The sequence below is a fragment of the Mycobacterium sp. ACS1612 genome (genome assembly GCF_001667505.1).
Lineage (GTDB): Bacteria > Actinomycetota > Actinomycetes > Mycobacteriales > Mycobacteriaceae > Mycobacterium.
In genome coordinates, this window is sequence record NZ_LZHZ01000060.1 from 1 (window position 1) to 55,996 (window position 55,996).

Genomic DNA, 55,996 nt, shown 5'->3' on the forward strand with positions numbered 1-55,996 from the left:
GACAACCCACGGATGCGCCTTCACATACACAACAACCTCCAACTAAATGGCTGTTGCAATCACCCCCGGAAACCGCCCGCCTATTCCTGGGAATTAAACGCAGGACTGCTGACAAAACAGCTATCTGACCGGTCCGTAAACCAGACAGCTCACAGAGGCATTCCAGTGATTGTTACGGTCCGGAGGCAACGATCCCACTATGAACACGAAACGAGAGACGACCAGTCGTCGCGGTGTGAAGTTGGTGGGAGCCGCTTGCGCCGCAGCAGCAGTGATCGGGGCGGGTGTCTTGACCGTCGTGATCGACAACGCCGAGTCCGGAAACGTCGCTACCCTGGCCGGATCCGGGGACGGTTCGTCCGCCGGGGTCTACAGCCAGCCCACCGTCGCCGGTATGAACATGGGTGCGACGGCCACCTTCACCACGCCCGCCACAGTCGAACCGACGACCGAAGCCGTTCCTCCGGTCAAGGCGGGCTCGTGATGAGCTGGATTCGTCCGGTTGCCGGCATGAGCATCGCCGCCACTGGCCTTGCGGGCCTTGCGGTTTCGCTCTGCGGCGTCGCCGCGGCCGACACCGATGTGACAGGTCAGAAATATTCGGATGCGCAGAGTTCACTCAGCGGTGCCGGCTTGAAGCCCGTCGTGGAAACCGTTGTCGGGGACCAGAAGTCGTGGCCCGACTGCGTGGTGACGCATGCGCAGAAACGCACCGTGCAGCCGCCGCCGAACAGCAGCGGTTCGGCGACCAACGAGATGCTCGTGTCGCTGAACTGTGAGGCGGGCGTCGCAACCGCGACCACGCCGGGCAATTCGGCCGCAAGCCCGCAGGGCCGGGCCGCCGAGGCGGCTGCGGCGTCGAGTTCTGGTTCGGGAAGCTAACCGCTTCGTCGAACCAGTTCCACGAAGGCGTCGACGGCTGCGTCGACGCCTTCGTGATCCTCGGTGCCCACCAGGTCGAGCAGCAGACCACGCATGACCGCCAGTCCGAGGCGGGCCAGCGCCGGGTCCGCGCCCGCGGTGTCCGCCAGCCAGGTGTCGACGGCTCCCGGCAGCATGCTGGAGAACGGCTGCTCGCCTTGGACGCCGCGCGCGTAGCACTCGAAGAACAGCCGCTCGAACGGGCGCAGTTCAGGTCGGCGCAAATCAGCCCACATCGCCGCGATTGCCGCCGCGGGTTCAGTTGGCAGCGTGGGTAACAGCGCACGCTGGCGCCGCTCGACCTCCTCCACGATCGCCAGCAGCAGTTCGTTTCGTGAGCCGAAGTGGTGCAGGAGCATGCGGTGGCTGGTGCCGACGGCCGCGGCGATGTCGCGCAGCGGGCGGTCGCCGATACCGCGCTCCGCACACTCTTTGACTACTGCGTCGAGTAATTCCTGACGCCGGATCAGGTCAGGCCGTCGGGCCATCGACACGCCGCTGCTCGCTTGCGGCCTTGAGACCGGCCGCCTCCAAATCCAGATAGCGCCTTGTCATTCCACGCATGAGCAGGCCGACCAGTGAGCCAACCGGCCCCCGCTGCTCCAGTTGTTGCCGCACCCGGGTGCGTCGCTCGGATTCGGCGATGACCTCGTGTCGGGCCACCGTCACACCGCCCGGCGAGCGCTGCACCCACGTCCACGCACTGCCCGGGGTCAACTCAGTGACCTCCCAGACCAGCTTGGGCATCCGCGGTTGCTTGATTTCGAAGCGCTTACCGACCGACAGGCCCGGTCCGTCGAGTGCGACGAGTCTGGTGACCGAAGGCGTCCACTCCGGCCAGCACTCGACGTCGCTGAACACCTCCCAGACAACTTCCGCAGGCGCGTCGATCGTAACGCCGCACTCAGTAATCATGTACCAGATGGTACATCCAAATTCGGACCGCGAACAGACGCAAAACTGTCCTAAATCGGACCAAAATGTGCAGTCTTGCGTCTGCTCGCGCTAAGAGAACCAGCCCTCCGGGGCGTGGCCAGACAGCGCCTGGGTCAACTGCCGTGCCGCACCGCGCACCGCGTCGACCAGCGTCGGCAGCGCGGTGTTCGGCCGGTCCTCGCGACGGGTCGCACTGAACGCGGCGACCGGACGACCGGCATGGTCGAACGCACACGCCGCGACCGACTGCAGGCCCTCGGTGATCATCCCCGCCTCCTCGGCCCACTTCTGCTCACGTTCGGCCTGCAGGAGTCGCCGCAACTCAGCCAAAGATTTGGGCCCGCGGTCGGTGCGCCGGATGAACGACGCCGACGACGGAAACAACGCCCGCACCTGAGCGGCCGACAGATGCGCGAGGATGGATCGCCCGTTCGCCGTCAGATGAGCAGGCAGTCGCACGCCGACGTCGGTGACCAGGGTGACGGGAACACCGGCGGTCTGCGGTTGCTCCTTGAGCAGGTACACACTTTCGGCGCCGTACAGGATTCCGAGATGGGCGGTTTCGCCGACCGTCGCCACCAATCGCTTGAGGATCGGCCGCGCGATGTGCTCGAGCGGTCCGTGCCGCAGATACGCCGAACCCACCTCGAACGCCGAGACCCCGAGAGCATAGGCACGCTGATCGGGCAGATGCACGATGAACCCGCGGTCGATCAACACCTCGAGCAAGTGGTATGCCGACGAGCGCGGCATGCCGATCTCCCTTATCAACGCCGACCCCTGCACCGGGCCCGGCCGCGACGCCAGGTGCAGCAGCACGTCGAGCGCCCGCCCGACCGCCGGTGAGGTGCTGGACACGGCATCCCTCCCCAGTGTCTCGGATACGAGACAGTATCCCGCGTTTGTCCCTACCGCAACCGGGTTGGGTGCGGTGTCCTGATAGCACCACAGAGTTAGGACCAGCGAAAAGAGAGCACCATGACGTCCACCGCGCGCCTCGTCCGCGCCCCGCGCGGCACCGAGTTGTCCTGCAAAGGTTGGCCACAGGAGGCCGTGTTGCGGATGCTGATGAACAACCTCGATCCCGAAGTCGCCGAACACCCGGAGGATCTCGTCGTCTACGGCGGCACCGGCAAGGCGGCGCGCAATTGGGAGGCCTTTGACGCGATCGTTCGGACACTGCGCAACCTGGAGGCCGACGAGACCATGCTGGTGCAGTCCGGCAAGCCGGTCGGCGTGTTCCGTACCCACGAATGGGCACCGCGCGTGCTGATCGCGAACTCGAATCTCGTTGGCGACTGGGCAAATTGGGAGCAGTTCCGCAAACTCGAGGCCGACGGCCTGATGATGTACGGGCAGATGACCGCGGGCTCGTGGATCTACATCGGCACCCAGGGCATCCTGCAGGGCACCTACGAGACCTTCGGCGCGGTCGCGAAGAAGCGGTTCGGTGGAACCTTGGCAGGCACGATCACGTTGACCGCGGGCCTCGGCGGCATGGGGGGCGCGCAGCCACTGGCCGTCACGATGACCGACGGCGTCGCGATCTGCGTGGACTGCGACGAAACCCGCATCGACCGCCGCATCGAGCACCGCTACCTCGACACCAAGGCCGTCGACATCGACGACGCGCTGCGGTTGGCCGTCGAGGCCCGCGACGCCAAACGGCCGCTGTCAATCGGACTGCTGGGCAACGCCGCCGAGGTGCTGCCGGAGTTGCTGAGCCGCAACGCGCCGATCGACATCGTCACCGACCAGACCTCGGCGCACGACCCGCTGTCATACCTGCCCATCGGCATCGACTTCGACGACATGAAGAAGATGGCCGAGAAGGATCCCGTCTACTTCACCGAGCAGGCCCAGCACTCGATGGCCAAGCACGTTGCGGCGATGGTCGGCTTTCAGGACCGCGGCGCCGAGGTGTTCGACTACGGCAACAGCATCCGCGACGAAGCCCGAAAGGCCGGCTACGACAGGGCCTTCGACTTCCCCGGCTTCGTGCCGGCCTACATCAGGCCCCAGTTCGAGGAAGGGCTCGGACCGTTCCGGTGGGCCGCGCTGTCGGGTGACCCGAAGGACATCGCCGCCACCGACCGGGCGATCCTCGAACTGTTCGGAGACAACAAGCACCTCACCCGGTGGATCGAGATGGCGGGCAAGATGGTCGCCTTCCAGGGACTGCCCGCCCGCATCTGCTGGCTCGGCTACGGTGAGCGGCACCTCGCCGGACTGAAGTTCAACGAAATGGTTGCCTCAGGTGAACTGTCCGCCCCGATCGTGATCGGCCGTGACCACCTCGACTCCGGATCGGTCGCGTCGCCGTACCGGGAGACCGAGGCGATGCTCGACGGCTCGGACGCCATCGCGGACTGGCCGCTGCTGAATGCGCTGGTGAACACCGCATCCGGCGCGACGTGGGTATCGATTCACCACGGCGGCGGGGTCGGCATGGGCCGCTCCATCCACGCCGGACAGGTGACGGTCGCCGACGGCACCGCGCTTGCCGCGGAGAAACTCACCCGGGTGCTGACCAACGACCCTGGCATGGGCGTGATCCGCCACGTTGACGCGGGCTACCAACATGCGGCAGAGGTCGCCGCCCAGCGCGGCGTTCGAATCCCCATGCAGGAGAACCTATGACGGACTTCGACGCCCTCTGGACGACCATCCAGGATATCGGCAGGCACGTCGCCACCGGCGGCTACCGCCGCTACGCGTGGTCCGACGCCGATCTGACCCTGCGCGAATGGTTCACCGGATGCGCCGCACAGCGCGGAATGGACGTCGAAGAGGACCGCAACGGCAACCTGTGGGCGTGGTGGCTGCCGCCGGGCTGGACCGGGGATCCGGCCGACGCGTTCGTGACCGGTTCGCACCTGGATTCCGTGCCCGACGGCGGCGCCTTCGACGGGCCACTCGGCGTGGTGTCCGCGTTCGCGGCCGTCGACATCGTGCGCGAGCGCGGCATCGTGCCGCGCGTCCCCGTCGCGGTCGCCGCGTTCTCCGATGAGGAGGGCGCGCGTTTCGGCGTGGCATGTGTCGGATCCCAATTGTCCACGGGCGCACTGACTGCCGACCGCGCCCGCGGTCTGCGGGACGTCCACGGTGTGACGCTCGACGAGGCGATGACCAAGGCCGGCCGCAACCCAGAGCATCTGGGCGCCGACCCCCGTCTGACCGGCCGCGTCGGTGTCTTCGTCGAACTGCACGTGGAGCAGGGCCGCGCGCTGGATCTCGTCGACCGTCCGGTCGCGGTCGCGTCGTCGATCTGGCCGCACGGCCGTTGGGAATTCACCTTTTGCGGCGAAGCGAACCATGCAGGCACCACCCGTCTGATCGACCGGCGCGACCCGATGCTGGCGTTCGCCTCTTCCGTGCACACCGCGCGATCGATGGCCGCCGCGCACGACGCGGTCGCGACGTTCGGCAAGGTGATCGTAGCGCCCAACGGCGCCAACGCGATTCCGTCCTCCGTGCACGCGTGGCTGGACGCCAGGGCCGCCGACGAGGCGACACTGCGGTCGCTGGTCGACAAGATCAGCACCGAGGCCCACCAGCATGCCTCCGCCGACGGCATCGACCTCCAGGTCGCCGCCGAATCCGTGACACCCATCGTCGAATTCCCCGAGGCGCCGCGCGCCAGGCTGCAACGTGCGCTCGCCCACCTCGGCGACATCCCGGTGCTTCCGACCCAGGCAGGCCACGACGCGGGCATCCTGTCCGCCGTCGTGCCGACCGCGATGTTGTTCGTCCGCAACCCGACCGGCGTTTCGCATTCGCCGGAGGAGTTCGCCGAACCCGACGACTGCAACACTGGAGCGGTGGCGCTGGCCGACGTGATGGCGGACTGGGTGTCGTCGTGACCGACACCTGGTGGTGCGAATACGCCTGGCTGGGCGGCGACTCGGTGGCCGCCGGTGTGCTGTTCACTGTCGCGGACGGGCGGATCACCGCGTTCGAAACCGACACCCTCGCGCAGCCGGGCTCACATCGGTTGCGCGGCTTGGTCATTCCCGGACTGGCCAACGCGCATTCGCACGCCTTTCACCGCGCACTGCGCGGACGCACCCAACGCGACCGCGGATCCTTCTGGACGTGGCGTGACCTGATGTACCGCGCCGCCGAGCGGTTGGACCCGGACCGCTACCGCCGTTTGACGCGCGCGGTGTACGCCGAGATGGTGCTCGCCGGAATCACCTGCGTCGGCGAGTTCCACTACGTACACCACGACACCGGTGGCACCCGCTACGCCGAACCCAACGCCATGGGGCACGCGGTGATCGACGGTGCCGCCGACGCGGGCATCCGGCTCACGCTGTTGGACACCTGCTATCTGAGTTCCGCACCGGACGGGGCGTCGCTGGACGGGCCGCAGCAGCGGTTCGGCGACGGCAGCGGAGACCAGTGGGCCGAGCGCACCGAGGCGTTGCGCCGCCAGACACACAGTCCCTCCGTCGTGATCGGCGCGGCCATGCATTCCGTGCGCGGCGTTCCCGCCGACCACATGCCCGCCGTCGTGGAATGGGCCGCCACGCACGATGTCCCGCTGCATGTGCACTCCTCGGAGCAGACACGCGAAGTCGAGCAATCCCTTGCCGTATACGGGCGCACACCGACGGCGGTGCTGCGGGACGCTGGCGCGTTGGGGCCCCGGACGACCGCCGTGCACGCCACCCATCTGTCCGCCGACGACATCGCCGACATCGACCGCACCTCGACGGGCGTGTGCTTCTGCCCCACCACCGAGCGTGATCTCGGCGACGGCATCGGCCCGGCCCCCGCACTGCTCGCAGGCAGCGGTTTGTTCAGCCTCGGCTCCGACAGCCACGCGGTGATCGACCTGTTCGAGGAGGCTCGCGCGGTGGAACTGAACGAACGCCTCGCCTCCCGCAAGCGCGGCGTCATCTCCGCCGATCGGCTGTTGCGGGCCGCCACCTACGACGGTCACCGCGCGCTCGGCTGGCCCAACGGGGGTGAACTCGCGGTCGGCGCACGCGCAGACTTCGTTGCCGTGCAGACAGATTCGGTCCGCACCGCAGGCGGGGGCACCACCGTGGAGAACGTCGTGTTCGCCGCGGCCGCGCCCGACGTCACCAACGTCGTGGTCGACGGTCGCGCCGTCGTCGTCGATCGCAAGCATGCCAACGTCCCCGATGTCGAAGCCGAACTACACTCTGCCATCGCTGATCTGATGGAGACGCGATGACCGTCCTCTACACCGACATCGGTGAACTCGTCACCAACGACCCCGCGAACGCCGACGGCGATCCGCTCGGCATCATCTCCGACGCCGCCATCGTGGTCGACGGCGAGCAGATCGCGTGGGTCGGCCCGCGCGTACAGGCCCCCGACGCCGACGCGCGGGTCAGTTGCGACGACTGCAGCGTGATTCCCGGCTTCGCGGACAGCCATTCCCATCTCGTGTTCGCAGGCGACCGCTCAGCCGAGTTCGCGGCACGGATGAGCGGCGAACCCTACGGCGCGGGCGGGATCGCCTCCACGGTGGCCGCCACCCGTGCGGCAACTGACGCCGCCCTGCTCAATCGTGTCGAGCGTCTCTCCGGTGAACTGCTGCGGTGCGGTGTCACGACGTTTGAGTGCAAGAGCGGCTACGGGCTGACCGTCGACGACGAGGCCCGCTCGCTGCGGATCGCCAAGGCCGTCACCGACGAGACGACCTTCCTTGGCGCACATGTTGTTCCGGCTGAATTCCGTGACGACCGGGCGGCGTACATCGACCTGATCACCGGGCCCATGTTGCGGGCGTGCGCTCCGCACGCCCGCTGGGTGGATGTGTTCTGCGATCGCGGCGCCTTCGACGTCGACGAGACCAGGCACATCCTCACCGCGGGTATGGCGGCCGGGCTGGGCGCCCGCCTGCACGCGGGCCAACTCGGGCCCAGCGCGGGCATCCGGCTGGCGGTCGAACTGGGCGCGGCGTCGGTGGACCACTGCACGTATGCCACCGACGACGACGTCGACGCCCTCGCGGCGGCAGCCGACACCACCGTCGCCACCCTTCTTCCCGGCGCCGAATTCTCCACGCGCGCACGCTATCCCGACGGCCGCCGACTGATCGACGCGGGCGCGACGGTGGCGCTGGCCACCGACTGCAATCCCGGCAGCTCATACACCACCAGCATGCCGTTCTGCGTCGCCATCGCCGTCAGGGACATGAACTTCACTCCGGCGCAAGCGTTGTGGGCCGCCACCGCGGGCGGCGCGGCCGCGCTTCGCCGCGACGACGTCGGGGTGCTCACCGTCGGGCGGCGCGCTGACTTCGTCCTGCTGGAGGCCCCGTCCTATATCCATCTGGCCTACCGCCCCGGTGTGCCGCTCGTCCGCGATGTGGTGCGGGCGGGCCTGCGCCTCTTCGAGAATGTGGAGTCACGATCGTGAGTACTCAAACCGTCGTCGTCGGTGTCGGCCCTGTCAGCTTCGACGAACTCGTGGCCGTGGCCCGCAACGGTGCCGCGGTGACGCTGTCCGACGAGGCGCTGGACGCGATCGCCAAGAGTCGCGCTCGCATCGAGGAGTTGGCCCACGACCCAAAGCCGGTGTACGGGGTGTCCACCGGTTTCGGGGCGCTGGCCAGCAGACACATCCCCCACGAACTGCGGACACAGTTGCAGCGCAGCCTGATTCGCTCACATGCCGCCGGCTCGGGTCCCGAGGTCGAGCGTGAGGTCGTCAGGGCGATGATGCTGCTGCGGCTGTCGACGCTGGCCACCGGCCGCACCGGCGTGCGGCCCGAGGTCGCGCAGACCTACGCCGCGATGCTGTCCGCCGGGCTCACCCCGGTGGTGTACGAGTACGGCAGCCTCGGCTGCTCCGGCGACCTGGCACCGCTGGCGCACGTGGCACTCGCCGCGATCGGCGAAGGTTCGGTGCGCACCGCCGACGGTGAACTCCTGCCCGCCGCCGACGCGCTGGCGCGGCACGGCATCGAACCCGTGGTGCTCGCCGAGAAGGAGGGGCTGGCCCTGATCAACGGCACCGACGGCATGCTCGGCATGTTGGTGCTCGCACTGCGCGATCTGGACGGGCTGCTGAAACTCGCCGACATCGCGGCGGCCATGAGCGTCGAGGGACTGCTCGGCACCGTCAGGGTCTTCGCGGAGGATCTGCACGCCATGCGCCCGCATCCCGGACAGGCGGCGGCCGCCGCGAACATGCGTCGCGTACTCGCCGACTCGCCGATCGTGGCCAGCCACAGCGGGCCGGACTGTTCGCTGGTCCAGGACGCCTACTCGCTGCGGTGTGCGCCCCAGGTGGCGGGCGCGGCACGCGACACCGTCGAGCACGCCCGCACCGTTGCGGGCCGCGAGCTGGCCAGCGCGGTCGACAATCCCGTCGTCACCCTGGACGGACGCGTCGAGTCCAACGGCAACTTCCACGGCGCCCCGGTCGCCTACGTCCTCGACTTCCTCGCGATCGCGGTGGCCGATGTGGCCAGCATCAGTGAGCGACGCACCGACCGGTTCCTCGACGTCGCCCGCAGCCACGGCCTCAACCCGTTCCTGGCCGACGACCCCGGCGTGGACAGCGGCCACATGATCGCGCAGTACACCCAGGCCGCCATCGTCTCGGAACTCAAGCGGTTGGCCAACCCGGCCAGTGTGGACTCGATTCCGTCGTCGGCGATGCAGGAAGACCACGTCTCGATGGGGTGGTCGGCCGCGCGCAAACTGCGCAGGGCCGTCGACGGGTTACGCCGGGTGCTTGCCATCGAGGTGCACACCGCGGCGCGCGGCATCCAATTGCGCGCTCCGCTGGAGGCGTCGCCTGCCACCGCGGCCGTCATCGCCGCGGTCAGGGCATGCGTACCCGGCCCCGGCACCGACCGATACCTGGCGCCGGAGATCGACGCAGTGGTCACCCTGGCGAGTTCCGGCGCGTTGGTGGCGGCCGCCGAGGCGGTCACCGGCCCGTTGGCCTGAGCACTACCGACAAATCAGAAGACACTCCACCCGTACTGCTCGGCTCGAAGCTCCTTGATGGTGCGGAGGAGGTTCTTGTCGCGCATGGACCGGGCCAGTTCCTCGGGTGTGGGCAGGCGCAGTTCACTCCCCTCAAAAACAGATAGTCCGCTGCAGTTCCCACATACCGAGATGTCACCGTCGTGGGGTGTGTTCTCGGGATCCCGGGGATCGCGATAGGTGTTCACGATGTGCTTGCAGAAGGGACAGCGCCGCGCCTCAACGACGTGGACATTCATCTGATCAACGTTAGGCCGGTTGGCGGGGCCTGCAAATACATTCCGAGAAACACGTTTGCATTCATTGCATGTGAAACAAGCTTGCTGTTGCGTCAAAATCGCTTGCCGCAAGGCCGATTTCGAATGCGTCAGTTTGCCGAGCTGGGCGGCGGGCGACGAAAAGTCCAGGTAGCGAAACAGATCCTACGACGATGCTGACGGCTCGGCGTCGAGAATCCGCCCCACCACCTCGCCCACCGACCGGGCGAAGACGCGATCGTCGAGGTTCTCGAGTCCGGTGGATGCACGCAGAAAGTCGTCAAAGAGGACCCAGCCGAGTTGCAGCGCGACGGTGTGCGCGGCGGCCAGCCTCGCGTCGAGGTCGCCGGGCTGTCGTGCGCGGACGCTGTCGAGCAGAACCTCCATCGTCGGAAACCGCTTCTGGAGTTCGCCGACCGCATAGCCGTCGAGCGACGTCCTGGCGATCACCCGCAACTGCCGGTCGACCGCGGCCCCGATCGACGCGCCGTCCGCTTCGGCGGCCAACAGCCCGGCGAGGTGCTCGCCGAGGTGATCGAGGACCGCCGCGACGAGTCGATCCTTGGTTCCGAAGTGCCGGTGGATCAGCCCGTGGTTCACTCGCGACCGCGCGGCGATGTCCCTCACCGACGTTGCCGCAGGCCCGCGTTCGGCGAACAGGTCCGCGGCAGACTCCAATACCGCCGCGACGACTTCTGCCCTGCCCAGGGGCGTGTTCGCGGGTGTCACGCCACCCCTTGCCCCGGCTGTAGTCATGTGACTACGGTACCAAGCAAGGCGTTTGCGGTCAGCGGACGCCCTGCGAAAGGACTCGCCCCGTGGCAACGAAGCCATTCACCTACGGTCGGTTCATCGGCAGGGTCGGCGGCCTTGCGGTCGCACTGGGCATCGGGGCGGCGATCGCCAACGACGCCGCGATCGCGTCCGCCGACGAAGGCCAATCGGGCACTTCGGAAGGCTCCGCCTCCGCCAGTGCGTCGGAGTCCAGTGACCACAGAGCCGAGCACAAGCCGGCGACCAAGACGGTGAAAAAAGACCTGAAGGACTCGACGGATCGAAACGACGGGAAGCCCGCAGCGCCGCCGAAGAAGAAAAAGAAGACGCCCAAGACACAGTTACAGGCGGTGTCGACGAACGCCACCGGCGACGAGCCCGCGCCGAAACCCGACACGCCCGCACAGACCGTGGCCGTGGCATCCACTGTCGGCACCGCAAGCGGCGAAGTCACCAAGCCGGTCACGAAGGCCGCCGTCCACGAGCCAGCGACGCAGACACTGGCAGTCAGCCCGCTCGGCACCCCCGAACAACGTGCCGCCGAGCGGCGCGCGGCCGAAACGGTGAACACGCTGCCCGTGCAATTGATGAAGCTCGTGCTGCAATTCGGCTGGCGCTCAACGGCTCAGCAGCAATTCAAGCTGGTTGGCGGGCCCGACCAGGCGAACCTCGATGCGCTCAACCAAGCGGTCGACGAGTACGCCATGGGTGCGGCATTCCAACAGCAACTGCTCAATCCGATGACCCCGACGGCCGTCGCGCAGGTCGCTCCGCCGCACACCTGGTACGGCCAGGACGTCGGCGGGTCGCGCATCCTCTACGACAATCCCGACACCATCTACCGCTTCATGGCGGTCAACAAGACCTCGACGTATGTGATCACCGGCCGCTTCACCGGCGAGGATCCGGCCGAAACCACGTTCAGCGTGCTGACCGGCCTGTCCGGCAGCACCGCGTCGGTGCTCAACGGCAAGGATCTTCAGCGCAACCCCGACGGCTCCTTCACCATCACCGTGAGCGGCTCCCCCACCGGGCCAGGGCCCAACCACATCCAGATCACCGACGACACCACGCTGATCGCGGTGCGAAACACGTTGTCGGACTGGAACACCCAGGATCCGATGACCCTGTCGATCGAACGGACCGGCGGTCCCCCGAACAGCTTGTTCGCTCAACTGGGCGGATTCGCCATCCCGTTCATCGGACCCACGGTGACGAAGAGTCCCCTGTTGACGACACTCGTCTCACTGGTGCCGCCGCTGCCGGTCATGCCTCCGCTACTGCGGGGCACGGTCACCGCGGTGATCATGGCGTTGGGCCTGCAGATGGAGGCCACCTACATCAAGGTCGCCACGGTCGACCCGACCACCGGTGAACGCAGGCAGCCCAACGTGTTCACCGATCCGACGCAGAACGCACAATTCCTTTCGACACAGATGCAGAGCGCCGGCTACTTCCAACTCGACGACAGCCAGGCGCTCGTGCTCACCATCGATCCTGGCGACGCCGGCTACTTCGTTGTTCCTGTCACCAACGACTGGACGATCACCGACAACTACTGGGACCAGCAGACCAGCCTGAACATCTCGCAGGCCAGGAAGAACGACGACGGGACATACACCATCGTGGTGTCCCCGCAGGATCCGCAGATCTGGAACTGGGTGTCGACGGGCGGCCTGCATCAGGGCACCATCTCGATCCGGTTCCAGGACTTGCCCGAGAAGCCGACGAATCTGCCGACCGTGAGCTCGCAGGTGGTGTCCCTCGACCAGTTGCCGGGTGTGCTGCCCGCGGGCACCGTCCCTGCCGACGCGGCGGTTCGGCAGGGCCAGCTGGCGGAGCGGAAGTCAGGTTTCGACAGGCGATTCGCGCCCTACCCGCAGCCGTAGATGTTCGCGGCGCCGGACCAGCACGCTGGGCAGCCACGGCCCGGCGTCGACCACGCCGATCCAGGATGTGCGGTCGAGCACTTCGCGTAACACTATCTGCGCCTCCAGCCGGGCAAGCGCAGCGCCGACGCAGAAGTGCACACCCTTCCCAAAGGTGATGTGTCCCTTGCCGCCTGGCCGGTCGAGCCGAAACTCGTCGGGCGCGTCGAACGTGGCCGGGTCCCGGTTGGCCGCGCCCCACAGCAACAACAACCGGGAACCGGCGGGCAGCTCAGTACCGGCCAGCGACGTTGCTCTGACGACATGACGATAGTGACCGCGAAACGGTGGCTCATACCGCAGCGCCTCTTCGATGAACGGCCCCAACAAACCCGGATCCTCGCGAACCTGACGTTGGATATGCGGTCGCGCGGCCAAGATCTCCATCGCGTTACCGAGCAGTGAGCCGGTTGATTCTCCGCCGGCACTGAACAAGATGATCATCATCAGCTGGGCCGTGAGTTGCTCGAATTCGCCCGCGTTGCAAGCACTTGCGAGGGCTCCCAGCAGGTTGTCCGGCGGATCGGCCGCCGCGTCGACGAAATGACCTCGGATGTAGTTGCCCAGTTCCATCGCCGCGATACCCGACGCTGTCAGCTTCTCCTGATCGACCAGCCCGTCGAGCAATTGTGTGCTCGCGCCTGCCCATCGGATCAGTTTGTCGACGTCCTCGGCAGGCACCCCGATCAAACGCGCGACGACCATCATCGGCAGCTTGTTCGCCAGCGCGCTCATCCATTCGATACGGCCATCACGTAGACCGTCGATCCACAATCGGTCGAAGGTCTGTTCGATGAACACCTCCATCGAACGGATCTTCTTGGCGGCCAGTTGCGGTACGAGCAACTTGCGATGGAGGGCATGTGCGGGGTCGTCGGCCGTAGCGAGGATCTGCGTCGGCCCGCCGAGTTGATCCAATTCAAACGGGACGACGGTGCCGTCGGCGCCGAAGGTCATTGTCGCCGTCAGGTTCGACGAGAACTCATCGGGTCGGTTGACGGCATCGTTGATCGCGCCCCAGTCGCATACCAGGTAGAAGCCGGATTCGCCCACCCGATGAACCGGCCCCTCGGCGCGAAGCCGGTCGTACAGCGGATACGGGTCCTGGATCGCATCACCACCGAAGAACGCGACCGGATCGTCGAGCAACCTCATTCGTACAGGTTGACCAGCATGGAGGCGCGCGGTCAACGGTCCGAGCAACGGACGATAACTGGCCCTCCCGCGCCGGCCGCCGAGTCGTCTCACGCTGCCGCACGGACCTGCGGCAACAGTGAGAACTTAGGGATATTTGTCTCAACGCCGAGATAAGTTGGATCCTGTGTCGCGAGACGACTGGCTCTTCGACGACGGCAGGTGGTCGGCCGCAGCCGAGCGCATCTACGCTGCAGCGACCGAGTTGATCTACCGGGACGGGATGGACGCCTTCAGCGTCGATGCGCTCGCCGCACGGACGCACTGCTCGCGCGCCACCATTTACCGCTACGTCGGCGGCAAGAAGGACATTCGGGAAGCGGTGCTGGCGAGGGCCGGCGCCCGGATCGTCGACACCATCCGTGTGAGTGTCGAGGGGCGCGCGGGCGCGGACCGGGTATTGACCGCGATCGAGGTGGCGGTGGCGGAGGTCCGTGCCCATCCGGCAAGCCAACTGTTCCTCGATTCGGCGCGCAGCGGTGGATGGAACCTGCTGACCACATCACAGGCCGTGGCCCACTTTGCGTCAGAACTGACCGGCGTTGCCGGCGATGATCCACCAGCCGCGCAATGGATTGTGCGCCTCGTGCTATCGCTGCTGCTACTGCCCGCCACCGATGCGCGCACAGAGCACGAGATGCTGCAGCGGTTCGTCGCGCCGGCATTCGCCAACAGCGCTGGGCCTCAGACCGAAAGCAGCCGCTCGAAGAATTCGCGGTAGCGCTTCAGCGCCTGCCGAAGGTCTTCTGTAGACGCATCTTCACCGCGAGCCCACTGCGCCTCCAGGCGTGCCCGCGCCTCACTGAATCCGGTGGTCAACTGTTGAACGACGTCTGCCACCAACGCATCGGCCTTCTGAACGCAGTCTTTGGGGTCGTCGACGAAACCCGCCTGCACGTCGTCCCAACGGGTTCGCAGACCCGAACGGTCGTTATCGGCGAAAAGGGATCCGCCCGTTGAGTTTTCGGGTCCAGCAGGTGACGGCTCCGGTTCCACTGATTGTTGTTGCGTTGATTCGGCCGGAGCGGTCATCGGCGCGGCTTGCACCTGCGACGGGTCGGCACCCGAAACCTGCGACGGAGCTTGGTCAGTTGGGGCTGATGTGGTGTTCATTTGCTCGTCGTGAGTTGTCATTCCGCGCCTCCTCTGGCTTGTCCTTCTCGTTTTCCACATCCGTTTCCAGCAGCCTCTCGAAGAGCGCGCGGTAGTGCACGAACGCCTGACGTTGCGCCTCGACACCGATGTCGCCGTGCTCCTGTGCGAGGTGAAGGGTGTGGGCCGCTCGGTAATGCTCGACGACGTCGGGGTGATCGACCGACACGTCGGCGACCCGCTGATCAAAGTCGTCAACCGGATAGCCGCGTTCCCGCATCACCGTGGTCACCAAGCGGTCTGCCTCGCCCACCGCTGCCGACGGATCGTCGACGAATGCACTCTGCACGGTCCGCCAATGTGCGTCGTACTTTGCACGCGCCTGCGGGGCCAGCGCGACGATGTCGAGCTTCTGCCGCCTGCGTTCGCGTTCGACGAGTTCCTTCTCGGCAGCCCGTTGATCACCGACCTCGTCGATGGCGCGTTCATACTCCGGGCCAAAGTGGCGTTCGAGTCGCTCTGATCGCTTGCGACGCGCCGCCGACATGGCAAGAAAGACGATGAGCGCGATGACTATCAGGACCACTGCTGCTATGACTATCCAACTCCACGCGGGCATCTGTTTTGACCTCCTGTGTCTTCGGAGGCGGATACCACCAGCGAGGTCTGCGGAAACGTCAATTCCAACGCGGTCGGCAGCTGGTTTGCCGCCGCAAAGATCCGCCCCTCATTCGTCCGGATGGTTCGGGCACGACACGTCGACGTAGACGGTCGTGAACGCGCCGGGCTTCGGTGGTGTGGCGTCCGGGCTGTCGACGTCTTGGACTGTGCACACCGCCAGCGGCACGGTGTCATACCCGTTCAACCAGTTGATGACGACGTTGTAGCCCTGCGCTTTCAAGTCGCTGATCACCGAGTCAGCAGCTCCCCCGGTATCGACAGGTTCTGCCGCGGCCTGCGCGGCGAGCGTCAGCGCGCAACAGAGGGTCACCGATGAAACGACCAGAAACCGCAGTGCCATAGCGTCCACGGTTCCCGCAGAAACCGTGCGCAGACTGGTGTTTCGCTGTGAAGGAGCGATTCGTTCACCGCGGCTCCTCCCACACACCGCGATACATCACGCGGGCGACAGCCAGATCCGAGTCCAGGACCACCAAGTCGGCGGCACTGCCTGCGACGAGTCCGCCATCCGGCAGTCCGAGCGCGCGCGCCGGGTTGACCGACGCCTGGCGCACGGCCAACATCAGGGCCTCGTCGCGCGGTAATCCGCTGTGCGCCACAGCGAAGCGGAAAACCCGGTCCATGGTCGCGGTGCTGCCGGCGATAGTGTCGGTACCCGCCACCCTGGCGACGCCGTCGACGACGTTCACTTGCACAGGTCCGAGGTGGTAGGCCCCGTCGGGCTTCCCGGCCGCCGCCATCGCATCGGTGATCAGCGACACCCGATCGGGCCCCACGCTGTGCGCGACATGTCGGTACAGTGCGGGGTCGACGTGCACGCCGTCGGTGATCACTTCGACTGTCACCCTGGCGTCTTCCAGCAGCGCGATGACCGGACCCGGTTCCCGGGTGTTGATCGGGCGCATGGCGTTGAACAAGTGGGTCCCCACCGTCGCGCCCGCCGCCAGCGCCGCGCCCGTCTGCTGGTAGGTCGCCTCGGTGTGGCCGACAGCGGCCACCACTGCGCGGTCGACGATCCGCTCGATCGCGGCCAGGGCACCGTCGCGCTCCGGTGCCACGGTGATCATCCGGATCGCGCCTTGACCGGCATCGAGCACCCGGTCGATCTCGGCGGGGTCAGGGTCGCGCATCAGCGACGGCTGATGTGCGCCGCACCGCTTGGCGGACAGCCACGGTCCTTCCAAGTGGATGCCTGCGATGACGCCCGCGTGCACGTCGTCGGCCAAACCCGTTACCTGGCGCAGCAATTCGTCCGGTCCCGCGGTGACCAACGAGGCAACCAGCGACGTGGTCCCGTGTTTTCGGTGCAGCGTCGCGGCGGTCGCCGTGTCCGCAGGCGAGGCGGTCGAGAAGTTCGCGCCGTCGCCACCGTGGACGTGGGTGTCCACGAAGCCTGGTACCACGGTGACCGCGCCGAGGTCACGATCGGTGTCGCGCGGCGCGGCGCCTGCGCCAAGGGCGGCGACAGTCCCGTTTGACACCTCAATCCACCCGGGCCGCAATATCTCTCGCCCCGTCAGGATCGTCTCGGCAGCCAATATCACTCAGATGCCCTGCCAATCCGGCTTGCCGCGGTAGGTTTCGCGGTAGTAGGCCGCAAGCTGAAGCCGATGTGCCGCAGCGTCATCCAGCAGCGCTGTGACGTGCGGATGATGCTGCAGTATGGTCGCGGGCCACATCGCGCTCACCGGCCCCTCGACCAGATGGTGGACGGCTTCGGCCTTGCCGCCGCCGGTCGCCACCAGGACCACGTGCCTGGCCTCCATGATCGTCGCCAGGCCCTGCGTCAGGCAGTGCGTCGGCACAGCCTCCACGTCACCGCCGAAGAAGCGGGCGTTGTCGATTCGGGTCTGCCGGGTCAGCGTCTTGATGCGAGTGCGCGAAGCCAGTGATGACCCCGGCTCGTTGAACGCAATGTGGCCGTCGGTGCCGATGCCGAGGATTTGCAGGTCGATGCCGCCCGACTGATGTATCGCGTTCTCGTACGCTGCGCACGCGGCAGGGATGTCGTCGGCCAGACCGTCCGGTCCGTGCACCGCGCCGGGGGCGAAGTCGACCCGCGAGACGAACACCCGGTCGATCACATTGCGATAGCGCTCGGGGTGGTCGGCGGGTAGCCCGACATACTCGTCGAGAGTGAAGCCGCGCGCCTTCGCGAACGAGATCGAACCGGCATCGCAGCGCGCCGCCAATTCGTCGTAGATCATCAGCGGCGATGATCCCGTCGCGAGGCCGAGCACGGTATCCGGCTTGCGGGCCAGCAGTTCGCCGATGGCGTCGGCCGCAACCGCGCCGATCTGTCCGGCGTCCGGCAGGATTACGACTTCCATCTACTTGTTCGCGGTGAAAAGAATTGCCCCGGAGGCAATCTGCGCACCCTCGAAGACCGCATCCGACGGGGTGATGTTGGAGGATTCGCGTTCGTCCATCACCACCACCGGGACAATGGGGTCGAGCCCCTTGGCTTCCACCCATGCGACGTCATAGGTGATGATCAACTGCCCCGCCGTGACCTCATCGCCCTGGCTGGCATGCGCAGTGAAGCCCTGCCCCTTCAACCCGACGGTGTCCAGCCCGAGGTGGACCAGGACGCCCACGTTGTCCGCCGTCATGACGATGTACGCGTGCGGCATCAACTTCAAGATCTTCCCGCTGACCGGAGCGACGGCCTCCACCACCCCGCGTGGCGGATCGACGGCGGCACCGAAACCCACCATGCCCTGGGAAAAGACAGGATCAGGAACGTCCGGCAGGGCAACGGCGCGGCCCGCGACCGGGGCAAGGACTGACGTCGTACTCACGCACCAACAATACGAGCGTGCGGGCAAGAGGGTCTCAAGTTCACCGGTTCTCGTCTAGGCTTCCGGTCAGCTTCGGCGAAGGAGGTCCACAGGATATGAGCGAGTCAGCGAAACCCGAAGGGACGACGGCAAAGTCGGGTCGGCGGATCCCCGGCTTCGCGCAACTGCAGCGACTCGGCAAGAGCCTGATGCTTCCGATCGCCGTGCTGCCCGCCGCAGGCATCCTGCTGCGACTCGGCCAGCCCGACGTGCTCGGCAAGATCCAAGCCCCGGTGATCAGCTCCTTCTTCCAGGCGATGAGCGCCGCCGGTGACGCACTGTTCAGCAACCTCGCTCTGCTGTTCGCCGTCGGTGTCGCGATCGGATTCGCCAAGAAGGCGGACGGTTCGACCGCACTGGCGGCCGTCGTCGGTTACCTCGTGGTGCAGGCGGTGTTCAAGACGATGTCGCCGATCGTGCTCGCGGGTCAGGTGGACAAGGCGGGCGAGCAAGCACAGATCAACTACAGCGTGTTCGCCGGCATCGTGGTCGGGCTCGTCACCGCGTGGCTGTTCGACCGCTATCACACCATCCAATTGCCTTCCTATCTCGGCTTCTTCGGCGGCAGGCGGTTCGTCCCCATCGTGGTGTCACTGGTCTGCCTGTTCCTCGCGTTCGCGATGAGCTACTTCTATCCGATCTTCGACGCGGGCCTGACGGGTCTCGGCAAGTTCATCGGCGGCTCGGGCGCGTTCGGGGCGTTCGTGTACGGCTTCGTGAATCGCATGCTGATTCCGTTCGGCCTGCACCACATCCCGAACTCCTACATCTGGTTCCTCTACGGCGACTATCAGGCGCCGGACGGCAAAGTCGTCACCGGCGAGTTGACCCGCTTCGCGGCGGGCGATCCCACCGGCGGGCACCTCACGTCGGGCTTCTACCCGATTCTGATGTTCGGGCTGCCCGCCGCCGCGCTGGCGATGATCCACGTCGCCAACAAGAAACAACGTAAGGTCGCCGTCGGCATACTGGCGGCCGCCGCGCTGACCGCGTTTCTGACCGGCGTGACCGAACCGCTCGAGTTCGCGTTCATGTTCGTGGCGTTCCCGTTGTACGTCATCCACGCGGTGCTTACGGGGCTGTCGCTGGCAATCGCCTACCTACTCGACATCCACCTCGGCTTCTCGTTCTCGGCGGGCCTGATCGACCTGCTTCTATGGGGCGGAGCGCCCGCGGCCAAGAACATCCCACTGCTGTTGGGCATGGGTGTGGTCTTCTTCGTCGTCTACTACGTGTTGTTCCGATTCGCCATCACCCGATGGAACCTGAGAACGCCTGGGCGCGAACCGGAAAGCGAATTCGAGGCTGAGGAAGCCGCCAACCTCGGCGAGGGCGCGGCATCGGCGACAGCGGTGACGACCGGCGGGGCCGCCACCGCGACGAAGACAGCGCCCGCAGCTGTTGACAACAAGGCAGAACAGGTCATCGCCGCGTTCGGCGGCCGGGACAACCTCGTCAACGTCGACGCGTGCATCACGCGCTTGCGTATGGAGGTCGCCGACCCGAGCAAAGTGGATCAGGAGCGACTGAAGAGTCTGGGTGCGGCGGGCGTGATCGAAGTCGGCAACAGCGTGCAAGCCGTCTTCGGCACGGACGCGGAAGCGTTGAAGAACGACATCAACGACATCCGCTAGTCGTTTGGGTCGAGACTGCATCTACGCACGGAAAGTACGAGTGCGGGCGTGCTGGAATGCCGTTTCGGCGCAACTAGTCGGCGGGTAGGAACAGCGCGGCGGCACCGGCGGCGATCAGGATCAGCGCCGAAATCATCACAGCGACAGCGGTCCAGCCGTATCCGTCGAATGCCAGCCCGCCCAGCCAGCCGATGACACTCGAACCGCCGTAGTAGAACAGGTTGTACAGCGAGGATGCCTGAGCTTTACCAATGGGCGCCGACCGGCCTGCCCACCCTGCGGCGATCGAGTGGGCGCCGAAGAAGCCCGCGGTGGCGATGACCAGACCGGCAAGTACCGCAACGATGTTGTTGCTCAACGTGATCGCGATGCCCGCCACCATGATCGCCACCGACACCAGCAGCACCGGTTTGCGGCCGAACCGCGACGCTTCCCCTCCGGCGCGGGCCGATGCCCACGTCCCGGCGAGGTATGCCAGAAACACCAGGCTGACCGCGAACGGAGGTAAATAGAAGGGCGCCCCTGCCAACCGAAAGCCCAGATAGTTGTAAAGCGCGACGAATGCACCCATCAACAGAAACGCCTGGCCGAACAGCGTCAGTTGGCGGCGCGACCGCAGATTGGCCGACAAGCGATGAGCCAGGCTCCCTTCGGCATTGGCGTGCGTCCGGTTGCCGGGGACGAAGCCGCGGGGCGGCGGAGCCAGTTTCACGAAGCCCACAGCCGCGAGCCCGCACAGCACCGCGACCGAGAGGACACCAACACGCCAACCCGCGATCTCGGCGACGGGACTCGACACCAACCTGCCCGCCAATCCGCCGATGGTGGTTCCGGCGACGAAGGTTCCCGCCGCCCGCGCGGCATGCGCGGGATCGATCTCCTCGGTGAGGTATGCGACCGCGATGGCGGGCACGCCACCGACGAGCAGACCTTCGAGAAAGCGCCCGGCCAGCAGCATGTCGAAGCTCGGCGCGAAGGGCACCAGCACGCCCACGGTCGTCGCCCCGATGACCGAGAACGAAATCGCCCTCACACGGCCGATCCGGTCGGCGAGCGACGACCACGGGATCACGCCGATGGCGAGACCGATTGTCGATGCCGAAATCATCAACGCCGCGCCCGCCGAGCCGACACCGAGGTCGGCAGCGATCAGCGGCAGTACCGCTTGAGGCGAATACAGCTGAGCGAACGTCGCCACGCCCGCGCAGAACAGCGCGGTGAGCAGCCGGCCGTACGCGGACGAGCCGCGCGCGTGGCCGTTCCATACCGGGGCAGCTGCGCTTTCGGTTGACACCCAGGGCACGCTAAGCGCGGGGCTGTCATGTGTCTAATACATGAGTAATGCCAGGTTGATGTGACAAGCGCATCACTCGACTTCACCGCGGCGGCGCGCCCGCCGCCGACTCGAGAAATGTGACGAAGCGCTGCCCCGGCGGCGCCAGTCCCCGATTTCTGTCCCACACCAGCCCGACCTCCCGCTTGGCCCCGACATTGGTCAGCGGGACGTGGACGACCTGCGATTCGTCGGCGACCCGGGGAACCGGGACGACCCCAACGCCGAACCCCGCCGAGACGAGGCCCTCGATCGTGGAGAGCTCGGTCGCCTCGAAGACGATGTCCGGGTCGAGACCCTCCTCCGCCCACAGTTCATCGGTCAGTTGACGTAGCCCGGCTTGCCGTACCAACGCCACATACGGCTCGGACGCCGCTGCCGACAACCGCACGCGGGCGCGCGACGCCAAGCGATGCCCGCGCGGAACCACCAGACACAACCGCTCCTCATACAGTCGATGCCACGCCAGTTCCGGCGCCTCGGGCCGCGGCGACGTGATGCCGATGTCCGCTTGACCGTTGATGACGCGATGGGTGATTTCGCTTGCCGGGCCCTGGAACAAGTCGAACGATATCCGCTGCGCCGATTCCCGGAAGCGCCGAAGCTGTTCGGGCACAAACCAACTGGCCAGCGAATGGAGGAAGGCCAGCCGCACCCGTCCGGTGTCAGGGTCGCGAAGCGCACCGATGCGGTCGACGGCGGACTGCATTTCGGCGAGGCTGCGGCGGGCGTGTTCGAGCATGATCTGTCCGTACGGATTGAGGCGCAACCGGCGATTGACTCGATCGAACAGCGGGGCGCCGACCTGCGCCTCGAAACGGGCCAGCGCCCGCGACAACGTCGGTTGGCTCACGCCCAACTCCGCGGCCGCCTCGGTGACGTGCTCGATCTCGGCCAGCGCCACGAACCATTCCAATTCTTCGAGATGCACGCATGAACGATAGCGAAACTGCATGAAGTTCGGCAGGACGCATCACGGGCCGGTGCGGGTTCCTGACACGAGAAAGCCGGTGTAGGAACTGAAGAATCGACCATCGGCGTCGGCGGTGCGCAACGAATCCGACCAGCGCTGCACATCGGCGCGATCGAGGAGTCCGCCCGCCACGAGCCTGTTTGCGGTCGAGAAGAACAGATACAACTGATCGGCCAGCTCCAACTCGCGGAGCACCAACGTCTTCGGGTGGGCGACGACGTCGGTAAGGCCCGCGTCGAGAAACAGCGGGACAAGCTTGCGCCCGATCCAACCGGAGGGGAACCGGTCGCACCATTCGTTCAAGATGGTGCGGGTGGTCGCGCGATCAGCCGAGTCGACCGTCAACGTCTCCCAATCGTTGTCGTAGGCGACAAGCACACCACCGGGCCGCAACACGCGGACCATCTCACCGATAGCAGGAGCGGGATCAGCGATGTGCTGAAGCACCCGATCGATGCGGCAGCCATCGAAATGAGCGTCGTCGTAGGGTAATTCGGCGGCATCAGCGACGTGGAAGGACAGCCCCTCGACGCCACCGTGGCGGGCGCGCGCCGCGTCGATCATCGCCTCACTGCCGTCGACGGCGACCACCGATCCACCTGGGACGACAAGTCTGGCCAGCGCCGCGGCGTCGTCCCCTAGCCCACAGCCCACCTCCAGGATCCGACGACCGCGGCCGGTCCCGAGCAATTCGTAGCTCTCGCGTTTGCATTCGGCGAAGAACGGCAGCGAGTCGACCAGCGTCAGACATCGCGAGAACATCTCGAAATCCGGGGCGCGGTCGACGCTCTGGAAACCGGAAGCAAGGTCGTCGGTCATGGTCGCCCTCATTTTCTCCGTCGTCAATTCTTGCTCAAACCACGCCATGAGAGGGTGGATCCCGCTGCAGATCGCGGACTGCTGAAAGGAACATCCGATGTCCACTTGGCTCATCACCGGTTGCTCGACCGGCCTCGGCCGCGCACTCGCCGAGGCCGTCATCAGTGCGGGACACAACGCCGTTGTCACCGCGCGCGATGCCGCGAAAGTCGCCGATCTGGCCGACGTCGCGTCCGACCGCGTACTCGCCGTAGCACTCGACGTGACCGAGCCCGATCAGGTGAGTGCCGCGGTGCAGCAGGCCAACGAGCGGTTCGGCGGCGTCGACGTGCTGGTCAACAATGCCGGCTACGGGTACCGCGCCGCCGTCGAAGAGGGCGAGGACGACGCGGTCCGACAGCTGTTCGAGACGCACTTCTTCGGCACCGTCGCGATGACGAAGGCAGTACTGCCGGACATGCGGGCGCGGCGGCGCGGCTGGATCGTGAACATCTCGTCCATCGGCGCCCAGCGGACACCGGTCGGGTCCGGCTACTACGCCGCGGCGAAAGCGGCCATCGAAGGCCTCAGCGGGTCACTGCGCGATGAGGTTGCGCCCCTTGGCATTTGGGTCACCGTCGTCGAACCCGGCGCGTTTCGTACCGACTTCGCCGGACGCTCGCTGACCCAGTCGCCCACGGTCATCGACGACTACGCCGATACCGCAGGCCGGCGGCGCAAGGAAAACGACACGATGGACGGCAACCAGGCAGGCGATCCCGCGAAAGCGGCCGAGGCCATCATCACCGTCGTCGAATCGAGTGAGCCGCCCGCGTTCCTGCTACTCGGCCCGGACGCGCTCGCCACCTACCGAAACGTCGCCGAAGCCCGTGCCAACGAAATCGCGAAGTGGGAAGACCTGAGCGCAAGTACCGACTTCGATACGTAAACCGATCCGCGGCCGCCCCGGCAAGCGTTTAATGACCCGACATGAGCGGCTATCGGACAGTGATCGTCGGCACGGACGGGTCGGACTCGTCGATGCGGGCCGTCGAGCGGGCGGGTGCGTTCGCGGCGCAGGAAAACGCGAAGCTGATCATCGCCAGCGCGCACATCCCACACGTGGACCGGGGTAGCTGGTCACACGCGCCAACGCACGACCACGTCGCCGACCCGCGCGCTGCTGACACGCTGGGCCGCGAGGGCTACATGCTGCACGGCGACGCGCCGGTCTACGCGATCCTTCGCGACGCACGCGACAAGGCAAAAGGCGCGGGCGCACACGACATCGAGGAACGCGCCATCGAGGGCGCACCGGTCGACGCCCTGATCCACCTGGCGCAGGAGGTCAAGGCGGATCTGATCGTCGTCGGCAACGTCGGCCTCAACTCGGTGGCAGGGCGGCTGCTCGGCTCGGTTCCCGCCGACGTCGCGCGCAAATCGAAGATCGACATCCTGATCGTGCACACCTCCGGCTAGCAGGCACACCGCGCTGGTGCGGGACAATCGCAGCCAGCATGACCGATATCGACGAACCCACCGCAGGTGGTCGACGCCGCCACATCGTGCGGCTGGCGCTGTTCGCGGGATTCCTGCTCGGTCTGTTCTATCTGGTCGCCGTCAGCCACGTCATCGACGTCGACGACATCCGGCAGACGGTCGCCGCCGCCGGCCCCGCCGCGCCGCTGACCTACATCGTGGTGGCCGCCGTGCTCGCCGCCCTGTTTGTCCCCGGCCCCATCCTGGCCGCAGGCAGCGGTGTGTTGTTCGGGCCCGTGCTGGGGGTGTTTGTGACCCTGGGCGCCACGGTCGGTACAGCGATCATCGCCAGCCGCATCGGCAGGCGCGCAGGCCGGGACAGTGCGCGGGCGCTTCTGGGCGCGGACCGCGCCGACCGTCTCGACCGACTGATCGACCGCCGCGGCCTGTGGGCCGTCGTCGGTCAGCGATTCATCCCCGGCGTCTCCGACGCGCTGGCGTCGTATGCGTTCGGGGCTTTCGGAGTTCCGTTGTGGCAGATGGCCGTTGGAGCCTTCATCGGGGCGGCGCCGCGGGCCTTCGTCTACACCGCGCTTGGCGCGTCGATCGGTGACCTTTCCTCGCCGCTGGCCTACTCCGCCGTCGCGGTCTGGTGCGTGACGGCCGTCGTCGGCGCTTTCGTCACGCACCGCGGGTACGTGAAGTGGCGTGACCGGCGCCGGGAGCAAGACCCGACGCAATAAGCCGCAGTCAAGCGACTGTCGAAATGCTGCGAAGTGCGATCGAGATTGCCGGGCGCCAACCGCTTTCTTTGCGCAAGGGTGTTCGACTTCTGCAATGGTCAGAGTTGTATCTGCCCACCGTCGACAGCCAACTCCGCTCCGGTCATGAAGCTGCTCTGATCCGACGCCAGGAACAGCACCGCGGAGGCGATTTCGTCGGGGCGGCCCAGCCTCTTCATCGGGACCTGCGCAGTCATGCCGTCCAGCAGATCCTGCTTCTGGTCGGCGGGTGCCAGGCCGGTGAGTCCCGGAGTCTCGATCGGGCCGGGAACGATGGTGTTCACCCGGATCTTGCGGTCGGCCAGCTCGGCAGCCCACGTCCGGCCCAGCGAGCGGATGGCGGCCTTGGACGCGGCATACAACCCGAACGCCGGGACACCTTCGGAGGCGGCGGTGGATCCTGCCAGTATCACCGAGGCGCCGTCATTGAGTAACGGCAGAGCCTTCTGCACGGTGAACACCGTGCCTGCCACGTTACGGTCGAAGTTGTCCCCGTAGTGCTCTGGCGTCACATCGGCGAGGGTGGCAAAGTCGCCGCCGCCTGCGTTGGCGAAAAGGACGTCAAGTCCCCTACCGTGCTTGGCGATTTCGGCGGCCAGGCTGTCCAGTTCGTCGGGCTTGCTGATGTCGCTCCGCACACCGTGAGCGCCAATCGACGCCGCGGCCTCATCCAGGCGAGTGCGATCGCGACCGGTGATGAAGACGTACGCTCCTTCATCGGCCAGCCGCTTGGCAGTCGCGAGGCCGATGCCTGATGTGCCTCCGGTGACCAAAGCCGTCTTGCCGTCGAGCTGTCCCATGATCGGGCTCCATTCTTGTGGTTCCTGCGGTTCGTTCGCTAGAACAAAGGTGAAACATCACCTATTCCGGGGGGTTCAGCACTGTCCACATCCGGATGATGCGTTCGTCGGCGATCTCGGCGACGTCGAAGCCGGACGCGACTGTGGCATTGTCGGGGGTCCGGACCTCCCAGGCAAGGAAACCGAGGCCGCGGGTCTGACGTACCGGGCTTGCCTTGACGAAGTGCATGCCCGTCAGCTTTTCCTGCAGCTCAGCAGCCTTGGCGTTCAGCTCGTCATGCCCGGTGGCGGTGCCTTCATCGTCGATCCACTCCACGTCATCCGCGTAGGTCACGGCGATCGCTTCGGCGCGCCGTTGCGGGTCCCGTTCGTCGAACACGCCCAGCAGATTGGCTTCCATCAGGCGGGTGATGACTTCACTCATCGTCTGCTCCCATCGTTTAGGTGATAAATCACCTAAACTCTAGCTCGGCGCTGGCGGGAGTGAGCTGTTGTGATCGAGGTTGACGTGAATGTGCTCCAGTGCGGCCGTGAACGGGGCGAGCAGATTCTCGGGCAGCGGATCGAAGAACAGGCTGCGCACCAGGTCGACATGCCCGGGTGCGGCGTCGGCGATCGCCTGCCGCCCTTTCTCGGTGAGCACAACGTTGGTCGTGCGGCCGTCTTCGGTGCTGGGGCGGCGCTCGGTGAGACCACGTTCTTCCATGCGTCGCAACTGATGTGACAGCCTGCTACGTTCCCAGCCGATCTGCGCGGCCAAGTCGCTGACACGCAAGCCCTCGTCGTTGTCACCGCTGAGCGCCACCAGCACGTCGTAGTCGGACAGCGACAATCCCGAGTCGGCCTGCAGCTGGCGGTTCATCTCGTAGGTCATTCGTAGCTGCACTCGCATATAGGCGACCCAGGCGCGCTGCTGTCTCGGCGTCAGCCATCCACGCTTCGGTGATGTGTCCCGCACTTTTCTCGGCGTCACGGTTGTCAGTATGACGACGGTCCCTCCGGGGAAGTGCGTTAGTTCGATTTGTCGAATCTGCGATCTCCACCGGAGCACCGGGATCGGCAATGCGTAGGAATGCTGAAGGCGGCGACTATCGGCACGACCTTGACTGTGACAGCCCTCACAGTAATATGACCAGTGGTCATACAAGGCGCGAGGAGGTGCCTGTGCCGACAGTGACGTGGGCGCGACTTGACCCGGCTCGTCGGGCGGCGGTGATCGACGCCGCGGAGGCTGAGTTCGGGGCGCATGGGTTCTCCGGCGGCAGCCTGAACGTCATCGCGCGGCGCGCCGGAGTCGCCAAGGGCAGCCTGTTCCAATACTTCGCGGACAAGCGCGATCTCTACGCGTTCATCGCCGATGTCGGCAGCCAGCGGGTGCGCACCTACATGGAGACCCGCATCGTCGAACTCAACCCGAGCAGGCCGTTTTTCGAGTTTCTGACCGATCTGATGGATTCGTGGGTCACGTACTTCGCCGATCATCCGAAGGAGCGGTCGCTGCACGCCGCGGCGAGTTTCGAGGTCGACACCGATGCGCGCATCAGCGTGCGCAGCGTCATCCATCGTCACTACCTGGAGGTCCTGCGCCCGCTGGTGCGAGACGCGCAGATACGCGGCGACGTGGCGGCCGAGGCGGACACCGATGCGCTGCTATCGCTGCTGCTGCTGGTCTTCCCGCACCTGGCCTTGGCGCCGTATGTGCGCGGGATGGACCCGGTCCTCGGCCTCGACGAACCGAACCCGGAACAGCCGGCACTGGCCGTACGCAGGCTGGTCGCGGTGCTGCGAAGCGCGTTCGCCACATCGCCGTCGATGACATCAACCACCGCTTGATCGACAGGAGGTCATTGCCATGACAAGAACACGGTCACAGTCGCTCGCCGCGGGCGGACTCAACTGGGACAGCCTGCCGCTCAAGCTGTTCACGGGCGGAAATGCCAAGTTCTGGGATCCGGCCGATATCGACTTCTCCCGCGACCGGGAAGACTGGGAGTCGCTGACCGAACTCGAGCGCGAGTGGGCCACCCGGTTGTGCGCGCAGTTCATCGCGGGCGAGGAAGCGGTCACCCAGGACATCCAGCCGTTCATGGCGGCGATGCGCGCCGAGGGCAGGCTCGGTGACGAGATGTACTTGACACAGTTCGCGTTCGAAGAGGCCAAACACACGCAAGTGTTCCGCATGTGGCTCGACGCCGTCGGCATGACCGGCGATCTGCAGCACTTCCTCGACGACCTGCCCGCGTACCGGACGATCTTCTACGACGAACTCCCCCAATCGCTGGACGCGCTGGCAACCGATCCGTCGCCTGCGGCTCAGGTCCGCGCTTCGGCCACGTACAACCACGTCATCGAGGGCATGATGGCGCTGACGGGATACTATGCGTGGCACCGGATTTGCGTCGACCGTGGCATCCTGCCCGGGATGCAGGAACTGGTGAAGCGGATCGGTGACGACGAGCGGCGACACATGGCATGGGGGACGTTCACGTGTCGACGCCATGTCGCTGCCGATGACTCGCTCTGGGGTGTGTTCGAGACCCGGATGAACCAACTCATCCCGCTGGCGTTGCAGAACACCGAAGACGCTTACGCCCTTTACGAGGTGATCCCGTTCGGCCTCGAGAAGGACGAATTCCAGCAGTACGCCACCGACAAGGGCATGCGCCGCTTCGGCACGATCAGCAGCGCCAGGGGTCGTCCGATCGAGGAGATCGATATCGATTACACGCCGCTGCAACTCGAGGACACGTTCGCCGACGAGGATCGAAAAGCGTTGGCGGCGTCGGCCTAGCGGTTACAGCGGTTTACTGACGCGAAACACCTCGGTCTCGTCGGCCAGGCCCTTGAGGCGTTGCGCACCGAGGCTTTCAAAGCGCAACCCTGACCCTGCCGACAGGTCGCGCACGGTTCGGCTGGCGAGCACCTCGTCGGCATGCGCCATCCCACCGATGCGCGCGCCCACGTGAACGGCCATTCCGCTCCACTCGTCACCGCGCTTCTCGCATTCACCGATGTGCACACCGACCCGGACATGCATACCGAGTCCGGCCAGCGTCGGCACCAGTTCGAGCCCGCACCGGGCCGCCTTGGTAGGGCCGTCGAAGAGCGCGAACACGCCGTCTCCGGTGTGTTTGGCGCGCTGACCGCCGTACTTTGACAGCAACCGGTCGACCAGCCGATCGTGCGCGTCGAGTTCGTGGCGCCAGTGCGTGTCACCATGCGCGCTGAGCAGTTCTGTCGAGCTGACAATGTCGGTGAACATCACCGTCGAGAGCACCCGCTCGCCTTGCTCCTCTTGCGAGGCGCCACAGGCAAACTCGACGATGGCCGACGCGAGCGCGTCATCGAGCAAGCCGTGCGGTCCCGGCGGTAATTCCCGGAACTCGGCGCCGGGAATGGCCTCGGCCAATGCGCGGCCGGACTCGGGTGTCGCGACGACGTCGCCGCGCCTGCAGAGCACAAGGGTGGGAGTTCGCACGGTTCGCAACAACGGACGCACGTCGATCGCGGACACCGCGTCCCATAGCATCCGCGCCATCATCGGACTCGCAGATGTGCGCTCGATGCGGCCGTACATTTCGCGGAAGCCCGGTACATCGGCGATGGAGCCGAAGAAAAGATCGGCCAGTGCGCCTTCACCCCAACGCTTTTCGATCTGCTCGTGGACTCGGTTTGAGAGATCGGAGCCGAATCCCCACGGATAATCCGGCAGCTCCGGGATGAATCTCGGAAGCGTTCCGTACAGGATCAGCGAGCGAACGCGTTCGGGATAGGTCGCTGCGAACAAGATGCTCATCGGGCCGCCTTCCGAGACGCCCCACAGCACCGGACAATCCGCCCCCACTGCATCCATCACCGCGTGCAGGTCGTCCATCCGCTCGTCGAGCGGCGGGACTCGTGTCACGGGGTCCGACAGGCCTGTCCCGCGTTTGTCCCAGGCAACGAACCGAGTGCGGTGCGCCAACTGCTCGAAGAACGGGGTGAACGGAAGGTCGGGATCGGCGATCATATCGACGTTGCTGACCCAACCCGGCACCCAGACCACTGTGGTGTCGGCGTCGCCCAGGGTGCGATACGCGAGGCGGACATCCCCGTTGCGCGCGTAATGCACTCCCCCGTCGATCACAGAAACATCGTGCACCCGCGGGGCGGCTGACCGAGCAGTTTTCGACCGTTGTCCACCGATCGGGGGATGATCGAATCCCCCGGTGAAAGGGCAGATCGCCGGAACCGCGCCGGGTGGTCGCCGGGAAATACTCGTGGCATGACGATCACGCTTCACACCCCAGTTGCCGCTGCCCCGTCTCTCCTGTCACGGATCGCCGCCCGGTTGGGGGCGCGCCACTATGACCGGTTGGTCCTATCCGGCGCCGGGCCCGAAGCAGGCAGCGCGCTGCAGGTGCACGTGCAGCGACTGGTCTCTCGCGGGCACCGGGAATTCCTCGCTGCCGAGTTGCGGCGGCGAGGCACGGCAGTGTTGTGCGACCGGGTGATGTCGGCGCCCGGCGCGAGGGTTCCCGCCGTGTGGGACGCCGCGGATCTGATCGAGCGGGTGGACAAGCGACTAGTGAGCCGTCGTGACGTCAGCCCGCGCGGCACCGCGCGACTGCGCCGACTGCTGGCCGACTGGAACGGACCGCTGCGGCATCGCGGCAGCGGTGATCTGTGCAGTGAACTGCGGGCGGTGCTGGCGGCGCTGTGAGCGGCGGCGGGTCCGCCCCGCAATGGACGCAATGGCCGAATTGCCCACCTATGAGCGACATTGTCGCGGAATGTATTGCACGCCTATGCTTTTCGCGGAACCGGGTCAGTTGTCGCTGGGCGGTGGTTTGGGTTCGTAGGGGTCGTACCACCACCAGTCGGCGCGTTCGCCGAGTGGCCCGGTCCAGGGTGAAACGTCGGGCGGTGGGCCGTTGGGTGGGCGGGCCAGTGATGCCGAGGTCAGTGGGTTGCCGTCGCTGTCGGTGACGACGAGGGTGTCGGCGGGCCCGGTGATGGTGATCTCGCCTTTGTGGTGCAGCCGGTGGTGGTACGGGCAGACCAGCACCAGGTTGTCCAGCTCGGTCAGGCCGCCGTCTTCCCAGTGGATGATGTGGTGGGCATGCAAACCCCGGGTGGCCCCGCAACCGCCGGTTGATGGTGCGGGTGGTGCGTCCGGTGCCGATCACCCGCCCGCAGCGTTGGAACCACACCTCACAGGTCGCATCGCAGGTCAGGTATTGGCGGTCGGCGTCCGAGAGCAGCGGCCCCAGGTGCAGGTTGGCGATGCGCGCCTCGAGATCCACATGCACCACCACGGTGGTGCGTTGACCCTGCGGGCGCCGCACCGCCTCGGCATCCCCACCAGATTCGACCAGCCGGATGAACGCCGCCGGGGCCGTCGGCAACGGCTGACCAGCGGTGTACTCGGCGAACAACGCATCCCGGTGTGACGCCAACGCCGCATCAAACGTCGCCGCCTGATCAATCGGCAACGTGATCCGATACTTCGTGCACTGCTCGTCCGAAGTCTTGCTGAACGACGCCTGCGGCTGCGGCGTGGGATCCGGATCCGGGCGCGGCTCCAGCTTCACCGCGGTGCGCAACTGGCTCACCGTCGCCACCGCCGCCAACTCCGCGTAATGCGCATCCGATCCCTCGCCCGCGCGAGAAGCGATCACCCCGACCTGATCCAACGACAACCGCCCCGCACGCATCGCTTGCGTACAGCGGGGAAACTCCTCCAACCGATCCGCGACCGTGGTGATGGTGTGCGCCGTGGACGACGACAATCCCAACCGCCAGGCCATCAACGCCGCCACCGAGCGCGCCCCGGTGGCACCCCACAAGTTGTCCCGCTCGATCTGCGCGGCGATCTCCACAATGCGCCCATCAATCGCATTGCGCTGCCCCGCCAACTCGGCGAGTTCCTCGAACAGCACCTCAAGACGATCACTGCGAGTCACCACAGGACCGTCGAACGAAGCAGCAGACGGGATCGGAAACATGACCCCATCATCACCACCACCTACGACACCGCACACGACCAAAGCCCCACCCGGGCTCAATCTGTGGATGAATTCGGGCCTGGGGATAAACGCGAGCGAATGTCTAGGGCGCCGGGTATTTTGGCCGCGGCCGACGCCGCGTCGCGCCCCACACCCCGACTCCGATTCCGACGGCCGCGCCGCCAAGACCGATCAGCCGCTGCGACGGCTTCATCTCACTGTGCACGCTCATGCCGCCGAGTAGGTCGGCCGCGTCCGCACCGCCCGACGCCAGAAACCAGCCCCGGGTATCGCGGCCGCGCAGTGCCGCCGTCGCCAGCAGCCCGCCGATCAACGCGTCGCGATATCCCATCGAACGCAACAGCAGTCGCGCCGTCGGCGCAGGCTCATCCGGGTCACCCCACAGCTTGTTCGCACCCACCGGGTCGACGAGAAACGAAATACCCGAGGCAAGTCGGATACAGCCGGCCACAACGCCGGCGCGATCGATCGGCACAGCCTGCAGCCTAAGGTGCCGTCTCAGCAGACGGCGAACAATTCGAGCTGAATGTTGTCCGGGTCGCGAAACACCAACGTCGCGAACGGGAACGGTTGATCGCCGGAACGGATCCCGGAGTGCTCGACACCGAGTTCGTCAAGCCACGCCGCCCAGGCCTCCAATTCCGCCCGCGAGGCGACATTGAAACCCACGTGGTCCAAACCCGTACGCGCTTCATCGAATGCCCGACCGTCGTTGCCGGCATTGGTGTGCAGACCGATCACCAGGCCCGAACGCTGATCGACGAGCAACACGCCGTACCCGGTGTCCTCGCGTTCATAATGCGGGAACGTCATGGGCACACGGTCGGCGCGGAACACCCGCTGATACCAGGCGACGCTCGTTTCGAGGTCGCGCACCGTCACGGAGACGTGATGGATCCCGGTGATGACTGGGCCCGAATCTTGGGTCATGGCTCATCCTTTCGCGGGACGAACACCGGAACGAAGGCCGTCTCGCCGTCGACCTCGTGGCATTCGAACCGGACCTCGACCGACATGCCGATGTACACCGAGTCCGATTCACAATCAACGATATTGGAGGCGATGCGCAGATCGGCCTGTTCTGCCAATTCGACGATCGCGATCACATACGGCACCGGCACAGCCGGATTGAACGGCTGATAGTTGACGGTGTAGGTGAAGACGGTGCCGTATCCCGAGACGGGGCGTGCGACGAGCGCGCCGCCGCAATCCGGGCAGTCCGCTGCCGGCGGACTGACCCACGCCGCGCACTGTGTGCATCGGTCGATGAGGAGTTGCCCGTCGGCGCCACCGGTCCAGAACGGCCGATTGTGCTCGTCGAGTTTGGGCAGCATCCGCGCCGGATTCGCGGGTACGGCGGCGTCGGGCATGACAAGCAAAGTACATTCCAGAAGGCTGTCATTACAAAAATAGACGTATGAGGTGAATGCTGCCGGTGAGCCATTTCGAGAAGGACGCGATCATCAGCGGCCTGGGCATCTCGCGCATCGGCCGCCGAACGGGCATCCCCGGTCTCGAACTCACCCTCGAGGCGGCCCACTCCGCCATCGAGGACGCCGGGCTGACGCCTGCCGACATCGACGGAATCGGCACGCTGGGCGATACGCCCCCCAGCGCGGTGCTCGACGCGCTGGGCATCGACGCCACCGATCAGACCTCGGGCTTCGGTACCGGCGGCGTGCTCATCCCGGTGATGTCGGCGTTCCGCGCGGTCTCCGAACGCCGGGCGCATCACGTGCTGGTCTACCGAACCGTCGCGATGCTGGGCGGTTCAGTGGATCAAACCGCGTCACCCATGCTCAACCCGCTGGCGTCGCCGCCCGTCGAGCCACGTCAGCCGGGCACCCGGCGCAAACTCAAACCGTTCGAAGACCTCGACGAACTGTTGGCCGCGCACTCGTATTCGGCGGCGAACTGGTTGGCGATGCACTGCCGCCGCCACATGGACCTGTACGGAACGACCAAAGAACAATTGGGCTGGCTCGCCATCCACAGCCGACGCAACGCCGGACTGAATCCGCGTGCGGCCTACCGGGATCCGATGAGCATGGCCGACTACCTGGCGGCGCGTCCGGTGTCGACACCGTTCGGACTGTTGGACTGCGACGTACCGATCGACGGATCCATCGCGATGGTTGTCTCCCATGCCGACTACGCACCGGATTGCCCGAACCGGGCCGTCGCGGTCGAGGCCATCGGCGGGGCGTACGGTTCGGGTGGATGGTTCCATCGCGACGATTTCCCGAAGATGGCGTCCGTAGAAGCGGCGGCCGAAATGTGGTCACGCACGGACCTGACACCCGCGGATGTGGACGTGGCCGAAATATACGACGGCTTCACCTTTCTGACGCTCGCCTGGCTGGAAGCACTGGGCTTCTGCGCCGACGGCGAGGCGGGGCCGTTCATCGAGGGCGCGACACGCATCGCCCTCGACGGCGAGTTGCCGCTGAACACCTACGGCGGCCAATTGTCGGCCGGACGCATGCACGGCTATTGGCTGCTGCACGAGGCGTGTCTGCAACTGCGCGGGCAGGCTGGTGACCGGCAGGTGACACAGCGACCGCAAGTCGCTGTCGCTGCAGCAGGAGGCGGACCGATCGCAGGATGCATGGTGCTGACATGCTGAACCCTGTTACCCGACGCCAAGCCCTCAAGTGGGCCGCCGCCACACCGGTGGTCCTTGGCCTCGGCGCGCTGGCGCCACAAGCTTCTGCGGCCAGCCTCAGGCTGATCGACTTCACGCACCGGTTGGTTCCGCCGCAAGCGATCAAGTCAGCAGGGTTCGACGGTGCGCTCGTGTACGTGTCCGAATTGCGGCCAGGCGCGGACTTCGACTTCAAACCGGTGACGCGGGAGTACGCAGACGCGTTACGCGCGAACGGTCTTCACATCGTCAGCTGCTATCAGTACGGCAAACCCGGGTGGCCGACACCGTCGGACTACACCCGCGGCTTCGACGGCGGCGTCGCCGACGCCAAGACCGCGCTACGGTGGCACGGCGCTGCGGGCGGCCCCGACACCGCCCCCATCTTCTTCAGCATCGACGAAGACATCGACCAGGACACGTGGAAAAGCACCGCGGTCCAATGGCTTCGGGGAATCAACTCCGTGCTCGGCGTGAACCGCACAGGCATCTACGGTCACGCGCAAGTGTGCGGATGGGCGATCGGCGACCATGTCATCGGGCGATCGACGTCGCCAGGTCACTGGTGGGCGTGGCAGACCAGGGCCTGGTCCCACGGTGAACGTGCGCCAGGGGCCGCGCTCTATCAGTCGGTCGTCGTCACCCCGTCGGACCCCGGCGTGGTGCTCGCAGGCACCAGCGTCGACGTCGACGACGTCCTCGCACCCGATTTTGGACAGTGGGGCCTGCAACGATGACCACGACTCCGGTGTCGTTCAGCGCCAACGGAATCGACGGCGTCCGCATCGTGGCAGACCGCTACGGCGATCCGGCCGCCCCTGCGGTGGTGTTCCTGCACGGCGGCGGTCAGACCCGTCGGTCATGGGGTCGCGCCGCGGCCGCGGTCGCCGAACGCGGTTGGCAGGCCGTCACGGTCGACCTGCGCGGCCACGGTGAATCCGACTGGTCGGACGACGGCGACTACCGCGTCACCACGTTCGCCAAAGACGTGCTCGAAGTGCTGCGCCTGCTTCCTGCACGGCCGGTGTTGGTGGGCGCCTCGCTGGGTGGCTTCACGTCGATGCTGCTGGCTGGCGAGCTTTCGCCCGCCACGGTGCGCGCCGTGGTGCTCGTCGACATCGTGCCCGACATGAATCCCTCGGGAGCGTCGCGGATCCACAACTTCATGTACGACCGGATGGAATCGGGTTTCGAATCGCTCGACGAGGTCGCCGACATGATCCAGGAGTACAACCCGCACCGGCCCCGGCCGACCGATCTCGACGGCCTCCGAACGAATCTGCGCCAGCGAGACGGTCGTTGGTTTTGGCATTGGGACCCGAAGTTCATCGACGGCACCTCGGCGCTCCCGCCGATCGAGGTGACCGAGGTGGACCGGATGTACGACGCGGTCGAGTCGATTCTCCGCACCCGCGTGCAGATGCTTCTGGTGCGCGGCCAGATGAGCGACCTGGTCACCGCCGAACGTGCTGACGCGTTCATCGCTCGCTTCCCCGAAATCGGCTTCGTCGACGTGGGAGGTGCCGGGCACATGGTCGCGGGCGATCGCAACGACCTGTTCGCCGACGCCGTCGTCGAATTCCTCACCAAGCACGCCGACAAGGACTGAACATGCGAGCAGAGCGCATCACCGCGAATCTTCAAGTAGCCGACGTCGATGCCGCCAAGAGCTTCTACACCGACTATCTCGGGTTGCGCGACGAGGAGTTCAACATGGGCTGGGCGGCCCGCTACACCTCACCCGAGACCGGAGCCCACGTCCAACTCGTGAGGCGTGACCTCGAGGCGCACCTGCTGCCTGTCATCTCGGTGCACGCCGACGACGTCGACGCCGCGCACGACGAAGCGCGGCAGCTCGGCTACGAGGTGGTGTACCCGCTGACCACCGAGGCGTGGGGGGTGCGCCGGTTCATGGTCAAGGCACCCGACGGCAACGTGATCAACATCGTGCAACACCGGGCGTAGCGGTCACCTGCCGTGCGTGGCGAAGAACTGCGCGCTGGCTTGCGATGAATCGATCAGCCAGGCGTGACCGCCGCCGTCGACCTGAAGGAAATCGACCTCGGTACCGCGGGCGCATCCCGCGGCGGTGAACCGGTGCACGGCACCGACGGCGTCTTCGACCGGCGCACCGGGGCAGCCGTCGAGTTCGCGCCACCGCTGCGCGAGCGCCGGCGCCGCCACGATGTCGCTGTACCCGCCGCGACCGAGCATCGTGCCGCCGCCGAACGGCACGACGGGGTCGGCGGTGCCGTGCACTTGCAGGACCGAGACAGGTTGGGACGGCGCGCACGGATACGCGGCGCTGAGCGTTCCGGCGACCGGGGCGATCGCGGAGACCAGGTCGGCGCGTTGGCATGCCAGTCGGTTGGCCATGAACGCGCCCGCCGACAGGCCCGTGGCGAACACCCGCCCGGGTGGGATGCCGTAGTCGCGGGAGAGTTGATCGATCAGCGCCGCCAGGAAGCCGACGTCGTCGACCCCCTGGCGGTCGGGCACCGACGCACCGCGGCCGTCGGCCCAGCTGAGGTCGATACCGTCGGGATAGGCCACCACGAACCCGTGCTGGTCGGCCACGGCGTCGTAGTTCGTTATCGCGGCCTGCTCGCCGCCGCTCTGCCCGGCGCCGTGCAGGTTGATCACCAGACCGCTCGGCGGACCCGGTGGGACGTGCAGTTGGTACGTCCGAGGCAACCCGCCGATCACCAGCTCACCCGGTGCATCCTCGCCTGGAAACGCCGACGCCGGTGCGTTGGCGAAAACGACAGAACTCACAACGACAGCTGCCGCTGCCGCAATGCGTCTTGCGTACCCATTCAGCACTAGTTGGCCAGAGTAAAGGACCCGGCCAATTCGCATCTCCGGTTCGGAGGATGAGGCCGATGCCCCATGCGCCGACACCTGTGCCGGGCCGACCATTCCAGTATCGGTTGGGAGGCAATCATGTTCACTATCGAAGAACTGGCCACGATTCCCCTGTTCTCGACACTCGGGGAAAAGGAGTTGGAGTTCCTCGCCGGCGCAGTCGAAGACATCCACCTGGTCCCCGGGGAGTACGTAGCCCACGAGGGGGACGGCCGGTTCCTGGCCGTCGTGATCGAGGGCATGACGGAGTTGACCAAGATGGTCAACGGCGTCGAACAGGTGATCGGCGTGCGGCGACCGGGGGAACTCGGCGGCGAGGTCCCGATGACCCTCGGCACACCGTTGCCCGCCAGCATGCGGGCCGTCGACCGGTCCCGCGTGTTGAAGCTGACCGTCGAGGACTTCCACACCCTCGCGGCGATGGCGCCCGAGGTGTCGGCCGCCGTCGGTGCCGCCGCAGTGGAGCGCATGGAGATGCTCCGCAACGCCACCGCGCAGCCGCCCGAACCCGCGATTTTCGTCATCGGTCCGCGGCTCGACCCAGGCGTCCACACCTGCGACAGCTTCCTGCGACGGAACCAGATTCCATACGAACACCGGGATCCGGACGACGCTGTGGGGCCGCCCTATCCGGCGGTGATGCTGCGCGACGGCACCCGGCTGAGCACCCCGACGATGCGTGCGGTCGCCACGGTCGCGGGCCTGACAGTTGCGCCCGGCAGGGCGCATTACGACGTGGTGATCGTCGGTGGCGGACCCGCCGGGTTGACCGCAGCAGTCAATGCCGCCTCCGAAGGGCTGCAGACTGCGCTGATCGAATCGTTCGCCCCCGGCGGGCAGGCAGGCACCTCGACCCGCATCGAGAACTACACCGGATTTCCGTTCGGCGTCTCCGGCGACGACCTGGCCAGTCGCGCGCTGCGGCAGGCGAAGCGGCTGGGCGCCGAGATCATCGTGACTCGCCGCGTGGAGACCATCGACCCCTCGGCGATGACCGTCGGACTGGACGGCGGCGATCTCCTGCGAACCAAATCGATCGTGCTCGCGATGGGCGTGGACTGGCGGAGACTTCAGGTCGACGACGTCGAACGGTTCATCGGCGCCGGCATCTACTACGGCGCCGCGCGCAGCGACGCCAGACTGGCGCAGGGCAAGGACGTCTATCTGATCGGGGCAGGCAATTCGGCCGGACAAGCCGCGATCTTCTTCTCCACGCATGCCCGATCGGTGACGCTTCTGGTCCGCGGTGAGTCGCTTGCCGAGAGCATGTCGCACTACCTCATCCAGCAGATCGCGACGAAAGCCAACATCCGCATCGAAACACGCTCCGAGGTCGTCGCCGTGCACGGAGACGAACGACTCGAAGCGATCGACGTCATCGATCACAGAACCGGCACGACGTCTCGCCGCGATGCCGGCGTCGTCTTCGTGCTCATCGGCGCGGAAACCGCCACCGACTGGCTTCCGCCCGAGATCTTGCGCGACGAGCACGGTTTCGTCGTGACGGGTAGTGACGTGGTGAAGGCCGGTCAGTACAGCGCTGATCGCGAACCGCTCGCGCTCGAAACGAGCGCTGACGGGATCTTCGCCGTCGGCGACATCCGCTCGGGCTCGGTGAAACGCGTCGCGGCATCCGTCGGCGAAGGCGGGGTGGCCATCGCGATGGTGCACCGCTACCTACTGCAGGCACAGCCATGACCACCGCGACGCCGACCGTCACCGATGTGCCCGCGCGGCGGCGCTTCGAGATCGCAGTCGACGGGGAGGTCGCCGGCTTCGTGGAGTATCGGCGCCGACCCGGCGTGATCTCCTTGATCCACACCGAGATCGACCGGTCCCGTGAGGGCGCCGGGCTGGGCACGTTGCTCGTCAAGGCCGCGTTGGATGCTGCGCGCGCACAGGGATTGGCGGTGCAGCCCTACTGCCCGTTCGTCCAGCGTTTCATCGACCGGCACCCCGAATACCTCGACCTGGTACCTGCGGACCGGCGCGCGATGTTCCCGTTGGACCCGAAAGGATGAGGCTGCGCTGGTTATCGTGAGCCGGTGAGCCAGGCAGGCGGTCCGAGTCAGCCTCCCCCGCCCATGCTCACCGTCAGCTCCGACGGTATGCGGCGCACGTTTCCGCCAGGCCGCGACGTGATTGTCGGCCGCGACGTCCGAGCCGATCTGCGTATCCCGCACCCGGCCATTTCGCGGGCGCACATGATTCTGCGGTACCACGACGGCTTCTGGATGGCGATCGACAACAGCAGCCGCAACGGGATCTTCCTCGGCGCGCAACGGATCCAATCGACCGCCGCGACCGACGGGTTGAGCCTCAACCTCGGCAACCCCGACGGGCCGCGACTGACGTTCGAACTCGCTCTCGCACCGGACAACCGGACCACGGCGCAAACGAAGCGGCCCGTCATCGCCGCGCCCACCCAGGCCATCACGGCGCTACGCGCACGGCGGCGAGGACCCGAAGCACAGCACGCCACCACCGTCGGACGCGCGCCGGACAACGACATCGTCGTCGCCGACATGCTGGCATCGCGCCACCACGCCCGACTGCTGCCGACGCCGTCCGGCACGCAGATCCAGGACATGCGCAGCATCAACGGCACGTTCGTCAACGGACAACGTGTCAAGGACACGATGCTTCGCGAGAACGACGTCGTCACGATCGGCAACATCGACCTGGTATTCGACGGCGGCACCCTCGTACCCCGCACCGCCCCGGCCACCACGACCGGCGGACTCGAGGTGCACGGCGTCGGGATGACCCTCAAGCGAGGCGCCGTGACTCTGCTGGATCGGGTGTCGTTCACCGCGAGCCCCGGCACGCTGACGGCAGTGATCGGCCCGTCCGGCTCTGGCAAGACCACATTGTTGAAAGCCATTGTGGGACTTGCCCGCCCGAGCAGCGGTTCGGTGTCATTCGACGGCCGTGACCTGCACGCCGACTACGCCGCGTTGCGCAGCCGCATCGGCATGGTGCCGCAGCACGACGTCGCGCACCGCGGACTCACAGTCGCGCAAACGCTGAATTTCGCCGCGGAACTGCGGATGCCGCCCGACACTTCGAGAGCCGACCGCCAGCAGGTGGTATCACGGGTGCTCGCAGAACTCGACATGACCGCGCACGCCGACAAGCGGGTCGACCAACTGTCCGGCGGGCAACGTAAACGCGTTTCGGTCGCCATGGAGCTGCTGACCGAACCGTCGCTGCTTGTACTCGACGAGCCGACAACGGGTTTGGACCCAGCGCTGGACCGCCAGGTGATGACCATGCTGCGCCGGCTCGCCGACGCCGGCCGTGTCATCGTGGTGGTCACCCACTCGCTGGCGTTTCTGCACGAGTGCGATCAGGTGCTGCTGCTGGCCCCTGGCGGCAGGGCCGCGTACTGCGGACCGCCCCACGAGCTCGGTCAGGCCATGGGCACCACCGACTGGGCCGACATCTTCACCGGCGTCACCACCGATCCCGTTGGAGCGCAACGACGTTACTTCGAACGCCACGGCGCGGCGGCCGAGCGCCCGGCCCCATCCACGCCGTTCGTCAACGTCGGCAAGCCCGCGCGCACCAGCCTGTGGCGGCAGTTCTCGGCGCTGTGCCGCAGACAGGTTCGACTCCTGCTTAACAGCCATCGCTACTTCGTGTTCCTGCTTGCGCTACCGATTCTCGTCGGTCTGCTGCCGTTGACGGTGGGCGGCAGTGCGGGCTTCGGGAAGCCGCAGCCGGGTGCGGCGGCGCCGATGGAGCCGCGCCAGATCATCGTGTTACTCAGTTTCGGCGCGATCCTGATGGGCATCACGCTGACGGTCCGCGATCTGATCGGCGAGCGCGCCGCCTACCGCCACGAACAGGCCGCCGGATTGTCGGCCTCGGCGTACCTGTTGGCCAAGATCGTGGTGTTCGGCGCGGTCGCGACGCTTCAGTCGGTGCTGTTGGTATCGGTCGTCACGGCGCCGGTCATCGGGAAGCCCTCGCCGTCGACCGCCGCGGTGCTGGGCAGCCCGATGCTGGAAGTGTTCGTCGACGTCGCGGCGACGGCCGTGGTGGCGGTCATCCTGGGCCTGGCGGTCTCCTCGGTGTGCCGGTCAAGCGATCAGTACATCCCGCTGCTGGCGGTCGTCTGCACCGCACAACTCGTGCTCGCAGGCAGCGTCATTCCGGTGACGGGTCGCCCGGTGCTCGAGGCGATCGCCGCACTCACGCCCGCGCGCTGGGGCGTCGCCGCGATGGCATCGAGCATCGACTTACCGAATCTGGTTCCCGCCGCGACAGATCCGATGTGGGCGCACAGCGCATCGCGGTGGTTGGCCAACATGGCGATGCTCGCAGTGCTCGGGTTGGCTTTCGCCACGTTCGTCCGCTGGCGGCTGCGGCTAAAGGCCGCCGCGTAGCCGGTCCCTTACCGAACGGATAGAAAATTCTCCCCTTTTCGGAGCGGAATCTGGCTTCGCGACGATTCCGGCGGAGGCCGCTGATCACGACTATTTCAAGTCATGGCACGCATCGCACTGGTCGGCATCGGCGTCGGCGGCACCCTCACGGTCAGCCGGCTCGCGGAACAGGCCGACCGTTCGTGGAGTGGCACCACACTCGACATCGTCGACCGTCCGGAGAACCTCGGCCGCGGCAGCGCGTTCGGCAGCGACATCGCGGCCGCCGCGGTCAACACCTCCCGGTACCGGCTGGAGGCGCTGTCGCCGTCGCTTCATTCCTTCCGCAGCTGGCTCGAGGAAGGCGGGAGCCGGTGGACCGGTCTCGACGAGCAACCGATGTCGCGGTCGGTGTACGGCGACTACCTGGCCGCGACCCTCGGCAAGGCCATCGACCGTCTCCGGAACTGCGGCGTCCGCGTCCGCTTCACACCGATGCACGCGAAATCGGTGCAACCTGGCCTCGACGGCATCGAGGTGCGCGGTGAGACCGCCGACGTGCCCGCAGCCGACATCGCCGTCGTCGCGCCTGGCGTGTGGTCTTCGCCGCTGCCTACCATCGACCACGCCACCGTTACCGCCTACCCGCTGAGCGGGCTGCGGGCGCGGGTCGCCGATCAGCGCTCAGTCGCGGTTCTCGGCACCGGTCTTTCCGCGGTGGACGTGGCATGCGCCCTCGACGACGGTGAAAAGCGGGTCCATCTGCTCTCGCGGTCCGGCACGCTGCCGCGTGTCCAGGTCGAGTCCGCCAATGGTGAGGCGCCCCAACACCTCACCGAGGACGCCGTCATCCAGCTTGCGGTCTGGACTGAGCTGACCGCCGACTCCGTGCTGACTCTCCTCGACCGCGAACTCACACGGTTCGGCTTCACCCGATCCGATGTGTTCGATGACGCCGCGCACGCCGAGCATTGGTCAGATCCGCTGGCGGATTCGGCCGACCTCGCCTGCCACCACACGTTGAGCGGTACCAACCACGCGCTCAACACCGCGTTCACCCTGTTGTCCGACAGCGAGCGGGATGCACTGCGTGAGGCGCTGGGACCGAAATGGTTTCGCTACCGAGTGCGGGTTCCGCTGAGCCGGTGGCGCCAGCTGCGCGCGATGCAAACCGACGGCCGGCTGATCGTGCACGGCGGCGTTGACGCCCACGACGGACGCCTCGGCGACATCCTCACCGACCTGGGAGCCGACCAGCTGATCCCCGCGATCGGACAATCGACCGACCTGGAAGAGGGTCCGGAACTGGTTGCCGACCTTGCGACTTCGGGTCTGGTCGGCTGCGACGAGGCAGGCCGGGGTCTGGTGGAACCCGCGACATGCCGGGCGCTCACACCCGAAGGCCACCCGCGCGACGACCTGCTGCTGGTCGGCCAGGTGTCGGCGGGCAGCTACTTCACCGTATCCGCGCTCGACGTCGTTATGCAGCAGGCCCGCAACGCGGCGTCGACCCTCGCCGATTTCATCACCACTCGAACCGGCCGCCGTGTCCCGGTGGCCAGCAAGGCAGCCTGAACGTGAACATTTCGATCGCACACGTCGTCATCGTCAGCGGCAACGACTCCAGCCTCCCGATCGTGCGTCCGGCGAACACAGTCATCACGCTGATCCAAACCCCTGACAGGGCAACCGATTTCCAGCGCAATTCGGTGGACCGATTCATTGAGGTGCCCGAGATCTCGGCGGACACCCTGATCGATCTGCTGGGTTCGATTCACCGACAATCACCTGTCGCGGCGCTGGCGTGCTTCCTGGAATCCGCCATCCTGGCCGCAGCGGTTGCCGCCGACGTACTCGGCATTCCGTCGAACCCAGTCGACGCCGTCCGCACCGCCCACAACAAGGCGCTCACCCGTCTGGCGCTGCAACGCCATGGTGTCCCTCAACAACCGTGGCAGCTGTGCAGAAGCCTCGACCAGGTGCTCGCGTTCCGCGATTCGCTGGCGGGCGCCCCGATCGTGGTCAAGCCGGTGACGGGTGCAGGTAGCGCGGGCGTGCGCCTGATCCGCGACGACGCCGACCTACACGCGGCATGGGATTCCATCGGCGGGCTGAAATGGTGGGCGCTGCTGGACAATCCGGATCACTCGGTGATCGCCGAGGCGGTGCTGACCGGCGACGAGTTCAGCGTCGAAGCGATGAGCGTAGCCGGCCGCCACGAAATCCTGGCGGTCACAGGCAAGCTCACCACCGGAGAACCGGAATTCGTCGAACTGGGACACTGGCAGCCCGCGGTGTTGCGCCCCGATCAGCGGGCGGCGGTGATCAACCGCACCGTCGAGGTTCTCGACGCGATCGGGCACCGCACCGGACCGAGTCACACCGAGGTCATGGTCGACGCGCTGACGGTCGGAGTCGTCGAGACTCACACCCGCTTCGGCGGCGATCAGATCTGGGAACTCACTCAACTGACGACCGGGCGACACTTCGCCACCGAAACCATCTTCGCGCTGCTGGACCGGCCTGCGCCCGAGCCCGGCGTCCGGCACGGCGCGGCCGCGATGCGAAAGCTGGACTGGGCCAACCCTTTTCACCTAGATGCGGCGCGCAGTCGAGCCGGTGTGGTGCGGGTGTCCGCCCCCACCCGGCAGAGGCGTGAGGAGGTCGCCGCGATCACAGACTCCTCCGACCTGAATGGGTACGTGCTGACCGTCGGCGACGACGTGGCGCAGGCGTGGTCGCGCGCCGAGGAAACGTGCGCAGCGGGCAAGGGCGACAGCGCAACCGACGCGCCCGTGTTGGTGATGAGCCCGGCCAAGGTGATCAATCACTTCGGGCGGGAACGGTTCGCCTCCGTGGTTCCCCAAGGTTCGGTCTTGATCACGTCAGGGCCGGTGGACGTCGACGCCGGCCGGTTGGCCGACCTGATCGAGGTCCCCGAGTACACGACCAACGACGAGATCCCGCTCATCGCCGAAGAAACGGTGGTCAAGCACGGTCTGCAGCGCATCGTCGTGCTCGCCGAAGCGGACGTGCTTCGCGCGGCGGAAATCCGGTCCCGGCTCGGGATCCCCGGACAATTGCCCGCCGAGGCGCTGCACTTCCGCGACAAGACATTGATGAAAATGGGTGTGCGCGGCGCGGGCATCGCGGTGGCGCCGCACCGTCAGGTCACCTCGGCCCTCGAAATGCACGGCGCCATCGCCGAGTTCGGCTACCCGTGCGTGGTCAAACCCCCACACGGCCGCGGCTCGTCCGGAGTGTCGGTGCTGGCCAATGCCGAAGAATTGCGTGATTTCCTGCGGATCGGCCCGTTCAGCGACCAGGGACGCACCTATCCGTGGCTGGTCGAGGCGTTTCAGCCCGGCGAGCAGTACCGGGTCGACGGGGTATGCCGCGACGGCCGTGTCGTGTTCTCCGCTGTCGCGCTGTAAGTCAACACACACCTCGACTTCCTCGACGGCGGCCACATGGGCTCGGTCATGCTTCCCGCCGACGGTCTCGAGGCGCAAACCATCGGCGAACTGGCAAGGGCAGTAATGGAAGACGCCCTCCCCGGATACGACGGCGCGTTCCACCTGGAGGCGTTCCTCACCCCCGACGGCCCGGTCTTCAGCGAAGTCGGCGCGCGGATCGGGGGCGGATCGATCCCCGAAGAGGTCGAACTGTCCTATGGGGTCAACCTCGTCGAGGAGTCGATCCTGGCCCAGCGCGGGCTGCCGTTCCGGCATGGCGCGGTACCGCAGCGCAGCCTGGCCGGACAGCTCAACATCTCTCCCCTGCCCGGCCTGCTGGCCGACGCTCCTGAGCGGTTCGAGCACCCCGACGTGGTGCTGTCGGAGATCGCCGAACCGGGCAGGCGGTTCTCCGCGATGACACACACCAACGCCGAATTCGCCCGCGTCGTGTTCCGCGCTGACTCAGTCGAGTCCGGCCTCTCGACGATCGAGATACTCCTGCACCACATCAACACAACGACCGAGTGGAAGGAACTAGACCATGTGGCGTCAGCTTGACATGGAGGACTACGAGGCGGTGGTCGCGCTGCGCGACGTCGTCCTCGGCAACCTCGCGCACCCTGACAACTACGTCCGTGAGGACGACGAGGAGATGTTCGTCCGCGGACACCTGAACGTCTTCGGCGAGTCCATCGGCTACTTCGACGGCGACGACCTGGTGGCCTACCTCGCGCTGACCACCGACCTCGCCGCCTCCGGTGAGGACGTCGAATTCGAAGCGTGCGCACCGACTTCCACCGATGTGGTGTTCCCCGCGGCGATGGTGCTGCCGTCGCATCAGGGGCGGTCGTTGCATCGTGCCGGTATCACCCGCCATGTGGCGATAGCGAGGCAACTCGGGGCCCGTCGCGGGTTCGCGCAAATCTCACCGCGTAACCACCGCTCGCTCCGGAACTACTTCTCCCATGGTTTCCGCTGCACGCAGGCTGTCTCATATCCCGACGGGCGTCGTCGACTGCTGCTCGAACGCGACCTCGTCAGTGACGTCGAAGCGACATCCATCGACGACGTCGCGCTGGTCGACATGAACGACTTCGGTGGCATCACCCGCGAACTCACCGCCTCCAGGGCAGGGCATCGCCTGCTGCCGGTCGGCGCCAGTGCACTGATGGTGGTCGGGGCCAGGGGGTCGGCGGCATGACACATCTCCTTGTGGTCGGCGGCATCGCGACGGTGCACGACATCGCCCGCCGACTCGGCGCCGAACTGACGCTCGTCAAGACGACACCGACGCAAACCATGCTCGCCGAAGACGCGTACGCACGAATCGTCGACGTGTCCGGCATGGAAGCCACCGACCGAATCTCGCTCGCGGAGCGGGTGATCAGGTCCGTCGACGGCACGAACTTCGATGGCATGCTCTGCCTGCACGACGAGGCCGTCGAACTCGGCGCGCTGATCGCTCACAACCTGGGACTGAACTTCGCGAGTCCTCACGTGGCACATCGAACGGTCGACAAGGCAGCGATGCGTGCCCAACTGGCCACTGCCGGCCTGGGTTCGGTCGCGCACGGTGTCGTCGTCGACGGCCGGGTCGAGTGGTCGGGCACACCCCCGGCCTCGGAGATCGTGTTGAAGCCCGTGGACGGGCGCGCCAGCAGGGGCGTCACATTCCACCGGTCGGCCGACGACCTGCACGACTGGCTCGACACCCGGCCCGGCGAATTCCGCGGCTACCTCGCTGAAGAGCGAAAGATCGGCAGGGAGTTCAGTGTCGAATCGCTGATCGTGCGCTCCGGTGCGTCGTGGCACGGCGTGACGGCCAAGACGACCATCGGCGCCGTCGAGTCGGGACACCTTCACCCGGCCCCACTCGACGACGACGAGCGCATGCGCATCGTGGCCGCCGCGACCGCGTGCATCGAGGCGCTCGGTATCCGGCGCGGACTGCTGCATACCGAGGTGATCCTCGACGACACCGGAAAGGCTCACATCGTCGAGACTCATCTACGCGGCGGTGGCGACATGATTCTCGACCTGGTGCGGTCATCCACGGGTCTTGATCTCGCGGAACTGTTCGTCCGGGATCTGATCGAAGGTCTCGAGCACATCCCCGCAGCGACCGAACGCGGTTATGCCAGCAGCCAATTCGTGTTTCCCGTCGAGTTCGGCGTCATCGCCGGATGGGACGCGGTGACCGAAGCGCGGTCGATGCCGGGGGTCGATGTGGTGGTCACACTTCTCAACGAGGGAGACCATCTGGTGCCGCAGGTCAATTCCAGTTACGGCCGATCGGTGGACGCGATGGCGCACGCCCCCGATCCGCTGCAGGCCTGCGAGCGGGCCCGCGCCGCCGCGCTGACACCGATGCCGATTCTGGAGCCCGCGTGATGATCTCGGTGATTCCCCGCTGGCCCGGATTGCGCGTTCTGGCGGGCTCGATGCTGTTCAACCTGGCATCGGGCTGCTTCACGATCACCCTGGGCCAGGCGCTTTTCGAGAAGTCTGGCTCGGTGTCGGCGTTCACCGGTGTGGTGATGATCGAATACCTGGTGCCGGTCCTGCTCGGGGCGCTCGCCGGGAGCGTGGCTGACCGGGTCAACCCGGCCGTGGTGTGCGCGGTCGCGTCGATCGTTCCGGCGCTGGCGCTGATGGGATATCTGGTCGCGCCCGCGGGTCTGGTGGTGATGGGCATCGCGGTCGGCCTGATCGTCAACCTGATTCGGCCGTTCTACCGTGCCGGGATCTTCGCGGTGGGACCGCGCTCCCTTCATCAGACCGATCTGCCCAGGTACAACATGCGGTGGACCGTGTCGGTACAGGCGGGACAGATCACGGGAGGCGCGGTGGCAGGTGCGTTCCTGTGGGCGACGGGACCCAAGTGGGCTTTCTTCGCCGCCGCGACAGCGTACGCGCTCGCCGCGTATGCGTTGGCGTCGGCGCGTTCGGCGGTGTCGCCGTTGCACGAGGACGACGACGCCACCAAGGACGGATGGATCTCCGTACTGCGCGATGCGCTGGATAATCCGTGGTCGGTGCTTTCCCTGTTGCTCCTCGGAGTCGACTTCCTGACGGTCGCCGCGTTCAACGTCGCGCTGGCGCCGCTCGTGCGCCAGTTGTACGGAAATGAAAGCTGGCTGGGCATCTTGGATGTCTGCTTCGCAGTCGGTGCGATAGCGGCGCCCGCGGTGTGGGGACGGTACTCGTCGCGGGTATCGAGCAGAGGGAGCGTCACAGCGGGCTTCGCGATCCAGATCCTGGGCTTCGCGACGATCGCGCTCGGTCTTGGATTCGGAGATGCGCCGGGCCAATCGGCGGTCCCCGTCGGCGCTGTGCTGCTGGGCCTCGGCGTGGCGGTGTCGTCGAGCGAACAGGTGAGCATCCTTCAGGTCGGTGCCAAATCGTCGACGCTGGGCAGGATCGGTGCACTGCGTCAAGGGGTCATCGGTCTGACGACCGCGTTGACGCTGCCGGTGGTCGGCCACCTGGTCGACAAGGATCTCGCGGCGGCCTGCGGCGCGGTCGTCGTCGTCCTGGCATTGGGTGTAGCGGTGAACATCGGTGTCGGGCGCTGCGAAAAGGTCTCGGTCGCGTGAAGTAACGCCACGCCCTCGGTTTGGTCACGACAGACCGCGAGCACTTCCGGTCCGATGGCGCCGGTGGTTGTATCGGGCACCATGACCGCGGCCGGGACGCTGCAACTGATTCTGTTTGCGGCGACTGCAGGCGCGGGCGCGGTGGCTGGCTTCATCGCCGCGGCGGTGATGCTGCGCAGGCGAAAGCGTGCTCGCGGGTTTTTCATCCTCGGCGTCGTGACAGGGCTGGTCGCGGGCATGGTGGTGCGCCGCGGGCGGGTGTTCAGGTTGCTGGGACGTCGGTTTCCCGTCGCCGTTCCCACGGCCACGTCATCAGCGCCCACACGACGAGCACGATCGCGATCTCGGCGAGCAGATAGATCGGCCACGGGCCCAGTACGTCGAGCACTGACGCAGTGGGCGGCTTTGAGTTGAGATAGCCGTAGTTGGTGCCGGCGATCACGTTGAAGACGAACGTGAACGCCGCCCACCCGAGGGTCACGATGACCGCGAAGCGGTAGTCGCGCCAACTCGGCCGATTCCGCTGCCCCCACGTGAGGTAGATCGCGGCCCACACCACGAGAACGTGAAGCGTGAAGAACGTGAGGAACAGGTGGTGCGGAAAATCCGGTGCACCCTCCTCCGGTGTTCCGACATCGGGGGTCAGTAACGCTTGCGAACTGAGCACCAAACCCCAGTAGTAGGCGAGCGCAAACGCCCAATGCCGTTGTGACCACAACGCGTACGCCGCGGTGAGTTCGGCGACGTCACACAACTGCAGCGGCACCGAGGTCTGGATGTCCGGTCGGATCAGCTTGTACACCAACGCCACCACGAACGCGGTGACGAGGAGGGCCGCGAGCGCGCGAGAAAGCAGCCGCGCCTGCGACTGGGTCTGTCGCCGCCCGATCCAGACGAGCAGCACCGCACCGACGACGAACACGGTGAGCACCACCAGATGCGATGGGCCGTAAGCCGTGAACTCCCGTTGCGCGGAGTACGACACCATCAGTCCGCGATTCCGACGGCTCGCTCCAGATCGCTCAGCGAGTCTTCCAGGTGCGTGAGCAGGCGCTGCAGGTGCGGAACACTACGTCGGCATCCGACAAGGCCGAAATCGAGATTGTCGGCGTTGTTCGTCAGCGTGATGTTCATGGCTTGGCCGTCCAAAGCGATGGACAGCGGGTAATTGCCGTCCAAGCGGGCGCCGTTCCAGTACAGCGGTTCCCGTGCGCCGGGAACGTTGGAGATGACGATGTTGAACGGCGGCGGCGCCGAGGACACGAACCCGGGCAGCAGTCCCAATGCTATTCCGGACATCAGGAATGCCGACAGCGCGAGCGCCTGGGTTCGGGGCAACTCGGCGAATACCTGCTTGTTGTCGCGCATCGAGGCGTTGATCGCCTCCAACCGTTTGGCGGGATCGGCGGTGTCGGTGGCGAGGTTGCACAGGATCGTGCCGACCATGTTGCCGCCCGCGTCCTGTTCATCCGCGGCGCGCAGGCTGACCGGAACCATGGCCACCAACGGCGTTTCGGGTAGCGCGTCCAATTCGAGGAGATAGGCGCGGAGCGCGCCCGAGCACATGGCCAGCACCACGTCGTTGACGGTGACACCTGCCGCCGACTTGATCGCCCGGATACGACTCAGCGGCCACGACTGCGCCGCGACGCGACGCGCTCCCCCGATCGGCACGTTGAACATGGTCTTGGGCGCCCGGAACGGAAGGGTCAACTGCTGTTCCACCAGCGCTGCCCTGGCGACCGACAGTGCGGAAGGGGCCAGCGAGGCGACCGATCCGACCGCCCCGGTGACCGTCTGCAGAATGGACCGCTGCTCTGCGGAGTCCCTACTCCTGCGCTTCGGTCCGAGTGCCCACGGCACCCGGATCTCGCGGTCGTCCGGATCTGGCGACATCGACCGGATGGTGAGCCGCTGAGCGGAGATACCGTCGAGCAGGGCGTGGTGGATCTTGGAGTAGATGGCGAAGCGGCCGTCTTGAAGGCCCTCGACGAGATGCGTCTCCCACAGCGGCCGATGCCGATCCAGCAGCGTCCCGTGCCAGCGTGACGTCAACTCGAGTAACTCGCGGACCCGGCCCGGCCGCGGAATCGCCGACCTGCGCAGGTGGTAGTCGATGTCGACATCGTCGTCGAACGCCCACGCCACGGTGGAGATGCCGCCGAGAAGCCTGCCCGGGTGCTTTCGGAACGTCGGTTGGAAGTCGTCATTTTTGACGATCGTCTGGTGCAGATCGCGGACGAAATCGGGGCCGCTGCCCTCCGGCGGTTCGAAAAGTTGCAGGCCTGCGACGTGCATCGGATGTTCCCTGGATTCGCCGATGAGGAACATCGAATCGGTCGGCGAAATCAGCTCCATCGCTGCGACGGTACCTACCCGGGCATCACTTCGCGCAAGATATAGAAGCCAAGACTCCGCGCGAGAGGTCACGATGACGAACACAGTTGGCAGGGTGGCGGGTAAGGTCGCGTTCATCACCGGCGCAGCACGTGGCCAGGGTCGCGAACACGCGGTCCGGCTGGCGGAGGAAGGCGCCGACATCATCGCCGTGGACGTGTGCGCCGACGTCGACGCCGCAGGCTATCCTGGCGCCACCGAAGCCGATCTCGACGAAACCGCGACGCTCGTCGAGAAGCTGGACCGGCGCATCATCACCGCACGGGCCGACGTGCGGGACCTCGACGGATTGCGCGCCGCGCTGGAGCAGGGCGTCGACGTATTGGGCAGACCCGACATCGTCATCGCCAATGCCGGAATCTCCGGATCGCCTGCACCCGCCGCCATGATCGACGAAACCGCCTGGCAAACAATGCTCGACATCAACCTGACCGGTGTCATGCACACCGTCAAGGTGGCGCTACCGCATATGACTGACGGCCGAGGCGGCTCCATCATCCTGGTCAGCTCGATGCTCGGACTGCGCGGCGGCGGCTACATGGCCGGCTACGCATCGGCGAAGCACGCGGTGGTCGGCCTGATGAACTCATTGGCCAATGAGCTTGCCCCACAATGGATCAGGGTGAACTCCATCCATCCTGGCAACATCCTGACGCCGATGATCGACAACGACCACTTCCGTCGCACCGTGCGACCCGACCTCACCGAGCCGACGATGGCGGACGCGACACAGGTGATCGGGCACTTCCACATGCTGCCCAAGCCGATCATCGAGGCGCGCGCGGTCAGTAACGCGGTGCTGTTCCTGGCCTCCGACGAGTCGCAGTACATCACCGGAGCGGCGTTGCCGGTCGACGCCGGTGCGGTCGCCAAATTCTGACTGTTGACTGACGGGCGTCATTGACGAGCGTCAGCCAGCACTGTTAACCTACGGTCATGCCGTCAACGCCATCGGTGGCAGGAGCGCGGGAGGCGCAGCGCCTCGAGACGAGGGCCCGCTTGTTTCAAACCGCTGTGGCCGAGATCGGCCGGGCAGGGCTGGCAGGCGCGGACGTCAGCGCGATCGCCTCAGCGGCAGGCGTGGCGCGCGGGACGTTCTACTTCCACTTTCCGACAAAAGAGCATGTCCTCGTCGAACTGGAGCGCGCCGAGGAAGTCAAGATTGTTGCGCGGCTGCAGAATTCAGGAGCCAAACACGACGACTTGGCCACGCTGTTCTCATCGCTTATCCGCGACGTCCTCGCGGCGGAGCGTCGACTAGGCCCAATGGTCTTCCGCGACATGTTGGGGCTGCACTTCTCCTCCGCGCGGCCCGCCGAGGATCAGTTGAGTGAGCATCCGCTGGCCGAGTTCGTGATCGGCGCGATCACCGCGGCCCAGAATGCGGGGCGGGTGCCCGTCGGCGCAGACCCGACCGAGCTCGGAATGTTCTTTCTCACTGGCCTTTTCGCGTTGTTGACAACCGCCACCGGCAGCTCTGCAGCGCGGGCCGCGCTGTTGGACCGCTATGTCAGGACGATCGTGCACGGAATGGAGACACGATGAACGCAACGGGTATCGACGGTTACCGCGACTACCTCGCACGTCGCGACGGGGACGCCGACCTGCTCAACCGGCGGCTGGCCAGCCGAGAGGACTTCTTCGCGGGTCTGGCGGCGGATCCGGTGCGCTCCAGGCACCATATGGATCGTCAGTTGTTCGGGCGCAACCTACGGCGGAGGAAACCTGAACCCGGCGTCGATCGGCGCATGCTGTTCCTGTTGGCCACCGCCAAACTGAACCAAGCCGAGCGGTTCGGTGTCGGTCTCGGCGAAACGTATGGGAACAACAGCGGCGACGACGTGCCACCCGAGCGGGTGTACATGGAACTCGAGGAGCACTACCACACACGTTTGTTGGCTTATGTGCTGGACATCTTCGACTTGCCGTTCCAGGTGGTGAAGCCGCCGTTCGTGATGCGTCAGTTCGTCAAGACTGCGGTATTTCTGCCTGAGCGACTGAGTTTCATGTTCGTCGGCGCATCGGAGATGGCCGGCTGCGCGATGTTCCACACGCTGCGTCGGGTCGGCGTCGAGCTGTTCGCCGACGAGCCAGAGGTCGCCGCGCGGATCAACGAGTTGTACAGCGAGATCCTCACCGACGAGGTGGGCCACGTCGGTTACTGTGCAGCGCGCTGCACCCCGGCCGAGCGAGCGGTCATGCGTCGGCTGTACCCGCACATCGGACGACTGTTTGCCAGGCAGACCTACGAAATCAGTCTTCTGACTGACCGCCAAGAGCTTTGCGCCCTGTTGGACCGGCCTTTCGACGTCGACGTCCTCGCGGCCGGACTGTCGAACGAAACCTTTCTCGCCGCCCACCCTTGACGTCTTGTCAGCCGAAACCGACCGCCTGCGAGCAGATGTCGCGATAGTGTTCCAACGCCCAAGTTGGATCCGTTCAAGGCAGGTTCGGCTATGACCACATCACGGCTCCTCGCAGCCGCAGCAGCATCCGCTCTCGTCGTCATCGGACTGGTGGGATGCGCCCCGCCCGAGAAGAAGGACACCGGCGGCCAAACGGAATCCGGGGTGAACGCCAAAGAGGCCACCTCGGCCGCCGATTTCGGCGGAATGGACGGTCTGGTGAAGGCCGCCAAAGCCGAGGGTGAGCTCAATGTGATTGCGCTACCGCCGGATTGGGCCAACTACAAGGAGATCATCGATACCTTCGCCAGCAAGTACGGCATCAAGGTGAACTCCGCCCAACCGGATGCCAACAGCCAGGACGAGATCAACGCCGCCAACCAGCAGAAGGGCAAGAGCACCGCCCCGGACGTGTTCGACCTCGGTCAGGCCATCGCGTTGGCCAACACCGCGATGTTCGCGCCGTACAAAGTGGCGACGTTCGACGACATCCCCGCGCAATTCAAGGACCCGAACGGCACCTGGGTCAACGACTACGGCGGCTATATGTCCGTCGGCTACGACTCGTCGAAGGTGCCCGAGATCAAGGACCTCAACGATCTGTCGAAGCCGGAGTTCAAGGGCAAGGTCGCGCTCAACGGTGACCCCACCACGGCGAGCGCCGCGGCCAACGGGGTGCTGATGACCGCGATCGCCAACGGCGGGTCAGTGGACGACATCGCACCGGGTGTCGACTTCTTCGTCAAGCTCAAGCAGGCGGGCAACTTCGTCCCGGTGGATCCGACACCCGCGACCATCGAATCCGGCCAGACACCGGTCGTCGTCGACTGGGATTACCTGAATGCGGCCGAGACCAAGAAGCTGCCGAGCTGGCGGGTGTTCGTCCCGGCCAACGCGCTCGTCGGCGGCTATTACTTCCAGGCCATCAACAAGGACGCACCGCACCCGGCCGCAGCCCGGCTGTGGCAGGAGTTCCTCTACAGCGACGAGGGGCAGAACCTCTTCCTGAAGGGCCTCGCCAGACCGGTGCGTGCCGACGCGATGGAGAAGGCGGGCACCGTCGACAAGAACCTGCTCGCCGCGCTGCCCTCGGTGCAGGGCACACCCGTGCTGCCGACCGACGCGCAGAGCAAGAAGATGGCGGAATACCTCGGGGCCAACTGGTCGAAGGTGATCAGCTGATCCGGACGCCCTGCCGGGTCAGTTCGGCCTGCATCGCAGAGATGTTCACCTCGTCGAGGGCGCGGTTCGCGCACACGGACAGCGCGGCCGCCACGCCTGCGCCCTGACCGGTGACCGCGCAGCAGGACATGTTCCTGGTCGCCGCGTGCGCGATGCGGTCACCACCCGTCGCGCGCCCGGCGACGATCAGGTTTCGGACCGTCTGCGGCAGCAGCGATCGGTACGGGATCTGCAGGTAGCGGCCGGTGGTCGGCAGCACCAGCACCCCGTAGCCGTCGATGAATTCCGGGTAGATGCCGATGCTGTCGTCGAATCGGCCCTGCCCGCGCACATCGGCCTCGGTGAGGTTGTAGACGGCGTCGATCTTGCGGGTGTCGCGGACGCCGATGGTCATCCCGAAGTTGCGCAGGCGGGCGCCGTTGCATCCCGGTGTGTAGCGCCGCAGCGCCTCGATGGCGAGCATGGCCTGTTTGCGGCCTTCGATCTCGAAGCGGGTCAGGCTGTCGGGGTCGGTGCCGTCGCAGCCCGCGAGGTGGACCAGGTTCATGTACGTCAGTTCACCGGTGTCGTGCATCGCGCCCCAGGTACCGCCGATGGTGTTCAGGTGGTCGGGAAGCAGGCCGTCGGCAATGGCTTTCGCGAACGGCTTACCGAGGTACGGCGAATACAG

General features: G+C 66.3%; 59 protein-coding genes and 1 pseudogene (1 of these 60 cut by a window edge). 33 read left to right on the forward strand and 27 right to left on the reverse strand.

The genetic code is table 11. From position 1 onward, the window contains the following. Positions 1-199: 199 nt before the first annotated feature. Both A5724_RS23240 and A5724_RS23245 read left to right on the forward strand, forming a co-directional pair. Positions 200-484 (forward strand): hypothetical protein, encoded by a 285-nt coding sequence (locus tag A5724_RS23240; protein ID WP_156752420.1) that lies wholly within the window; start codon positions 200-202, stop codon positions 482-484. Beyond that, the gene (locus A5724_RS23245) at positions 484-882 is read left to right on the forward strand and encodes a hypothetical protein (protein ID WP_232004948.1); all 399 of its coding nucleotides are present in this window, start codon (positions 484-486) and stop codon (positions 880-882) included. Before A5724_RS23240 ends, A5724_RS23245 begins: the two co-directional genes overlap by 1 nt. On the opposite strand, the gene A5724_RS23250 is transcribed toward A5724_RS23245, so the two are convergent. The 3 genes from A5724_RS23250 to A5724_RS23260 form a co-directional block, all read right to left on the reverse strand. Next, positions 879-1,409: a helix-turn-helix domain-containing protein gene (locus A5724_RS23250; RefSeq protein WP_067807884.1), complete on the reverse strand. Its 531-nt coding sequence runs from the start codon at positions 1,407-1,409 to the stop codon at positions 879-881. The genes A5724_RS23245 and A5724_RS23250 overlap by 4 nt on opposite strands. Then, a complete protein-coding gene (locus tag A5724_RS23255) occupies positions 1,393-1,836 on the reverse strand; it encodes an SRPBCC family protein (protein WP_067807885.1) in 444 nt (147 codons plus the stop codon). The genes A5724_RS23250 and A5724_RS23255 overlap by 17 nt, the downstream gene beginning before the upstream one ends. A 90-nt stretch (positions 1,837-1,926) precedes the next feature. Further along, a complete protein-coding gene (locus tag A5724_RS23260) occupies positions 1,927-2,715 on the reverse strand; it encodes an IclR family transcriptional regulator (RefSeq protein ID WP_067807889.1) in 789 nt (262 codons plus the stop codon). 120 nt (positions 2,716-2,835) lie between these two features. Between A5724_RS23260 and hutU the strand changes: the two genes are divergently transcribed. Genes hutU through hutH form a run of 5 tightly spaced genes read left to right on the forward strand, consistent with a single transcriptional unit; the run spans position 2,836 to position 9,797 of the window. Beyond that, positions 2,836-4,497 (forward strand): urocanate hydratase, encoded by a 1,662-nt coding sequence (gene hutU / locus A5724_RS23265; protein WP_067807892.1) that lies wholly within the window; start codon positions 2,836-2,838, stop codon positions 4,495-4,497. Further along, the gene (locus A5724_RS23270) at positions 4,494-5,720 is read left to right on the forward strand and encodes an allantoate amidohydrolase (protein ID WP_067807895.1); all 1,227 of its coding nucleotides are present in this window, start codon (positions 4,494-4,496) and stop codon (positions 5,718-5,720) included. Before hutU ends, A5724_RS23270 begins: the two co-directional genes overlap by 4 nt. Then, positions 5,717-7,063 carry a formimidoylglutamate deiminase gene (locus tag A5724_RS23275; protein ID WP_082965230.1) on the forward strand — a complete coding sequence of 449 codons (1,347 nt, stop codon included), beginning with the start codon at positions 5,717-5,719 and terminating at the stop codon, positions 7,061-7,063. Before A5724_RS23270 ends, A5724_RS23275 begins: the two co-directional genes overlap by 4 nt. Beyond that, positions 7,060-8,256: an imidazolonepropionase gene (gene hutI, locus A5724_RS23280; RefSeq protein WP_067807900.1), complete on the forward strand. Its 1,197-nt coding sequence runs from the start codon at positions 7,060-7,062 to the stop codon at positions 8,254-8,256. The genes A5724_RS23275 and hutI overlap by 4 nt, the downstream gene beginning before the upstream one ends. Further along, positions 8,253-9,797 carry a histidine ammonia-lyase gene (gene hutH / locus A5724_RS23285; RefSeq protein ID WP_369830661.1) on the forward strand — a complete coding sequence of 515 codons (1,545 nt, stop codon included), beginning with the start codon at positions 8,253-8,255 and terminating at the stop codon, positions 9,795-9,797. Before hutI ends, hutH begins: the two co-directional genes overlap by 4 nt. A gap of 14 nt (positions 9,798-9,811) precedes the next feature. Here the strand turns inward: hutH and A5724_RS23290 are convergent, their stop codons facing one another. Both A5724_RS23290 and A5724_RS23295 read right to left on the reverse strand, forming a co-directional pair. Next, positions 9,812-10,075, reverse strand: a complete 264-nt coding sequence (locus A5724_RS23290) for a hypothetical protein (RefSeq protein ID WP_067807906.1) — start codon at positions 10,073-10,075, stop codon at positions 9,812-9,814. A gap of 183 nt (positions 10,076-10,258) precedes the next feature. Beyond that, positions 10,259-10,849 carry a TetR/AcrR family transcriptional regulator gene (locus A5724_RS23295; RefSeq protein ID WP_067807909.1) on the reverse strand — a complete coding sequence of 197 codons (591 nt, stop codon included), beginning with the start codon at positions 10,847-10,849 and terminating at the stop codon, positions 10,259-10,261. Positions 10,850-10,911: 62 nt separating this feature from the next. Here A5724_RS23295 and A5724_RS23300 point away from each other — a divergent pair, with 62 nt between their 5' ends. After that, positions 10,912-12,756, forward strand: a complete 1,845-nt coding sequence (locus A5724_RS23300; RefSeq protein ID WP_067807912.1) for a DUF1214 domain-containing protein — start codon at positions 10,912-10,914, stop codon at positions 12,754-12,756. Here the strand turns inward: A5724_RS23300 and A5724_RS23305 are convergent. Beyond that, the gene (locus A5724_RS23305) at positions 12,715-13,950 is read right to left on the reverse strand and encodes a cytochrome P450 (RefSeq protein WP_067807915.1); all 1,236 of its coding nucleotides are present in this window, start codon (positions 13,948-13,950) and stop codon (positions 12,715-12,717) included. The two genes, A5724_RS23300 and A5724_RS23305, sit on opposite strands and share 42 nt — an antisense overlap. Before the next feature lie 166 nt (positions 13,951-14,116). Between A5724_RS23305 and A5724_RS23310 the strand changes: the two genes are divergently transcribed. Further along, on the forward strand, positions 14,117-14,710 hold the full coding sequence (locus A5724_RS23310; RefSeq protein ID WP_067807918.1) for a TetR/AcrR family transcriptional regulator: 594 nt from the start codon (positions 14,117-14,119) through the stop codon (positions 14,708-14,710). Here the strand turns inward: A5724_RS23310 and A5724_RS23315 are convergent. From A5724_RS23315 to A5724_RS23340, 6 genes are all read right to left on the reverse strand, one after another. Further along, entirely contained in the window at positions 14,674-15,102 is a 429-nt protein-coding gene (locus A5724_RS23315) for a hypothetical protein (protein WP_369830662.1), read from the reverse strand. The two genes, A5724_RS23310 and A5724_RS23315, sit on opposite strands and share 37 nt — an antisense overlap. Next, positions 15,077-15,700 (reverse strand): hypothetical protein, encoded by a 624-nt coding sequence (locus A5724_RS23320; RefSeq protein WP_067807923.1) that lies wholly within the window; start codon positions 15,698-15,700, stop codon positions 15,077-15,079. The genes A5724_RS23315 and A5724_RS23320 overlap by 26 nt, the downstream gene beginning before the upstream one ends. A 108-nt stretch (positions 15,701-15,808) precedes the next feature. Then, on the reverse strand, positions 15,809-16,102 hold the full coding sequence (locus A5724_RS23325; RefSeq protein WP_067807926.1) for a hypothetical protein: 294 nt from the start codon (positions 16,100-16,102) through the stop codon (positions 15,809-15,811). Positions 16,103-16,166: 64 nt separating this feature from the next. Continuing rightward, complete coding sequence (nagA, locus tag A5724_RS23330; RefSeq protein WP_067807927.1) at positions 16,167-17,306, reverse strand: N-acetylglucosamine-6-phosphate deacetylase; 1,140 nt, start codon at positions 17,304-17,306, stop codon at positions 16,167-16,169. Beyond that, positions 17,307-18,092 carry a glucosamine-6-phosphate deaminase gene (gene nagB, locus A5724_RS23335; protein ID WP_067807928.1) on the reverse strand — a complete coding sequence of 262 codons (786 nt, stop codon included), beginning with the start codon at positions 18,090-18,092 and terminating at the stop codon, positions 17,307-17,309. After that, positions 18,093-18,563 (reverse strand): PTS glucose transporter subunit IIA, encoded by a 471-nt coding sequence (locus tag A5724_RS23340; RefSeq protein ID WP_067807929.1) that lies wholly within the window; start codon positions 18,561-18,563, stop codon positions 18,093-18,095. Positions 18,564-18,658: 95 nt separating this feature from the next. On the opposite strand from A5724_RS23340, the gene A5724_RS23345 reads away from it, so the two are divergent. Then, complete coding sequence (locus tag A5724_RS23345; protein ID WP_067807930.1) at positions 18,659-20,236, forward strand: PTS transporter subunit EIIC; 1,578 nt, start codon at positions 18,659-18,661, stop codon at positions 20,234-20,236. A 73-nt stretch (positions 20,237-20,309) separates the two neighbouring features. Here the strand turns inward: A5724_RS23345 and A5724_RS23350 are convergent, their stop codons facing one another. The 3 genes from A5724_RS23350 to A5724_RS23360 form a co-directional block, all read right to left on the reverse strand. Then, positions 20,310-21,530, reverse strand: a complete 1,221-nt coding sequence (locus A5724_RS23350; RefSeq protein ID WP_067808334.1) for an MFS transporter — start codon at positions 21,528-21,530, stop codon at positions 20,310-20,312. An 82-nt stretch (positions 21,531-21,612) separates the two neighbouring features. Next, on the reverse strand, positions 21,613-22,500 hold the full coding sequence (locus A5724_RS23355) for a LysR family transcriptional regulator (RefSeq protein ID WP_067807940.1): 888 nt from the start codon (positions 22,498-22,500) through the stop codon (positions 21,613-21,615). 42 nt (positions 22,501-22,542) lie between these two features. Then, entirely contained in the window at positions 22,543-23,361 is an 819-nt protein-coding gene (locus A5724_RS23360; RefSeq protein ID WP_067807942.1) for a methyltransferase domain-containing protein, read from the reverse strand. A 97-nt stretch (positions 23,362-23,458) separates the two neighbouring features. On the opposite strand from A5724_RS23360, the gene A5724_RS23365 reads away from it, so the two are divergent. From A5724_RS23365 to A5724_RS23375, 3 genes are read left to right on the forward strand one after another with little or no spacing between them, the layout of a single operon-like run. Further along, on the forward strand, positions 23,459-24,289 hold the full coding sequence (locus A5724_RS23365; protein WP_067807947.1) for an oxidoreductase: 831 nt from the start codon (positions 23,459-23,461) through the stop codon (positions 24,287-24,289). A 41-nt stretch (positions 24,290-24,330) separates the two neighbouring features. Further along, positions 24,331-24,819, forward strand: a complete 489-nt coding sequence (locus A5724_RS23370; RefSeq protein ID WP_067807948.1) for a universal stress protein — start codon at positions 24,331-24,333, stop codon at positions 24,817-24,819. 38 nt (positions 24,820-24,857) lie between these two features. Beyond that, positions 24,858-25,562 carry a TVP38/TMEM64 family protein gene (locus A5724_RS23375; protein WP_067807949.1) on the forward strand — a complete coding sequence of 235 codons (705 nt, stop codon included), beginning with the start codon at positions 24,858-24,860 and terminating at the stop codon, positions 25,560-25,562. 98 nt (positions 25,563-25,660) lie between these two features. Here A5724_RS23375 and A5724_RS23380 read toward each other — a convergent pair whose 3' ends face one another. The 3 genes from A5724_RS23380 to A5724_RS23390 all read right to left on the reverse strand — a co-directional run bounded on the left by A5724_RS23380 (position 25,661) and on the right by A5724_RS23390 (position 27,374). After that, a complete protein-coding gene (locus tag A5724_RS23380; RefSeq protein ID WP_067807953.1) occupies positions 25,661-26,401 on the reverse strand; it encodes an SDR family NAD(P)-dependent oxidoreductase in 741 nt (246 codons plus the stop codon). 61 nt (positions 26,402-26,462) lie between these two features. Then, positions 26,463-26,825 (reverse strand): nuclear transport factor 2 family protein, encoded by a 363-nt coding sequence (locus A5724_RS23385; RefSeq protein WP_067807956.1) that lies wholly within the window; start codon positions 26,823-26,825, stop codon positions 26,463-26,465. Between the two features lie 39 nt (positions 26,826-26,864). After that, positions 26,865-27,374 carry a MarR family winged helix-turn-helix transcriptional regulator gene (locus A5724_RS23390; RefSeq protein WP_067807959.1) on the reverse strand — a complete coding sequence of 170 codons (510 nt, stop codon included), beginning with the start codon at positions 27,372-27,374 and terminating at the stop codon, positions 26,865-26,867. 191 nt (positions 27,375-27,565) lie between these two features. Between A5724_RS23390 and A5724_RS23395 the strand changes: the two genes are divergently transcribed. Further along, entirely contained in the window at positions 27,566-28,234 is a 669-nt protein-coding gene (locus tag A5724_RS23395; protein WP_067807969.1) for a TetR/AcrR family transcriptional regulator, read from the forward strand. Positions 28,235-28,253: 19 nt separating this feature from the next. Beyond that, on the forward strand, positions 28,254-29,192 hold the full coding sequence (locus tag A5724_RS23400) for a R2-like ligand-binding oxidase (protein WP_067807972.1): 939 nt from the start codon (positions 28,254-28,256) through the stop codon (positions 29,190-29,192). A gap of 3 nt (positions 29,193-29,195) precedes the next feature. Here the strand turns inward: A5724_RS23400 and A5724_RS23405 are convergent, their stop codons facing one another. Further along, positions 29,196-30,527 carry an adenylate/guanylate cyclase domain-containing protein gene (locus tag A5724_RS23405; RefSeq protein WP_067808337.1) on the reverse strand — a complete coding sequence of 444 codons (1,332 nt, stop codon included), beginning with the start codon at positions 30,525-30,527 and terminating at the stop codon, positions 29,196-29,198. 138 nt (positions 30,528-30,665) lie between these two features. Between A5724_RS23405 and A5724_RS23410 the strand changes: the two genes are divergently transcribed. Beyond that, positions 30,666-31,103 carry a hypothetical protein gene (locus tag A5724_RS23410; RefSeq protein WP_067807975.1) on the forward strand — a complete coding sequence of 146 codons (438 nt, stop codon included), beginning with the start codon at positions 30,666-30,668 and terminating at the stop codon, positions 31,101-31,103. Between the two features lie 105 nt (positions 31,104-31,208). On the opposite strand, the pseudogene A5724_RS23415 reads toward A5724_RS23410, so the two are convergent. The 4 genes and pseudogenes from A5724_RS23415 to A5724_RS23430 all read right to left on the reverse strand — a co-directional run bounded on the left by A5724_RS23415 (position 31,209) and on the right by A5724_RS23430 (position 33,743). Next, a pseudogene (locus A5724_RS23415) lies at positions 31,209-32,379 on the reverse strand (DUF222 domain-containing protein). Positions 32,380-32,491: 112 nt separating this feature from the next. After that, on the reverse strand, positions 32,492-32,884 hold the full coding sequence (locus A5724_RS23420; RefSeq protein WP_067807980.1) for a DUF4267 domain-containing protein: 393 nt from the start codon (positions 32,882-32,884) through the stop codon (positions 32,492-32,494). Positions 32,885-32,907: 23 nt separating this feature from the next. Further along, a complete protein-coding gene (locus A5724_RS23425) occupies positions 32,908-33,339 on the reverse strand; it encodes a VOC family protein (RefSeq protein WP_067807983.1) in 432 nt (143 codons plus the stop codon). Continuing rightward, positions 33,336-33,743, reverse strand: a complete 408-nt coding sequence (locus tag A5724_RS23430) for a Zn-ribbon domain-containing OB-fold protein (protein ID WP_232004958.1) — start codon at positions 33,741-33,743, stop codon at positions 33,336-33,338. The genes A5724_RS23425 and A5724_RS23430 overlap by 4 nt, the downstream gene beginning before the upstream one ends. Before the next feature lie 101 nt (positions 33,744-33,844). Between A5724_RS23430 and A5724_RS23435 the strand changes: the two genes are divergently transcribed. The 4 genes from A5724_RS23435 to A5724_RS23450 are packed head-to-tail and all read left to right on the forward strand — an operon-like array spanning position 33,845 to position 37,018. Beyond that, the gene (locus A5724_RS23435) at positions 33,845-35,035 is read left to right on the forward strand and encodes a thiolase family protein (RefSeq protein ID WP_067808339.1); all 1,191 of its coding nucleotides are present in this window, start codon (positions 33,845-33,847) and stop codon (positions 35,033-35,035) included. Continuing rightward, complete coding sequence (locus A5724_RS23440; protein WP_067807989.1) at positions 35,029-35,790, forward strand: DUF1906 domain-containing protein; 762 nt, start codon at positions 35,029-35,031, stop codon at positions 35,788-35,790. The genes A5724_RS23435 and A5724_RS23440 overlap by 7 nt, the downstream gene beginning before the upstream one ends. Beyond that, positions 35,787-36,662, forward strand: coding sequence for an alpha/beta fold hydrolase (locus tag A5724_RS23445; protein ID WP_067807992.1), 876 nt, complete (start codon positions 35,787-35,789; stop codon positions 36,660-36,662). The genes A5724_RS23440 and A5724_RS23445 overlap by 4 nt, the downstream gene beginning before the upstream one ends. Positions 36,663-36,664: 2 nt before the next feature. After that, complete coding sequence (locus tag A5724_RS23450; RefSeq protein ID WP_067807995.1) at positions 36,665-37,018, forward strand: VOC family protein; 354 nt, start codon at positions 36,665-36,667, stop codon at positions 37,016-37,018. Between the two features lie 3 nt (positions 37,019-37,021). On the opposite strand, the gene A5724_RS23455 is transcribed toward A5724_RS23450, so the two are convergent. Then, a complete protein-coding gene (locus tag A5724_RS23455) occupies positions 37,022-37,912 on the reverse strand; it encodes a PHB depolymerase family esterase (RefSeq protein WP_067808341.1) in 891 nt (296 codons plus the stop codon). A gap of 84 nt (positions 37,913-37,996) precedes the next feature. Here A5724_RS23455 and A5724_RS23460 point away from each other — a divergent pair, with 84 nt between their 5' ends. The 9 genes from A5724_RS23460 to A5724_RS23500 all read left to right on the forward strand — a co-directional run bounded on the left by A5724_RS23460 (position 37,997) and on the right by A5724_RS23500 (position 49,342). Beyond that, the gene (locus tag A5724_RS23460) at positions 37,997-39,616 is read left to right on the forward strand and encodes a cyclic nucleotide-binding domain-containing thioredoxin-disulfide reductase (protein ID WP_067808009.1); all 1,620 of its coding nucleotides are present in this window, start codon (positions 37,997-37,999) and stop codon (positions 39,614-39,616) included. Beyond that, entirely contained in the window at positions 39,613-39,939 is a 327-nt protein-coding gene (locus A5724_RS23465) for a GNAT family N-acetyltransferase (RefSeq protein WP_067808015.1), read from the forward strand. The genes A5724_RS23460 and A5724_RS23465 overlap by 4 nt, the downstream gene beginning before the upstream one ends. A gap of 63 nt (positions 39,940-40,002) precedes the next feature. Continuing rightward, positions 40,003-42,309: an ATP-binding cassette domain-containing protein gene (locus A5724_RS23470; RefSeq protein WP_067808020.1), complete on the forward strand. Its 2,307-nt coding sequence runs from the start codon at positions 40,003-40,005 to the stop codon at positions 42,307-42,309. Between the two features lie 102 nt (positions 42,310-42,411). After that, positions 42,412-43,863 carry an FAD/NAD(P)-binding protein gene (locus A5724_RS23475; RefSeq protein WP_067808022.1) on the forward strand — a complete coding sequence of 484 codons (1,452 nt, stop codon included), beginning with the start codon at positions 42,412-42,414 and terminating at the stop codon, positions 43,861-43,863. A 2-nt stretch (positions 43,864-43,865) separates the two neighbouring features. Continuing rightward, the gene (locus A5724_RS23480) at positions 43,866-45,722 is read left to right on the forward strand and encodes an ATP-grasp domain-containing protein (RefSeq protein ID WP_067808024.1); all 1,857 of its coding nucleotides are present in this window, start codon (positions 43,866-43,868) and stop codon (positions 45,720-45,722) included. Between the two features lie 36 nt (positions 45,723-45,758). Beyond that, entirely contained in the window at positions 45,759-46,304 is a 546-nt protein-coding gene (locus A5724_RS23485) for a hypothetical protein (protein ID WP_067808027.1), read from the forward strand. Then, positions 46,288-46,947, forward strand: coding sequence for a hypothetical protein (locus tag A5724_RS23490; RefSeq protein WP_156752421.1), 660 nt, complete (start codon positions 46,288-46,290; stop codon positions 46,945-46,947). The genes A5724_RS23485 and A5724_RS23490 overlap by 17 nt, the downstream gene beginning before the upstream one ends. Beyond that, entirely contained in the window at positions 46,944-48,137 is a 1,194-nt protein-coding gene (locus A5724_RS23495) for a hypothetical protein (protein ID WP_067808035.1), read from the forward strand. The genes A5724_RS23490 and A5724_RS23495 overlap by 4 nt, the downstream gene beginning before the upstream one ends. After that, positions 48,137-49,342, forward strand: coding sequence for an MFS transporter (locus A5724_RS23500; RefSeq protein ID WP_067808037.1), 1,206 nt, complete (start codon positions 48,137-48,139; stop codon positions 49,340-49,342). Before A5724_RS23495 ends, A5724_RS23500 begins: the two co-directional genes overlap by 1 nt. Before the next feature lie 262 nt (positions 49,343-49,604). Here the strand turns inward: A5724_RS23500 and A5724_RS23505 are convergent, their stop codons facing one another. Beyond that, positions 49,605-50,330, reverse strand: a complete 726-nt coding sequence (locus tag A5724_RS23505; RefSeq protein WP_067808041.1) for a TIGR02206 family membrane protein — start codon at positions 50,328-50,330, stop codon at positions 49,605-49,607. After that, a complete protein-coding gene (locus A5724_RS23510) occupies positions 50,330-51,700 on the reverse strand; it encodes a wax ester/triacylglycerol synthase family O-acyltransferase (RefSeq protein ID WP_067808044.1) in 1,371 nt (456 codons plus the stop codon). The genes A5724_RS23505 and A5724_RS23510 overlap by 1 nt, the downstream gene beginning before the upstream one ends. A gap of 73 nt (positions 51,701-51,773) precedes the next feature. Between A5724_RS23510 and A5724_RS23515 the strand changes: the two genes are divergently transcribed. From A5724_RS23515 to A5724_RS23530, 4 genes are all read left to right on the forward strand, one after another. Then, complete coding sequence (locus tag A5724_RS23515) at positions 51,774-52,619, forward strand: mycofactocin-coupled SDR family oxidoreductase (RefSeq protein WP_067808046.1); 846 nt, start codon at positions 51,774-51,776, stop codon at positions 52,617-52,619. Between the two features lie 56 nt (positions 52,620-52,675). Beyond that, the gene (locus tag A5724_RS23520; protein ID WP_067808048.1) at positions 52,676-53,284 is read left to right on the forward strand and encodes a TetR/AcrR family transcriptional regulator; all 609 of its coding nucleotides are present in this window, start codon (positions 52,676-52,678) and stop codon (positions 53,282-53,284) included. Continuing rightward, a complete protein-coding gene (locus A5724_RS23525) occupies positions 53,281-54,105 on the forward strand; it encodes a hypothetical protein (RefSeq protein WP_067808051.1) in 825 nt (274 codons plus the stop codon). Before A5724_RS23520 ends, A5724_RS23525 begins: the two co-directional genes overlap by 4 nt. A 90-nt stretch (positions 54,106-54,195) precedes the next feature. Then, positions 54,196-55,326 (forward strand): ABC transporter substrate-binding protein, encoded by a 1,131-nt coding sequence (locus tag A5724_RS23530; protein WP_067808054.1) that lies wholly within the window; start codon positions 54,196-54,198, stop codon positions 55,324-55,326. Here the strand turns inward: A5724_RS23530 and A5724_RS23535 are convergent. Beyond that, positions 55,319-55,996 carry the 3' end of an FAD-dependent oxidoreductase gene (locus A5724_RS23535; protein WP_067808057.1) on the reverse strand. The gene runs 693 nt beyond the window's last position, so the window shows 678 of its 1,371 coding nt (coding positions 694-1,371); the start codon falls outside the window, past its right edge; the stop codon is at positions 55,319-55,321. The genes A5724_RS23530 and A5724_RS23535 overlap by 8 nt on opposite strands.

Coding starts and splice junctions, on each gene's coding strand:
- A5724_RS23525 (WP_067808051.1), top strand. CDS start 53,281: ATGAACGCAACGGGTATCGACGGTTACCGCGACTACCTCGCACGTCGC.
- hutU (WP_067807892.1), top strand. CDS start 2,836: ATGACGTCCACCGCGCGCCTCGTCCGCGCCCCGCGCGGCACCGAGTTG.
- A5724_RS23305 (WP_067807915.1), bottom strand. CDS start 13,950: ATGAGGTTGCTCGACGATCCGGTCGCGTTCTTCGGTGGTGATGCGATC.
- A5724_RS23500 (WP_067808037.1), top strand. CDS start 48,137: ATGATCTCGGTGATTCCCCGCTGGCCCGGATTGCGCGTTCTGGCGGGC.
- A5724_RS23410 (WP_067807975.1), top strand. CDS start 30,666: ATGACGATCACGCTTCACACCCCAGTTGCCGCTGCCCCGTCTCTCCTG.
- A5724_RS23400 (WP_067807972.1), top strand. CDS start 28,254: ATGACAAGAACACGGTCACAGTCGCTCGCCGCGGGCGGACTCAACTGG.
- A5724_RS23290 (WP_067807906.1), bottom strand. CDS start 10,075: ATGAATGTCCACGTCGTTGAGGCGCGGCGCTGTCCCTTCTGCAAGCAC.
- A5724_RS23320 (WP_067807923.1), bottom strand. CDS start 15,700: ATGCCCGCGTGGAGTTGGATAGTCATAGCAGCAGTGGTCCTGATAGTC.
- A5724_RS23455 (WP_067808341.1), bottom strand. CDS start 37,912: ATGCGAATTGGCCGGGTCCTTTACTCTGGCCAACTAGTGCTGAATGGG.
- A5724_RS23510 (WP_067808044.1), bottom strand. CDS start 51,700: ATGGAGCTGATTTCGCCGACCGATTCGATGTTCCTCATCGGCGAATCC.
- A5724_RS23425 (WP_067807983.1), bottom strand. CDS start 33,339: ATGACCCAAGATTCGGGCCCAGTCATCACCGGGATCCATCACGTCTCC.
- A5724_RS23460 (WP_067808009.1), top strand. CDS start 37,997: ATGTTCACTATCGAAGAACTGGCCACGATTCCCCTGTTCTCGACACTC.
- A5724_RS23475 (WP_067808022.1), top strand. CDS start 42,412: ATGGCACGCATCGCACTGGTCGGCATCGGCGTCGGCGGCACCCTCACG.
- A5724_RS23520 (WP_067808048.1), top strand. CDS start 52,676: ATGCCGTCAACGCCATCGGTGGCAGGAGCGCGGGAGGCGCAGCGCCTC.
- A5724_RS23250 (WP_067807884.1), bottom strand. CDS start 1,409: ATGGCCCGACGGCCTGACCTGATCCGGCGTCAGGAATTACTCGACGCA.
- A5724_RS23240 (WP_156752420.1), top strand. CDS start 200: ATGAACACGAAACGAGAGACGACCAGTCGTCGCGGTGTGAAGTTGGTG.
- A5724_RS23440 (WP_067807989.1), top strand. CDS start 35,029: ATGCTGAACCCTGTTACCCGACGCCAAGCCCTCAAGTGGGCCGCCGCC.
- A5724_RS23325 (WP_067807926.1), bottom strand. CDS start 16,102: ATGGCACTGCGGTTTCTGGTCGTTTCATCGGTGACCCTCTGTTGCGCG.
- A5724_RS23380 (WP_067807953.1), bottom strand. CDS start 26,401: ATGGGACAGCTCGACGGCAAGACGGCTTTGGTCACCGGAGGCACATCA.
- A5724_RS23360 (WP_067807942.1), bottom strand. CDS start 23,361: ATGACCGACGACCTTGCTTCCGGTTTCCAGAGCGTCGACCGCGCCCCG.
- A5724_RS23270 (WP_067807895.1), top strand. CDS start 4,494: ATGACGGACTTCGACGCCCTCTGGACGACCATCCAGGATATCGGCAGG.
- A5724_RS23470 (WP_067808020.1), top strand. CDS start 40,003: ATGCTCACCGTCAGCTCCGACGGTATGCGGCGCACGTTTCCGCCAGGC.
- A5724_RS23245 (WP_232004948.1), top strand. CDS start 484: ATGAGCTGGATTCGTCCGGTTGCCGGCATGAGCATCGCCGCCACTGGC.
- A5724_RS23505 (WP_067808041.1), bottom strand. CDS start 50,330: ATGGTGTCGTACTCCGCGCAACGGGAGTTCACGGCTTACGGCCCATCG.
- A5724_RS23530 (WP_067808054.1), top strand. CDS start 54,196: ATGACCACATCACGGCTCCTCGCAGCCGCAGCAGCATCCGCTCTCGTC.
- A5724_RS23345 (WP_067807930.1), top strand. CDS start 18,659: ATGAGCGAGTCAGCGAAACCCGAAGGGACGACGGCAAAGTCGGGTCGG.
- A5724_RS23370 (WP_067807948.1), top strand. CDS start 24,331: ATGAGCGGCTATCGGACAGTGATCGTCGGCACGGACGGGTCGGACTCG.
- A5724_RS23465 (WP_067808015.1), top strand. CDS start 39,613: ATGACCACCGCGACGCCGACCGTCACCGATGTGCCCGCGCGGCGGCGC.
- A5724_RS23255 (WP_067807885.1), bottom strand. CDS start 1,836: ATGATTACTGAGTGCGGCGTTACGATCGACGCGCCTGCGGAAGTTGTC.
- A5724_RS23430 (WP_232004958.1), bottom strand. CDS start 33,743: ATGCTGCCCAAACTCGACGAGCACAATCGGCCGTTCTGGACCGGTGGC.
- A5724_RS23515 (WP_067808046.1), top strand. CDS start 51,774: ATGACGAACACAGTTGGCAGGGTGGCGGGTAAGGTCGCGTTCATCACC.
- A5724_RS23315 (WP_369830662.1), bottom strand. CDS start 15,102: ATGAACACCACATCAGCCCCAACTGACCAAGCTCCGTCGCAGGTTTCG.
- A5724_RS23295 (WP_067807909.1), bottom strand. CDS start 10,849: ATGACTACAGCCGGGGCAAGGGGTGGCGTGACACCCGCGAACACGCCC.
- A5724_RS23385 (WP_067807956.1), bottom strand. CDS start 26,825: ATGAGTGAAGTCATCACCCGCCTGATGGAAGCCAATCTGCTGGGCGTG.
- hutI (WP_067807900.1), top strand. CDS start 7,060: ATGACCGTCCTCTACACCGACATCGGTGAACTCGTCACCAACGACCCC.
- A5724_RS23365 (WP_067807947.1), top strand. CDS start 23,459: ATGTCCACTTGGCTCATCACCGGTTGCTCGACCGGCCTCGGCCGCGCA.
- nagB (WP_067807928.1), bottom strand. CDS start 18,092: ATGGAAGTCGTAATCCTGCCGGACGCCGGACAGATCGGCGCGGTTGCG.
- A5724_RS23495 (WP_067808035.1), top strand. CDS start 46,944: ATGACACATCTCCTTGTGGTCGGCGGCATCGCGACGGTGCACGACATC.
- A5724_RS23375 (WP_067807949.1), top strand. CDS start 24,858: ATGACCGATATCGACGAACCCACCGCAGGTGGTCGACGCCGCCACATC.
- A5724_RS23485 (WP_067808027.1), top strand. CDS start 45,759: ATGGGCTCGGTCATGCTTCCCGCCGACGGTCTCGAGGCGCAAACCATC.
- A5724_RS23490 (WP_156752421.1), top strand. CDS start 46,288: ATGTGGCGTCAGCTTGACATGGAGGACTACGAGGCGGTGGTCGCGCTG.
- A5724_RS23450 (WP_067807995.1), top strand. CDS start 36,665: ATGCGAGCAGAGCGCATCACCGCGAATCTTCAAGTAGCCGACGTCGAT.
- A5724_RS23445 (WP_067807992.1), top strand. CDS start 35,787: ATGACCACGACTCCGGTGTCGTTCAGCGCCAACGGAATCGACGGCGTC.